The sequence below is a fragment of the Synechococcus sp. PCC 6716 genome, assembly GCF_022570815.1.
Classification (GTDB): domain Bacteria; phylum Cyanobacteriota; class Cyanobacteriia; order Thermosynechococcales; family Thermosynechococcaceae; genus Thermosynechococcus; species Thermosynechococcus lividus.
The window spans coordinates 1-52,114 of the sequence record NZ_JAKLTU010000015.1; the positions used below are offsets into that span (position 1 = coordinate 1).

At 53.8% G+C, this 52,114-nt stretch carries 54 protein-coding genes and 1 other RNA gene; 32 read left to right on the top strand and 23 right to left on the bottom strand.

Annotated features, from left to right (window positions below; all coding sequences use genetic code 11):
* Positions 1-10 precede the first annotated feature (10 nt).
* Genes L5220_RS08480 through rnhA form a run of 3 tightly spaced genes read left to right on the top strand, consistent with a single transcriptional unit; the run spans position 11 to position 1,872 of the window.
* A complete protein-coding gene (locus L5220_RS08480; protein ID WP_499572978.1) occupies positions 11-1,081 on the top strand; it encodes an RNA-guided endonuclease InsQ/TnpB family protein in 1,071 nt (356 codons plus the stop codon).
* A gap of 51 nt (positions 1,082-1,132) precedes the next feature.
* Positions 1,133-1,375 carry a hypothetical protein gene (locus L5220_RS08485; protein WP_499573051.1) on the top strand — a complete coding sequence of 81 codons (243 nt, stop codon included), beginning with the start codon at positions 1,133-1,135 and terminating at the stop codon, positions 1,373-1,375.
* 26 nt (positions 1,376-1,401) lie between these two features.
* Positions 1,402-1,872, top strand: a complete 471-nt coding sequence (rnhA, locus tag L5220_RS08490; protein WP_227517570.1) for a ribonuclease HI — start codon at positions 1,402-1,404, stop codon at positions 1,870-1,872.
* Here rnhA and L5220_RS08495 read toward each other — a convergent pair.
* A complete protein-coding gene (locus L5220_RS08495) occupies positions 1,835-2,599 on the bottom strand; it encodes a TIGR01548 family HAD-type hydrolase (protein ID WP_499572980.1) in 765 nt (254 codons plus the stop codon). The genes rnhA and L5220_RS08495 overlap by 38 nt on opposite strands.
* Before the next feature lie 101 nt (positions 2,600-2,700).
* Here L5220_RS08495 and L5220_RS08500 point away from each other — a divergent pair, with 101 nt between their 5' ends.
* The 16 genes from L5220_RS08500 (at position 2,701) to L5220_RS08575 (ending at position 18,863) form a co-directional block, all read left to right on the top strand.
* Positions 2,701-3,000: a 30S ribosomal protein PSRP-3 gene (locus tag L5220_RS08500; RefSeq protein WP_198406159.1), complete on the top strand. Its 300-nt coding sequence runs from the start codon at positions 2,701-2,703 to the stop codon at positions 2,998-3,000.
* A gap of 43 nt (positions 3,001-3,043) precedes the next feature.
* Positions 3,044-3,136, top strand: a complete 93-nt coding sequence (gene petL, locus L5220_RS08505) for a cytochrome b6-f complex subunit PetL (RefSeq protein WP_099798452.1) — start codon at positions 3,044-3,046, stop codon at positions 3,134-3,136.
* Positions 3,137-3,188: 52 nt separating this feature from the next.
* Positions 3,189-4,610 (top strand): signal recognition particle protein, encoded by a 1,422-nt coding sequence (gene ffh, locus L5220_RS08510; protein ID WP_499572982.1) that lies wholly within the window; start codon positions 3,189-3,191, stop codon positions 4,608-4,610.
* A gap of 2 nt (positions 4,611-4,612) precedes the next feature.
* The gene (gene budA / locus L5220_RS08515; RefSeq protein WP_499572984.1) at positions 4,613-5,452 is read left to right on the top strand and encodes an acetolactate decarboxylase; all 840 of its coding nucleotides are present in this window, start codon (positions 4,613-4,615) and stop codon (positions 5,450-5,452) included.
* A gap of 8 nt (positions 5,453-5,460) precedes the next feature.
* Positions 5,461-6,444 carry a hopanoid-associated sugar epimerase gene (gene hpnA / locus L5220_RS08520; RefSeq protein ID WP_099798449.1) on the top strand — a complete coding sequence of 328 codons (984 nt, stop codon included), beginning with the start codon at positions 5,461-5,463 and terminating at the stop codon, positions 6,442-6,444.
* A 10-nt stretch (positions 6,445-6,454) separates the two neighbouring features.
* Positions 6,455-7,183, top strand: a complete 729-nt coding sequence (gene purC, locus L5220_RS08525) for a phosphoribosylaminoimidazolesuccinocarboxamide synthase (RefSeq protein WP_499573052.1) — start codon at positions 6,455-6,457, stop codon at positions 7,181-7,183.
* A 15-nt stretch (positions 7,184-7,198) separates the two neighbouring features.
* Positions 7,199-8,077: a glucokinase gene (locus tag L5220_RS08530; protein WP_499572986.1), complete on the top strand. Its 879-nt coding sequence runs from the start codon at positions 7,199-7,201 to the stop codon at positions 8,075-8,077.
* Positions 7,989-8,180, top strand: coding sequence for a glucokinase (locus tag L5220_RS08535; protein ID WP_499572988.1), 192 nt, complete (start codon positions 7,989-7,991; stop codon positions 8,178-8,180). The genes L5220_RS08530 and L5220_RS08535 overlap by 89 nt, the downstream gene beginning before the upstream one ends.
* 87 nt (positions 8,181-8,267) lie before the next feature.
* A complete protein-coding gene (locus L5220_RS08540; RefSeq protein WP_499572990.1) occupies positions 8,268-10,850 on the top strand; it encodes a M1 family aminopeptidase in 2,583 nt (860 codons plus the stop codon).
* 88 nt (positions 10,851-10,938) lie between these two features.
* A complete protein-coding gene (fabI, locus tag L5220_RS08545; protein WP_099798447.1) occupies positions 10,939-11,718 on the top strand; it encodes an enoyl-ACP reductase FabI in 780 nt (259 codons plus the stop codon).
* A 404-nt stretch (positions 11,719-12,122) separates the two neighbouring features.
* Entirely contained in the window at positions 12,123-12,941 is an 819-nt protein-coding gene (locus L5220_RS08550) for a PspA/IM30 family protein (RefSeq protein WP_448514415.1), read from the top strand.
* A 538-nt stretch (positions 12,942-13,479) separates the two neighbouring features.
* Complete coding sequence (gene pflB / locus L5220_RS08555) at positions 13,480-15,735, top strand: formate C-acetyltransferase (protein ID WP_499572992.1); 2,256 nt, start codon at positions 13,480-13,482, stop codon at positions 15,733-15,735.
* A gap of 144 nt (positions 15,736-15,879) precedes the next feature.
* The gene (locus tag L5220_RS08560; protein WP_499572994.1) at positions 15,880-16,437 is read left to right on the top strand and encodes a hypothetical protein; all 558 of its coding nucleotides are present in this window, start codon (positions 15,880-15,882) and stop codon (positions 16,435-16,437) included.
* Between the two features lie 80 nt (positions 16,438-16,517).
* Positions 16,518-17,300: an ABC transporter permease gene (locus tag L5220_RS08565; protein ID WP_499572996.1), complete on the top strand. Its 783-nt coding sequence runs from the start codon at positions 16,518-16,520 to the stop codon at positions 17,298-17,300.
* A 79-nt stretch (positions 17,301-17,379) separates the two neighbouring features.
* Entirely contained in the window at positions 17,380-18,318 is a 939-nt protein-coding gene (locus tag L5220_RS08570; RefSeq protein WP_227517568.1) for a tetratricopeptide repeat protein, read from the top strand.
* Between the two features lie 2 nt (positions 18,319-18,320).
* Complete coding sequence (locus L5220_RS08575) at positions 18,321-18,863, top strand: GNAT family N-acetyltransferase (RefSeq protein WP_448527595.1); 543 nt, start codon at positions 18,321-18,323, stop codon at positions 18,861-18,863.
* Positions 18,864-19,194: 331 nt separating this feature from the next.
* On the opposite strand, the gene L5220_RS08580 is transcribed toward L5220_RS08575, so the two are convergent.
* The 4 genes from L5220_RS08580 to rimI all read right to left on the bottom strand — a co-directional run bounded on the left by L5220_RS08580 (position 19,195) and on the right by rimI (position 23,023).
* Positions 19,195-19,776, bottom strand: coding sequence for a DUF1997 domain-containing protein (locus tag L5220_RS08580; protein WP_499573001.1), 582 nt, complete (start codon positions 19,774-19,776; stop codon positions 19,195-19,197).
* Between the two features lie 74 nt (positions 19,777-19,850).
* On the bottom strand, positions 19,851-21,500 hold the full coding sequence (locus L5220_RS08585) for an ABC transporter permease (RefSeq protein ID WP_499573003.1): 1,650 nt from the start codon (positions 21,498-21,500) through the stop codon (positions 19,851-19,853).
* 31 nt (positions 21,501-21,531) lie between these two features.
* Positions 21,532-22,434, bottom strand: a complete 903-nt coding sequence (gene nadC, locus L5220_RS08590; protein WP_499573005.1) for a carboxylating nicotinate-nucleotide diphosphorylase — start codon at positions 22,432-22,434, stop codon at positions 21,532-21,534.
* A gap of 34 nt (positions 22,435-22,468) precedes the next feature.
* Positions 22,469-23,023: a ribosomal protein S18-alanine N-acetyltransferase gene (rimI, locus tag L5220_RS08595; RefSeq protein WP_448527599.1), complete on the bottom strand. Its 555-nt coding sequence runs from the start codon at positions 23,021-23,023 to the stop codon at positions 22,469-22,471.
* Positions 23,024-23,069: 46 nt separating this feature from the next.
* Between rimI and L5220_RS08600 the strand changes: the two genes are divergently transcribed.
* The 4 genes from L5220_RS08600 (at position 23,070) to rnpB (ending at position 25,148) form a co-directional block, all read left to right on the top strand.
* Entirely contained in the window at positions 23,070-23,447 is a 378-nt protein-coding gene (locus L5220_RS08600) for a DUF2996 domain-containing protein (RefSeq protein WP_448527600.1), read from the top strand.
* 3 nt (positions 23,448-23,450) lie between these two features.
* Complete coding sequence (locus L5220_RS08605) at positions 23,451-23,924, top strand: peroxiredoxin (RefSeq protein ID WP_499573009.1); 474 nt, start codon at positions 23,451-23,453, stop codon at positions 23,922-23,924.
* A 125-nt stretch (positions 23,925-24,049) separates the two neighbouring features.
* Positions 24,050-24,778: a DUF928 domain-containing protein gene (locus L5220_RS08610; protein ID WP_448514872.1), complete on the top strand. Its 729-nt coding sequence runs from the start codon at positions 24,050-24,052 to the stop codon at positions 24,776-24,778.
* Between the two features lie 6 nt (positions 24,779-24,784).
* Positions 24,785-25,148: RNase P RNA component class A (gene rnpB, locus L5220_RS08615), an RNA gene on the top strand.
* Between the two features lie 2 nt (positions 25,149-25,150).
* Here rnpB and L5220_RS08620 read toward each other — a convergent pair.
* Positions 25,151-26,596, bottom strand: a complete 1,446-nt coding sequence (locus tag L5220_RS08620) for a site-2 protease family protein (RefSeq protein WP_448514871.1) — start codon at positions 26,594-26,596, stop codon at positions 25,151-25,153.
* Positions 26,597-26,611: 15 nt separating this feature from the next.
* Here L5220_RS08620 and L5220_RS08625 point away from each other — a divergent pair, with 15 nt between their 5' ends.
* Both L5220_RS08625 and L5220_RS08630 read left to right on the top strand, forming a co-directional pair.
* The gene (locus L5220_RS08625; RefSeq protein WP_499573012.1) at positions 26,612-27,277 is read left to right on the top strand and encodes an MBL fold metallo-hydrolase; all 666 of its coding nucleotides are present in this window, start codon (positions 26,612-26,614) and stop codon (positions 27,275-27,277) included.
* A gap of 205 nt (positions 27,278-27,482) precedes the next feature.
* Positions 27,483-27,920 (top strand): Hsp20/alpha crystallin family protein, encoded by a 438-nt coding sequence (locus tag L5220_RS08630; RefSeq protein ID WP_448525349.1) that lies wholly within the window; start codon positions 27,483-27,485, stop codon positions 27,918-27,920.
* Between the two features lie 90 nt (positions 27,921-28,010).
* On the opposite strand, the gene grxD is transcribed toward L5220_RS08630, so the two are convergent.
* Positions 28,011-28,334, bottom strand: a complete 324-nt coding sequence (gene grxD, locus L5220_RS08635) for a Grx4 family monothiol glutaredoxin (RefSeq protein WP_099798435.1) — start codon at positions 28,332-28,334, stop codon at positions 28,011-28,013.
* Positions 28,335-28,404: 70 nt separating this feature from the next.
* A complete protein-coding gene (locus L5220_RS08640; protein ID WP_099798434.1) occupies positions 28,405-28,662 on the bottom strand; it encodes a BolA family protein in 258 nt (85 codons plus the stop codon).
* 128 nt (positions 28,663-28,790) lie between these two features.
* Between L5220_RS08640 and L5220_RS08645 the strand changes: the two genes are divergently transcribed.
* On the top strand, positions 28,791-29,678 hold the full coding sequence (locus L5220_RS08645; RefSeq protein WP_499573016.1) for an alpha/beta fold hydrolase: 888 nt from the start codon (positions 28,791-28,793) through the stop codon (positions 29,676-29,678).
* Here L5220_RS08645 and L5220_RS08650 read toward each other — a convergent pair.
* A complete protein-coding gene (locus L5220_RS08650; RefSeq protein WP_499573018.1) occupies positions 29,675-32,542 on the bottom strand; it encodes a UPF0182 family protein in 2,868 nt (955 codons plus the stop codon). The genes L5220_RS08645 and L5220_RS08650 overlap by 4 nt on opposite strands.
* Positions 32,543-32,621: 79 nt before the next feature.
* Here L5220_RS08650 and L5220_RS08655 point away from each other — a divergent pair, with 79 nt between their 5' ends.
* Positions 32,622-33,158 (top strand): peroxiredoxin, encoded by a 537-nt coding sequence (locus L5220_RS08655; RefSeq protein WP_448514865.1) that lies wholly within the window; start codon positions 32,622-32,624, stop codon positions 33,156-33,158.
* Between the two features lie 118 nt (positions 33,159-33,276).
* Positions 33,277-33,717, top strand: coding sequence for a hypothetical protein (locus L5220_RS08660; RefSeq protein WP_499573020.1), 441 nt, complete (start codon positions 33,277-33,279; stop codon positions 33,715-33,717).
* A 77-nt stretch (positions 33,718-33,794) separates the two neighbouring features.
* Here the strand turns inward: L5220_RS08660 and hmpF are convergent, their stop codons facing one another.
* The 4 genes from hmpF to L5220_RS08680 form a co-directional block, all read right to left on the bottom strand.
* Complete coding sequence (hmpF, locus tag L5220_RS08665) at positions 33,795-35,483, bottom strand: pilus motility taxis protein HmpF (protein ID WP_499573022.1); 1,689 nt, start codon at positions 35,481-35,483, stop codon at positions 33,795-33,797.
* Positions 35,484-35,783: 300 nt separating this feature from the next.
* Complete coding sequence (locus L5220_RS08670) at positions 35,784-36,680, bottom strand: S66 peptidase family protein (protein ID WP_499573024.1); 897 nt, start codon at positions 36,678-36,680, stop codon at positions 35,784-35,786.
* Between the two features lie 15 nt (positions 36,681-36,695).
* Entirely contained in the window at positions 36,696-37,241 is a 546-nt protein-coding gene (locus L5220_RS08675; protein WP_499573026.1) for a DUF2808 domain-containing protein, read from the bottom strand.
* Entirely contained in the window at positions 37,238-37,759 is a 522-nt protein-coding gene (locus L5220_RS08680; protein WP_448525357.1) for a ferric uptake regulation protein, read from the bottom strand. The genes L5220_RS08675 and L5220_RS08680 overlap by 4 nt, the downstream gene beginning before the upstream one ends.
* 492 nt (positions 37,760-38,251) lie before the next feature.
* On the opposite strand from L5220_RS08680, the gene L5220_RS08685 reads away from it, so the two are divergent.
* Together L5220_RS08685 and L5220_RS08690 are read left to right on the top strand one after the other, a co-directional pair.
* Positions 38,252-40,009, top strand: a complete 1,758-nt coding sequence (locus L5220_RS08685) for a mechanosensitive ion channel family protein (protein WP_499573029.1) — start codon at positions 38,252-38,254, stop codon at positions 40,007-40,009.
* A 9-nt stretch (positions 40,010-40,018) separates the two neighbouring features.
* Positions 40,019-41,275: a BaiN/RdsA family NAD(P)/FAD-dependent oxidoreductase gene (locus L5220_RS08690; protein WP_499573032.1), complete on the top strand. Its 1,257-nt coding sequence runs from the start codon at positions 40,019-40,021 to the stop codon at positions 41,273-41,275.
* Here the strand turns inward: L5220_RS08690 and L5220_RS08695 are convergent.
* The 7 genes from L5220_RS08695 to L5220_RS08725 all read right to left on the bottom strand — a co-directional run bounded on the left by L5220_RS08695 (position 41,258) and on the right by L5220_RS08725 (position 47,131).
* Positions 41,258-41,692, bottom strand: coding sequence for a hypothetical protein (locus L5220_RS08695; RefSeq protein WP_499573034.1), 435 nt, complete (start codon positions 41,690-41,692; stop codon positions 41,258-41,260). The genes L5220_RS08690 and L5220_RS08695 overlap by 18 nt on opposite strands.
* Before the next feature lie 242 nt (positions 41,693-41,934).
* Positions 41,935-43,533, bottom strand: a complete 1,599-nt coding sequence (locus L5220_RS08700) for an alpha/beta hydrolase (protein ID WP_499573036.1) — start codon at positions 43,531-43,533, stop codon at positions 41,935-41,937.
* Positions 43,520-44,119, bottom strand: coding sequence for a beta-carboxysome scaffolding protein CcmN (gene ccmN / locus L5220_RS08705; protein ID WP_499573038.1), 600 nt, complete (start codon positions 44,117-44,119; stop codon positions 43,520-43,522). Before ccmN ends, L5220_RS08700 begins: the two co-directional genes overlap by 14 nt.
* Before the next feature lie 22 nt (positions 44,120-44,141).
* Entirely contained in the window at positions 44,142-46,094 is a 1,953-nt protein-coding gene (gene ccmM, locus L5220_RS08710; protein WP_448526867.1) for a beta-carboxysome scaffolding protein CcmM, read from the bottom strand.
* A 19-nt stretch (positions 46,095-46,113) separates the two neighbouring features.
* Positions 46,114-46,413, bottom strand: coding sequence for a beta-carboxysome shell vertex protein CcmL (gene ccmL, locus L5220_RS08715; protein ID WP_099798420.1), 300 nt, complete (start codon positions 46,411-46,413; stop codon positions 46,114-46,116).
* Complete coding sequence (locus L5220_RS08720) at positions 46,413-46,754, bottom strand: carbon dioxide-concentrating mechanism protein CcmK (protein ID WP_011056790.1); 342 nt, start codon at positions 46,752-46,754, stop codon at positions 46,413-46,415. The genes ccmL and L5220_RS08720 overlap by 1 nt, the downstream gene beginning before the upstream one ends.
* A gap of 68 nt (positions 46,755-46,822) precedes the next feature.
* A complete protein-coding gene (locus L5220_RS08725; RefSeq protein ID WP_011056791.1) occupies positions 46,823-47,131 on the bottom strand; it encodes a carbon dioxide-concentrating mechanism protein CcmK in 309 nt (102 codons plus the stop codon).
* Between the two features lie 433 nt (positions 47,132-47,564).
* On the opposite strand from L5220_RS08725, the gene bcp reads away from it, so the two are divergent.
* Entirely contained in the window at positions 47,565-48,038 is a 474-nt protein-coding gene (gene bcp, locus L5220_RS08730; RefSeq protein WP_099798419.1) for a thioredoxin-dependent thiol peroxidase, read from the top strand.
* A 43-nt stretch (positions 48,039-48,081) separates the two neighbouring features.
* Positions 48,082-48,915, top strand: coding sequence for a DUF3598 family protein (locus L5220_RS08735; protein ID WP_499573041.1), 834 nt, complete (start codon positions 48,082-48,084; stop codon positions 48,913-48,915).
* On the opposite strand, the gene lnt is transcribed toward L5220_RS08735, so the two are convergent.
* The 3 genes from lnt to L5220_RS08750 all read right to left on the bottom strand — a co-directional run bounded on the left by lnt (position 48,878) and on the right by L5220_RS08750 (position 52,105).
* Positions 48,878-50,365, bottom strand: a complete 1,488-nt coding sequence (gene lnt, locus L5220_RS08740) for an apolipoprotein N-acyltransferase (RefSeq protein WP_499573045.1) — start codon at positions 50,363-50,365, stop codon at positions 48,878-48,880. The genes L5220_RS08735 and lnt overlap by 38 nt on opposite strands.
* Complete coding sequence (locus L5220_RS08745) at positions 50,358-51,533, bottom strand: DNA double-strand break repair nuclease NurA (RefSeq protein WP_499573047.1); 1,176 nt, start codon at positions 51,531-51,533, stop codon at positions 50,358-50,360. Before L5220_RS08745 ends, lnt begins: the two co-directional genes overlap by 8 nt.
* Before the next feature lie 215 nt (positions 51,534-51,748).
* Positions 51,749-52,105: a zinc ribbon domain-containing protein gene (locus L5220_RS08750; RefSeq protein WP_499573049.1), complete on the bottom strand. Its 357-nt coding sequence runs from the start codon at positions 52,103-52,105 to the stop codon at positions 51,749-51,751.
* Positions 52,106-52,114: the final 9 nt, after the last annotated feature.

A 52,114-nucleotide genomic window follows, 5' to 3' on the forward strand; every position in this document is an offset into this window, starting at 1 on the left:
GATCTAGCAAGTGTTGAAATCTGTGAATGAGGCGTTCAAAAGCTTCAAATCACTCTCAAAACTGTTCAAACTGGGGCAGTTCGACCATGAACCAAAATTGCCGCGATACCGCACCAAAGGCGGGTTGTATCAAGTCGTATTCACGGGGCAATCCCTGAAAGTAGAGAAAGGCTTGATTCGAGTTCCTTTGGGCAACGGTGGAAAAACTGCATTTGGAAGAGATGCGTTCTACATCCCGTTACCAGAACGATTAAAGGATGTGCAGATCCGAGAACTGCGATTCATTCCGACGAATGGGCAGTGGGTTGTTGAGTATGTTCACTTCACGATGGACAAGACTGCTCAATGCTGCAAATTGTGTCCCGAGAACGTTTTAGCGCTTGACCCAGGACTGAATAACCTCTTGACCGGCGTGACAAATACTGGACTTGCCTTTGTGCTGGATGGTAGAGGGTTGAAATCTCGGAACCAATGGTTCAATAAGCAGGTTGCCAAATTCAAATCGATTCTGACTCATGGCAAGCCATCCATGAAGGGCGCGACCTCGAAGCGAATCCAACTTAATACCCATAAGCGAAATTGCTACGTGCGAGACTACATCAACAAAGCAGCACGGTGGGTCGTCAACTTCTGCTTGGAAAACGACATCGATACGATCATCTACGGTCGAAACAAAGGGCAGAAAGATGAAATCAATTTGGGTGCAAAAATGAATCAGGAGTTCGTGCAAATTCCGCACTACAAGCTGTTTGGACGAATTAAGCAGCTTTGTTTAATTTTCGGGATTCGATTAGTCGAAACCGAAGAATCGTATACGTCTCAAGCCTCGTTTTTTGATAATGACTTCTTGCCTACGTTCGGCGAAAAACCTGAAGGGTGGAAGGCATCAGGAAAACGAATTCTTAGAGGTCTGTACCGAACTGCTCAAGGATGGCTCATCAATGCAGACTGTAATGGAGCCTGCAACATCATGAGAAAGGTAAGCACAAAGCTCAATATCGATTTGAGTGGAGTGTGTAGAGGGGCTGTGGCAGCCCCTTCTAAGGTCAAGTTAGGGCAGATTGGTTTTGCTCTAGCCTAACTCAGAGAAGCCTCGCCGTTCCACGGCGGGGAGTGTCACCAGTGCGAAATCATAGCTCGACTGGAGGAGGAAAGTCTCATTCGCACGATTTTGTTAACCAGTATTAGTGGCGACCTCCAAGTGCGATCGCTGTGGAGCCAGCATCCAGCAGATAAACCACAGCAAGTGATCATTCGACTAGAACTCGTTTGCCATGAACGTCGCGATATGGCGGTGGAAGTACTCATGAATCGCCTCAGTCTGGAGCCGGGGGTATGGGCAACGCGGTGGTCTGTGGAGGAGCGGCTGATCTAGTTGTTCTAATGATAGGAGGTGGAGCATTGACAGCTATTTATACCGATGGCGCTTGTGAGGGCAATCCAGGGCCGGGCGGCTGGGCAGTGGTGATGTATTTTGAGGATGATGCAGTTCACGAAGTGGGCGGTGGGGATCCGCAAACCACCAATAATCGGATGGAACTACAAGCGGCCATTGAAGCCCTGAAGCTGTGGCGGCAGATCAGCCCTAGGGGGGAGATCGCCCTTTACACCGACAGCGAGTACGTGCTCAAGGGCATTACTCAATGGATTCATAATTGGAAGCGACGGGGGTGGAAAACCGCAGCCAACAAGCCTGTCTTAAATCAAGACCTGTGGCAGGCCTTAGATGCCCTCAACGATCCTGCGGTGACATGGCACCACGTCCGCGGTCACAGTGGTAACGTGGGGAATGAACGCTGTGATGCGATCGCCCGTAGCTTTAGTCGTGGCCAGCCTATTCCCCTAAGACAGCATCCAAGACTGCGGGGGTAATATCACGGGTTGACTCAAAGACCGCTGTAGCCCCTGCGGCCCGGAGGCGATCGCCATAGTGCGGCCGATCTGCTGGCTGGACGTGGGGCGGAATCACCCCCAAGCCATACCAACGGGTAGGCACGGCGTGGCGAGCATTAACCACGGTTTGCATATCCGCCACGGTGTCGCCCACATAAAAGACAGGAACATCTCCGTCAGGGATAGCTTGACGATAGGCGCAGATCAGCCCTTGCGGGTTGGGTTTGCCCGGGGCATCCTCCATAGCAATCAGGAGGGGATGATGCAATTGCAAGCGCTGCTTGAGGACATACTCTGCTGAGTCGCGGGTGGCACCACTGACGAACCCCCAGGCGATCGCCGCCGTACTGAACGCTTGGAAATAGTCTAAATCCACCAACAGCGGTTCATCTTGGATATAGCCAGACCAGTTTTGCCCCGTATAGCGGTCTTCAAAAAATGTTACGAGGGTATCGTAGTCGAGGGCAACTTGGTGACGCTGATGTCCGTGTTGCTCAAAATAACGGTAAATCAGTTCCTGAGCGCCATCCCAATCATTATTCCAGCAGCCTTCGGCCTTGAGATCGTCAATCTCTTTTTGAGTCGGGCGGTAGGCACCGTGGGTAAAATGTTCCACCGTATCCGCAAGGGCACGGCGATAGGAACGGCTGACATCACGGATCACCCCATCAATATCAAAGAAGGTACAGGCCCGTGGGCTAGACACGCGAAGGCTCCCGACACGCTTCAAGACAACTTGTGAGACGTTGAACTAATTCGCTATTATAGAAGACGCTCTATATTCAAAACTCGCTTGGGAGGTTCCACTTGTCCCGCTTCACCCTTAGAGTGCTTTGGTTGGAAAAAGATGTGGCGATCGCTGTCGATCAGGTGGTGGGAAAAGGCACTAGCCCCCTCACCTCCTATTTTTTCTGGCCGCGCACCGATGCTTGGGAACTCCTGAAGGCTGAACTGGAAAGTAAATCGTGGATTTCGGAAACTGAGCGCATTGAGCTGTTAAATCGTGCCACGGAGATCATTAACTACTGGCAGGAGGAAGGTAAAAACCGTCCAGTTGCCGAAGCCCAAAAACGGTTTAGCGACATCAGTTTTGTCGGCACTGCCTAGGTTCCCCCAACACAAACCCTAAAACCACAGAGGAGAAACCACTATGGGTGTTATCGTGTATGGCGTTGTTATTGCTGGTGCTATTGCGTTGGCCGTAGGCTTATTCTATGCCCTGCGCACCGTCAAACTCATCTAGGTTGACGCGTTGCACGTGTTAACTTCACTGTTCTGTTTCAATCTGCGATCTCATGTTTGACGCGCTTGCCGAACGCCTTGAATCTGCGTGGAAGACCCTCCGCGGCCAAGACAAAATCACCGAAACCAATATTCAAGAGGCGTTGCGAGAAGTTCGGCGCGCTCTGCTAGAGGCAGATGTCAACCTGCAAGTGGCCAAAGACTTTATCGAGACCGTCCGGCAGCGGGCGATCGGGGCAGAGGTCATTGCTGGGGTACGTCCGGATCAGCAGTTTATCAAAATTGTTTACGATGCCCTCGTAGAGGTTATGGGGGAGTCCTACAGTCCCCTTGCCCAGGCCGACCCCAGTCCTACTATTATCTTGATGGCTGGCTTACAGGGCACTGGCAAAACCACCGCCGCCGCAAAGCTTGCCCTCCATTTGCGCAAAGAGAATCGCCGCGCCCTGCTGGTGGCCACCGATGTCTATCGTCCTGCTGCCATTGACCAGTTAGTGACCCTCGGAAAGCAAATTGATGTACCGGTTTTTGAGCTAGGCACCGAGGCTAATCCCGTGGAAATAGCCCAGCGCGGGGTTGCCCACGCCAAGGCCTTGGGGGTAGATACCGTTATTATTGATACCGCAGGTCGGCTGCAAATTGATACCGAAATGATGGCGGAGCTAGCCGCCATTAAAGACGCTGTACAGCCCCACGAAACCCTCCTAGTCGTGGATGCCATGACCGGTCAGGAGGCAGCGAACCTCACCCGTGCCTTCCATGAACAGGTGGGAATTACCGGTGCTATTCTCACCAAGCTGGATGGTGATACTCGCGGTGGTGCAGCCCTATCGGTGCGGCAGGKGTCCGGCCAACCCATCAAATTTATTGGCGTGGGCGAAAAAGTCGAAGCCCTCCAGCCCTTTTATCCCGATCGCCTCGCCTCGCGAATTCTGGGGATGGGGGATGTGCTCACCTTGGTGGAAAAAGCCCAAGAGGAAGTGGACTTGGCGGATGCCGAAAAAATGTCCCGCAAAATCCTCGAAGCTCAGTTTGACTTTGATGACTTTCTCAAGCAAATGCGGCTCCTCAAGAATATGGGATCCTTGGCGGGGATCATGAAACTGATTCCGGGAATGAACAAAGTCTCGAGTGAGCAGCTACAGCAGGGAGAGGTGCAACTGAAGCGGGCAGAAGCCATGATTAACTCCATGACCCGCGAAGAGCGCCGCAATCCAGAGCTACTCGCGGGATCCCCCAGTCGCCGTCAACGGGTGGCCAAGGGATCCGGTTATCAGGTGGCGGATGTCAGCAAACTGGTGAGTGACTTCCAGCGGATGCGCTCCCTCATGCAGCAGATGGGGCAAGGCCAGTTTGGGATGCCGGGGATGCCCATGATGCCGGGCATGAATCCTCTGGCTGGACGGGGCGGGCGCGCTCAAGCAGCGAAAAAGCCTAAAAAGCAGAAAAAACGTAAGGGTTTTGGAGTGCTCTAACCATGGCAGAAACCCACGTCCTTCTGTGTGCGATCGCTCCCCATCTGAAGGATGCCCTAGAGCAACACCGCCGCGTCAGTGGTCAAAGCCTGAGTCAAATTTTAGAGCAGGCACTCAGCCAGTACCTCAACGTGGGGGAGGAAACCCTCTTTCAGACCTCGACGATTAGCGCGTTGGTAGAAGGGGTGTATCGCGGGGATCTAACCATTGGCGAGCTCAAGCAGCGGGGAGATTTTGGCCTAGGCACCTTCGATGACCTCGATGGGGAAATGGTGGTGCTGGAGGGAGAAGTCTATCAGTTGCGCAGTGATGGCACAGTTGCCATGGTGCCAGAAACAGTAAAAACTCCCTTTGCCACCGTGACTGTCTGGAACCAAGACGTGCTCTATGTTTGCCATGACGCCCTGAACTACGACGGTTTACAAGCTCACCTCAAATCCCTGCTGCCCTCCGATAACCTGTTTTATGCCATTCGCATTGAGAGCACTTTTCCTCTGATTAAAACCCGCACCGTCAGCCGCCAAACGGGGGCAACTCGGCTGATTGATGCGGCAGCACAGGCGCAAATTTGTCGGTTTGAACAGATTCAAGGTACCCTCGTTGGCTTTTGGGTGCCGCTGTACATGCAAATGGTGAATATCCCCGGCTTTCATTTTCATTTCCTCAGCCACGATCGCTCCTGTGGAGGGCACCTACTGGATTGTCTGACTGGGAACATAACGATTGCCTTTGATGAAACCCCCTATACCCAGATTGCCTTGCCGGATACAGATGCCTTTCGCGGTGTGGATCTAACGAAGGATACCCGCCACGAATTAGAAGCCGCAGAGCAGGATCGTTAGCTTTGCCTATGCAGGTGTTTGTCACTGGTGCGAGTGGCTTTGTGGGAACCCACGTTGCCACAGTCCTCATGGAAAAGGGCTATCGGGTGCGAGCCTTAGTGCGGCAGCCTGATCGTGCCCCCCACTTAAGAACGTTAGGGGTGGAAGTGGTGCAAGGGGATCTCGTTCACAGCGATTTGGTACCCCTGATGCAGGGCTGTCAAGCACTCTTCCATGTGGCGGCTCACTACAGCCTCTGGCGGCGGGAGCGCGATCGCCTCTACCAAGTGAATGTGGTGGGAACCCAGCGCGTACTGGCGGCTGCCCAACAGGCAGGGGTCGAGCGCACCGTTTATACCAGTTCTGTGGCTGCCATTGGCGTGGATCCCAGTGGTAAACCGGCGACCGAGCGCTACCAAAGCCCCCCAGACAAGTTAATTAGTGAGTACAAACGCTCGAAGTATTGGGCAGAGCAGGCCGCCCACAAGGCAGTGGCGACAGGCCAAGATATTGTAATTGTCAACCCAAGCACCCCCATTGGAGCCTGGGATGCCAAGCCCACGCCCACCGGAGACATGATTCTGCGCTTTTTGCGACGGCAGATGCCCTTTTACGTGGAAACAGGTTTGAACCTGATTCATGTGCGGGATGTGGCGATCGGTCATGTCTTGGCGCTGGAAAAAGGCAGAACGGGCGATCGCTACATTCTGGGGCATCAGAATCTGACCCTTGGCGAAATTCTCAACCGCTTAGCAGCGCTGACGGGGCTACCCCCACCCCGTGGTGCAATTCCAGTGTGGCTGCCCTTGGCGATCGCCTGGATCGATGAAGTGGTCTTGGGCGCGCTTGGCACCCCCCCTCGCATTCCGGTGGATGGCGTGCGGATGGCTCAGCAAACGATGTTCTACGATGCCACTAAAGCGGTACAGGAATTGGGACTGCCCCAAACACCGATTGATCAGGCATTGGCCGAGGCAGTTGCATGGTACCGTGACCGGGGGTATTGCCATTGAGGACTTTGCCATGAGTGATCATCCCCTGCTCTACGAAGGGAAAGCCAAGAAAATCTATGCAACACCTGATCCTGACATTCTCTTGGCGGAATTTAAGGATGATGCCACCGCCTTTAATGCCCAAAAGCGGGGTTCCATTCAAAATAAAGGCGTGATGAACTGCGCGATCGCCAGTCATCTGTTCCAGTATTTGGCGGCTCAGGGTATCCCCAACCACTTCATTGCCCAAGTGGCACCACAACAGATGCAGGTGCGCCGCGTTGAAATTATTCCCATAGAAGTGGTTGTGCGCAATCGTGCCGCCGGCAGCCTGTGCCGTCAGACGGGGCTACCCCTTGGCCTAGAGCTAACCCCACCCCTAGTGGAGTTTTACCTCAAGGACGATGCCCTTGGCGATCCGCTGCTGACGCGCGATCGCCTGCGGCTCCTTAACCTTGTCACCCCTGCTGAGGAAGACACCCTCATTGAGATGGCCTTAGGGGTCAATCACCATCTGCAGGGCTTTTTCCAAGACTGTGGCATTACCTTGGTGGACTTTAAGCTGGAGTTTGGCCGCCGCGATGGCACGATTCTTCTTGCTGATGAAATTAGCCCCGACAGTTGTCGCCTGTGGAATCAAGAGGAGGCGGATCCGCAAAAACGGATTCTAGATAAGGATCGCTTCCGCCAAGATCTAGGTGCGATTGAAGAGGCCTACGCCCTTGTTATGCAGCGGGTGCTCGCCCATTCCCAACCCTAACGATGGAGACGCAACATGAGCATTATCCTCGGCGCTGATGTTGGTGGCACAAAGACCCTTGTGCAGTTGTGGGAAGTCGTTGGTAGTGATTGGCACTTACTGCGCAGCGCGACGTATGCTAGCCGCGACTTTGCCAATTTAACCCAGTTGTTACAGGACTTTCTCAGCCAAGGCTCCGTGGTGCCACAGCGGGCGTGCCTCGGCATCCCTGGGCCAGTCATTGATCAAACCGCGCAAGTTACAAATTTAGGCTGGCGGGTAAGCGCCCACGAGTTACAGGACGCTCTCAATATTCCCTGTGTCACTCTCCTGAATGATTTTGCCGCCGTGGCCTATGGCTCGTTGGTGTTGCCCCCGAGCGACATTGTGGTATTGCAGGAGCGACCGCGGCGATCGCAGGCTCCCATTGCCTTATTGGGGGCAGGCACCGGTTTAGGAGAAGCCCTCATGCTCTGGCAGGGCGATCGCTATCAGGTGTTACCGATTGAGGGGGGGCACACCGACTTTCCTCCCCGGAATGAACTAGAAATTGGCCTATTGCGCTACCTGTGGCAACACTACGAGCGGGTCTCGGTCGAGCGGGTGGTCTCAGGTCCGGGGTTAGTGAATATCTACGACTACCTCAAAAGTATTGAATTTGCCCCAGAAACCGCAGCGGTACAAACAGCGATGGCCACCATGGATCGGGCGGCGGTTATTAGTCAGTTTGGCATGGCGGGGGATCCCCTGTGTGCTCAAGCCTTGACGATGTTTGTGGCGGCCTACGGCGCTGAGGCGGGGAAATCTTGCCCTGAAAAGCCTCCCCTTGGGGGGGATTTTTATTGCTGGCGGGATTGCGGCAAAAATTTTACCGAAGATGACCGATGGCACGTTCTTAACTCATTTTCTAGATAAGGGGCGATTCCGGCCATTGATGGAGCAGTTATTTGTTGCCGTCATTACCAACCCAGAGGTGGGGCTGCTGGGCACCGTTCATCTTGCGGCTCAGGGCGGGTGAGGCAAGGGTTGGCTCCAGTGCAGTTATGGCTCGATCCTGTGGATGGGATACACTGAGAACTGTTTGCTGGTTGGCTACCTTCGCTCCATGGCTGTCTCATCCAATACCTTTGTCCTCAGCGGTGCTCGTCCCCACTACAGCCCCGATCGCCCCGTTCGGGTTGAGCATATTTTTCTGGATTTGACCCTTGATCTGGCACAGCATCAGTGTTGGGGACACTGCCACCTACACCTGCGCCCCCTGCACCCCCACGTCCGGCACCTGCGCCTCAATGCTGTTGGCCAACGTATTCAGGGGGTGACCCTCCAGCACCAGATCCACCCCTTCACCTACGATGGCGAACACCTCGACCTTGCCCTAGAGCCGAATTTTCCCCTCAGCCCCGATCAAAGCCTACTGCTGACGATTGAGTACCATCTCGATCGCCCCCAGCGTGGCCTTTATTTTGTGGACACGACCCCGCTGCAAGCATGGACGCAAGGGGAAGACGAAGACTCCCGCTATTGGTTTCCCTGTTTTGACTACCCCGGCCAGTTGGCCACCTCCGAAGTGCGGGTGCGGGTGCCCCACGCCCTACAGGCCATTTCCAATGGGGAACTACGCGCCAGCTACCCAGAGGGCGATTGGCAGGTTTTCCACTGGTACCAACCCCAAGTTCACCCCACCTACCTGATGACCTTGGCCGTCGGGGACTTTGCTGTTTTCGACGATCAGTGGCAGGGTAAACCCGTCACCTATTATGTGGCCAAAGAGCGCGCTGATGATGCCCGCCGCAGCCTAGGCAAAACCCCCCAGATGATTGACTTTTTTAGTCGCATCTATGACTATCCCTATCCCTATCCCAAGTATGCCCAAGTCTGTGTGGCGGATTTTATCTTTGGAGGGATGGAAAATACCTCCACCACCCTGCTCACCGATCGCTGTTTGTTGGACGAGCGCGCGGCGCAAGACGATTTCCGCACTGAAAGTTTGGTAGCGCACGAGTTAGCGCATCAGTGGTTTGGCGATTTAGTGGTGATTAAGCACTGGTCTCACGCTTGGCTAAAGGAGGGGATGGCCTCCTATGCCGAGGTGCTCTGGTTTGAGGAGGAATACGGGGCTGATTTTGCCGCCTACTATCGCCTCGGAGAGTTGCGCAACTACCTCAGTGAAGATAGCGATCGCTACCGCCGTCCCATTGTTACCCATATCTACCGCGAAGCCATTGAACTGTACGATCGCCACCTCTACGAAAAAGGCGCGTGTGTCTATCACATGATCCGCCAAGCGCTAGGGGATGACCTGTTCTGGAAAGCTATCCAGACCTTTGTGAAAACCTATGCCCACCAAACCGTGGAAACGGTGGATCTGCTGCGTGCCATTGAAACCGCCACTGGACGGAACCTGCTCCCCCTATTTGACCAGTACGTGTTTCGCGGTGGTCATCCCGACTTCCATGTGAGCTATCGCTGGGAGAGTGCCGATCGCTTAGCGGTCTTAACCATCAAGCAGCAACAGGTCACGGAGGGAGTGAGTCCCCTAGAGCGAAATCTCTTTGATCTGCGCATTCCGGTGGCGATCGGCACCGTTGAGGCGGGGGGCAACGTATCGCTGCAAACGCTCACCCTGCGGGTCTATGAACCTGAGCACACCTTTTACCTACCCCTGCCGCAGCAGCCCAGCTTTGTGAGTTTTGATGCCGGCAACCACACCCTCAAAACCGTGACCCTAGAGTACCCCCTCCCAGAATTAATGGCTCAGTTGCGCCACGATCCAGACGTACTAGGGCGGATTCACGCCGCGATCGCTCTGGGCAAAAAAGGCAATCTGGAGGTGGTCAACGCCTTGGCAACAGCACTAAAGGAAGAGCCGTTCTGGGGAGTCCGGCAGGAAATTGCCAGCGTCTTGGGAACCATCCGCCTCGATCAAAGCTTAGAGGCGCTCTGCTGTGCCCTTGAAGACCCCCAACCTCAGGTGCGCAACGCTGCCGTTGAGGCGATCGCCAGTTTTAAGAGTGCGGCCGCCTACAACCATCTCAAAGCCATTGCCAAGCACGGTGATCCGAGCTACCGTGTGGAAGCCGCTGCCCTCAAAGGCATCGGGATGATTGCTGCGGCTAAGCCCCAACCCAAACCCAGCCCCGAAAAAGTTCTCAAGCGGTTGCGCAGTGCCCTAGACACTCGCCAAGGGTGGAATGAAGTGGTGCGCTGTGGGGCGATCGCCGGTGTAGGGTACCTCAAAGAGTTACCAGAGGCCGTGGAACTGGTACTCAGCTATACAGCAGCCACGGTACCTCAACCACTGCGCCTTGCCGCTATTCGCACGCTGGGTGCCATGGGCGATCGCCATCATCCCCAGCTGCGCCAGATCCTCGAGCGTTTAGAGCAGTTGAGCCATGAAACCTTTTTCTTGACCCAAGTGGCGGTTGTCCAAGCCCTCAGTCAAATTGATCATCCCCGCGTATTGGCGATTTTGCAGGCTGTGGGCGATCGCACCAGCGATGGCCGCGTCAAGCGACTGGTGGATGAGAGCATTGCCAAGCTGAAAAACGCCCTTGGTACAGATGAGCGCTTAAAAACCCTCGAAACGACCCTCAGCGACCTGCAAAAGGAAAACCAAACCCTCAAAAGTCGCTTGGAGCATCTAGAAGCCAAAACGAAGGCTACCCATGCCGACGCAGCAGCAAATTAGCCCCATTTACGCTTGCGGAGAATACTAGGGTGGGCATCCCTCCCTCTGCTACGATCAAGTCTTGGATCATCAATGAAGGCCGTACACCATGCTCCTAGACCTGTCGGGAAAACGCGCTCTTGTCACGGGGATTGCGAATAATCGCTCCATTGCGTGGGGCATTGCCCAGCAACTCCATGCCGCTGGTGCTGAACTAGCTGTAACGTACCTGCCTGATGAGCGCGGCAAGCTTAAACAAAAGGTTGAAGAACTGACTGCCCCCCTGAGTCCAAAGCTTGTATTGCCCCTCGATGTGCAGCAGCCCCAGCAGATCACAGATGCGTTTGAATCACTTGCAGCCGCATGGGGAGGGCTGGATATTTTGATTCACTGCCTCGCCTTTGCCCAAAAAGAGGATCTGAGTGGGGATTTTTCTGCGGTGTCTGTGGAGGGGTTTAACCTTGCCCTTGATATTAGTGCCTATTCCCTCATTGCCCTCAGTCGCGCTGCTAAGCCCCTAATGACAAGCGGTGGGGCGATTGTTACCCTCACCTACTTGGGAGGGGTACGGGTTGTGCCTAACTATAATGTCATGGGTATTGCCAAGGCCGCCTTGGAAATGAATGTGCGTTACCTTGCTGCGGAATTGGGCGCTCAGGGGGTACGGGTAAACGGTATTTCGGCAGGGCCTATTCGCACCCTTGCCTCTTCCGCCGTCGGTGGCATCCTTGACATGATTCACCATGTTGAGGCAACAGCCCCTCTGCGTCGCACGGTCACCCAAACCGAAGTGGGCAATGCCGCTGCCTTTTTGGCCAGTGACTTAGCGAGCGGCATTACCGGACAGATTCTTTACGTGGATTCGGGCTATTGCATTATGGGCATTTGACATACGCCCCATGCCTAAAGGCAGGGGATTCTTGTTCTTGGTTCTGCGACAGCACTTATCGCATCAGGTTGCCCTGCTACAACAGCGGTGCTTATCTCCCCAAGCGTTCCCCCTTGCGGGGCAGTTCCCTTTTGCCCAAAGGTACTGTTAAACCAACCAAAAAAAACTTAGGTTGTTTTCTAGCCGTTAGGCTATTGGGTTTTTAGAGAGGTTGATTACCCTTACCTCTGGTTTTGGTTTAAACTAAAACCACTCTAAAAGACGAGTTTTTAGACCCAAAATTTTCGATAACACAACATGCGCCTTATATCCCCATGCCTGAAGGCAGGGGCTTTACGGCGTTTTTTTGGTAATTTGGAGTTGGTGCGCTACAGTAGAGTCAAGAGTTATTAGTGAGGCGAAGCATGGGTTTACTCGAACGGGTCGGCATGGCCGTGCGCTCTAACCTCAATGCCCTTGTCAGTGCTGCTGAGGATCCAGAAAAAATTCTGGAGCAAACCATCATTGACATGAATGAAGATTTGGTTAAACTGCGCCAAGCCGTAGCTCAGGCGATCGCCGCGCAAAAACGCCTTGAACAACAATATACCCAAAACCTGCAACAGGCTCGGCAATGGGAAGATCGGGCACGACTTGCCCTCAGCAAAGGGGATGAAGCCCTTGCCATGGAAGCCCTCAGCCGCAAAAAGACCGCTACAGATACCGCCGCTGCCTTAAAAACCCAAGTGGATCAAATGGGGGCACAGGTCAAAACGCTTAAGGATAATTTGACGGCTCTAGAGAGCAAACTGGCGGAGGCCAAAACCAAAAAAGAAATGCTCAAAGCGCGGGCCCGGGCCGCCAAAGCCTCAGAGCAAATCCATCAGGCGGTCAGTAAGGTAAGCACCTCCAATGCCATGGCTGTATTTGATCGCATGGAAGATAAAGTTCTGCAGATGGAAGCTCGCTCCCAAGCCATTGCCGAGTTGAGTGGGGATACGCTGGAAAGCAAATTTCAAGCCCTTGAAAGCAGTGCGGGTAGCGATGAGGTGCAATTTGAGCTGCTAGAAATGAAAAAACAACTTGGCTTATTACCAGATACCTCGCCAGCAGGTACGCTACCACAAGCAGTCACTGATACCAGTCCAAGAACGTCCACCCCTCCTGCGATCACTGATATACAAGATGCCTCACCCAGTTCCGGGGAGGATGACATAGCATATCTGCGTGAGCTTCTCAAATGAATCAGTGCTAGGGGCAACTTCATACCACCCAAGCTCGCGAACAAACGGTGATTGGTCGCTGCTGTTCGCGCTAATTTTTTGGCGTTGCTGAATAGACGTATGACTTTCGGGTTTGAGTCTTTTGCCGCCCTCACCCTAGCCCTCTCGCAAAAGAGAGGGAACAAGAATCCTAGCTCCCTTCTCCCTAGGGAGAACGGTTGGGGATGAGGGAATTCATAGTCACATTGAGCAACACCGATCTTCTCAAGAGATAGCGTTAACTCTTGGTAGTTCAGGATACAAAAACCGATGACCAAAGACTGGAGTTATACTAGTAGTAGTGGTGTGGGAGTACCGTACTAAACTCCATTTCAGTTGTCTAAACCGTCTAATCATCCGTTTCTTGAATACGTCTTGGGAGCACAATTTCCTCCCATCTCAAATCTCAGTTTGATTGGCATCATTCAAGAGTGCCTTTTGCATTAAAAAGCATTAAAAACCATTAAAAATAGCGATCGCAAATGACGCTGATTTGTTGCACTACTGAGGATTGTAAATTATGAACTGTACACGCTACACTGACCTCCCTGAGGTTGCATGGCATGGCTTTACGGGTGGCGATTGGGTCACGCGGGTGGATGTACGCGATTTTATTCAGCGCAACTATACGCCCTACCTAGGAGATGCGGCATTTTTAGCCCAGGCCAGCGATCGCACCCAACAGTTATGGGCAAAAGTGCGTGACCTGATGGCTCTAGAGCGGGAAAAAGGTGTGCTCGATGTCGATACCAGCGTTCCTTCCAGTATTACCGCCCATGCCCCCGGCTACATTGACCGCGATCTAGAACAGATTGTGGGTCTGCAAACCGATAAACCCCTCAAACGCGCCATCATGCCCTTTGGCGGTATTCGTGTTGTCGAAACCTCTCTCAACGCCTATGGCTACGAGCTAGATCCTCGTACCAAAGAGATCTTCACCAAGTACCGCAAAACCCATAACGACGGCGTTTTTGATGCCTACACTCCAGAAATGCGCCGCTGTCGTAAGTCCGGCATTATTACAGGCCTGCCAGATGCCTACGGTCGGGGACGCATTATTGGTGACTATCGTCGGGTGGCACTCTACGGGGTGGATCGCCTAATTGCCGACAAACAGGCGCAGCAAGCCTCCCTAGAACTGGACACAATTGACGAAGCGACCATTCGCCTACGCGAAGAACTCTCAGAGCAGATTAAGGCTCTCAAAGAACTCAAAGAGATGGCCGCCAGCTATGGTATTGATATTGCCAAGCCTGCCAGCACCGGCAAAGAAGCCGTTCAATGGCTCTACTTTGGGTACTTGGCTGCGGTCAAAGAGCAAAACGGCGCTGCCATGTCCTTGGGACGGGTCTCCACGTTTTTAGATATTTATTTCGAGCGGGATTTGCGCCTCGGTACCGCCAGCGAAGCGGACATTCAGGAGTGGCTCGATCACTTTGTGATGAAACTGCGGATGGTGCGGTTTCTGCGAACTCCCGAATACAACGAGCTATTCTCCGGCGATCCAACATGGGTTACAGAATCTATCGGTGGGATTGGCTTAGATGGCCGTCCGCTGGTCACCAAGACTAGTTTTCGGATCCTCAATACGCTCTATACTCTGGGGCCAGCGCCTGAGCCAAACTTAACGGTGTTGTGGTCAGAGCACTTGCCGCAGGCATTCAAACAGTTCTGTGCTCAGGTGTCCATCGATACCAGTTCCATCCAGTATGAAAACGACGACCTGATGCGTCCCTACTGGGGAGATGACTATGCCATTGCCTGCTGTGTCTCAGCAATGCGGGTGGGCAAACAAATGCAGTTCTTTGGCGCGCGGGTCAACCTAGCAAAAGCCCTACTCTACGCCATCAACGGTGGCCGTGATGAACAATCAGGGATGCAGGTGGCTCCCATGTTTGCCCCGATTACCGGTGACACCCTCCGGTGGGACGATGTGCTGCCGCGCTTGGAACAAATGATGGCGTGGTTGGCCAAAGTGTATGTCAACACCCTCAACGTCATCCACTACATGCACGATAAGTACTGCTACGAACGGCTCGAGATGGCGCTCCACGATCGCGATGTATTTCGTACCATGGCCTGTGGTGTGGCGGGGCTATCGGTGGTGGCGGATGCCCTCTCGGCCATTAAATACGCTGAGGTGACGATCATCCGCAATGCCGAAGGATTGGCGGTGGATTATGCGATCAAGGGTGACTTTCCTAAGTACGGGAACAACGATGACCGCGTCGATAGCTTGGCCGTATGGCTGGTGGAAACCTTCATGAATGAGATCCGCAAGCATAAGACCTACCGTGATGCTGTGCCGACGCAATCGGTGCTAACCATTACCTCCAACGTTGTCTATGGCAAGAAAACCGGCAGCACCCCCGATGGCCGCAAAGCCGGTGAACCCTTTGCGCCGGGAGCCAACCCTATGCACGGTCGCGATACCAAAGGGGCGATCGCCTCGTTAGCATCGGTGGCCAAACTGCCGTACATCCATGCCCAAGATGGCATCTCGAATACGTTTTCGATTGTGCCCAGCGCCCTTGGCAAAACTCGCGAGGATCAAATTGCCAACCTTGCCAATATGTTGGATGGTTACATCCACGATCAAGGGTTCCACATCAATGTCAACGTCCTCAACCGCGAGATGTTACTCGATGCGATGGATCATCCTGAACTGTACCCGCAACTCACCATTCGGGTTTCGGGCTACGCGGTGAACTTTATCAAACTCACCCGTGAACAACAGTTGGATGTTATTAACCGCACCTTCCATGAACGCCTCTAAACGCCTCTAGGTGCAGTTCGGTCTAGATTAGGGCTACATTTTCTGCCTCGGTTGCCTAGCGATCGGGGTGGTTTTTTTGAGTCATTTAGCGTGGGGTTCTCCCGTTTGGGTAAGCTGATCTGTATCACTTCATGAACGCTATCCATGTTGGAAACCTGTCCCCGTTGTTCGGCTCGCTTAGGGCCGCCCCTTTCTACTGGGCGCCAAGTGTGTAGCGTCTGTGGCTGGAGTTGCGTGGTTGTGGAGCGAGGAATGTCTTCCGCCTCAACAGCACAAACCAAAACAGGACTGGTGTTACTGTTGGCGCAACTCGGACGTTTAATACGCCGGTTTTTCCAATACCTGATCTTGCAAGTACGCCTGTTTTGGCAAGGATTAGGCGATCGCGTCCGTCGCCAACGACAACAACCCCGCCAAAGTCTTGTAGAGCGTTTGGCTAACAAGCTGCAACGTCTAGAAACCCAAATTCCCACCGGCGACCCCCGCCAAGAATGGCTGACCCCGGAAGAAGCCTTCGAGCTGTTAGGCGGTCAGCTAGACAACCCCTACTCAAAGGTGAGTACCCTCAATGGCAAGCGTCGCATTGGGCTGTCTGCCTTTCGTCGTTTGGTCAATACGGCTGAGTATGCTGATTTTGGGTTTGAGTACTCCAGCGATCGCCGCCTCAAAAACCTACCTTACCTTCGCCGCCTCCCCCAGTAGCCTACAATGGGAGCACAGGTCTTGGCGGCCTTGGTATGGCACCCATGGCCGGAAACGTTTCCCAAGTTGACTAGGCACCTATGATGGAGTTGGCACTGAGTCGTCTGTGGACAGTCTCCCGTAACGTTTTTAACGAAATCTTCCGTGAGCGTATTCTTTACGTCACTGCGGTGTTTGCCCTAGGGCTTGCCTTAGCGGTCGTCATTCTGGGTCAGGTTTCCGCAGGTACTCAAGATAAGATCAGCCTCGATGTGGGAATGGCTGGGATTTCGCTGTTTGGTTTAATGATTGCGGCCTTTGTGGGGGGCAGCCTGCTGAACAAAGAACTAGAAAAACGCACCATCCTCGTCATGCTGGCCAAGCCCATTAGTCGTGCTGAGTTTGTTATTGGCAAGCATTTAGGACTCTCGGCGGTTCTCTTTKTCCTTGTGGCACTGATGACCCTCATTCTCTTTGGCATTATGAGTATTAATCAGTTTGCCTACCCTGTAGGGGCACTGAGTTTGACCTCGCTCTATATTGCCCTACAACTCTCACTGCTGACAGCGGCAGCATTACTTTTTGGCAGCTTCACCAGTTCACTGATTGCCACACTCCTGACCATTGCCCTCTACTTTATGGGACACTTTAGCCAAAATCTGGTGATTCTCAGCCAAAAAATGGAGAGTGAGGCAGTGCGGCAACTCATGCGGTTTCTGTATCTTATCTTCCCAGATTTGTCACGATTAGATTTTAAGAATACCGCTGTCTATGGCATGATCCCGCCCTTGGGGGATCTGGTTGCTAGTGCCTTCTACGGCGTTATCTATACGGTGGCGCTGTTGGCGATCGCCACATGGATTTTTTCCCGCCGCAATCTCTGAGCCACTGCCGATGAGGGCAAACGATACTGACGTTTGCGGGATACGCTGATTTCAAAGCAACAGTATAGAATACTGACAAGTGGATAGCCTGTGGCAAACCAAAGAGGAACCTGCTGTGCTCAATAACCCGAAAACGTCTGCCCTGCTTAGGGTGGTTGCTCGTCTTGCCCTTGGTCTGGGTATTCTGGTCATGAGTAGCGGTGTGGCAACCGCGCAGGTAGTTTTGCCGCGAACCCTTGAGCTGAATCCCAAAGAAATGGAGCAAAATGGCTTCATTGTGGCTCAAGAAGCCCTACAGCTTGCACAGTTTCAGCAGTTTCAAGAGGCGCTCATTCGTGCCAAACTCGCGGTGCAGTTGGCACCCCAAGCCCACGAAATTTGGGCGTTACTGGGAGGACTTTACCTCACGGTTGATGAGCCGCAAGAAGCAGTGGTTGCCCTTGAGCGCTCCCTTAAACTCAATGATCAAAATCCGGGGGTGTATTTTAATCTGGGGTCAGCCTATTTTCGGCAAGGGCAGTATGCAGCCTCTATTCGGGTGATTGAGCAAGGGCTAGCCCTAAAACCCGATGCCACTGAAGAGTGGTTTAATTTGGGGAATGCCTACCTCAAGCTGGGACAGACGGATCGTGCCATTGCTCAATATCGGCGTTCGCTGCGTAACGATAAACGGTTTTGGCCTGCCTACACCAATATTGGTTTGGTGCTCTATGAGCAGGGGAATATCCGGCAGGCAGCTAAAAATTGGGAGCAGGCGGCGGAGATTGACCCGAAGGCCAGTGAGCCGAAACTAGCGTTAGCGACAGCCCTGCTGAAACTAGGGAATGAAGCAGAGGCGCTCAAGCTGGCGGAGGAAGCCCTGCGCCTCGATAGTCGCTACGGCACTGTTGATTTTCAGCGCGAGAATCTGTGGGGCGATCGCCTTGTTGCGGATACCCAAGCCCTACTGGCCAAGCCGCCCCTACGGGCACTGCTGAGCCAATTACAACCAGAGCAATCTGCCCTTCCTCAGCCCTAAGAATGATAGAAATTCGGCTTGCTGCTGCGGCAGATATACCGAGTGTGGCTCTGCTGGTTGCCTTTAGTTTTCACCCCGGGAATGGCTGGCAGGCGCTTTGGCGGAGTTTTGTCCAACTGGGTATAGAGCATGACCTGCGCGATCGCTGGCGGAGTGCTAGCCCTCACTATCGTTGCTGGTTAGCCATTACCACCACGCCCCAGCCGCTGTGCGTCGGGAGTGTTGAGCTTGACCTACGCCCGATCAATGGTCATCCCCAGCCCTACCTCTCTAACTTGGCGGTGCATCCTGACTACCGCCGCCAAGGCATTGGCCGCAAACTCTTGAGCACTGTTACTGCCAGTTTGGCGGCATCCCCTTACTCCTCGTTGTACCTTCACGTTTTGGCAAAGAATAACGCGGCGCGGCAGCTTTATCGCCGCTGCGGATTCGTCGTCATTGGTGAGGACACCACCGTTTGGGGGGAGCGGAAGTTACTATTGAGTCAGCCCCTCACGGGCGATCGCTACTGTCCAAATGCAGCGCAGGAAAACCTTGCTTTTTAGCTATCAAGCGGGACGCCCCACGCTCTACCTATTAGCTCACGTCGCAAAGGGTCAGGTGGGCATCGGGATGAAAGTAGGTTCATCAAGGGGGTGGATGCCCCGCAGCTGAACCAACTCCTATGGCACGAGTCGGGTGCAGTCTGGCTCTCACTATATCGCTGCAGCCACCACAAGAAGCGACCAAAAAGAAATCGCAACGGTCATCGGTCGTTCACGCTTCCCCACAGGCGACAGGACTCTATCCAAGGGAATCAGATGAACTGACCCAAGATTGACATAGTATTGACATATTCACATAGTATTGACATAATCAACTGAGCATAAATATTGTTTACACTGAACTGGCAGGAACCGAAACCAGCCAATCTTCGGCGTGGTTGATTTCCACTTCTGTGAGCCATCGCTGATAGTCAGCAACCAAGTGTTGCATGAGTCGCTGCTTAATGGTCAATAACACACTTTTTAAGAGGCTGTTGCCTGTGGCTTCAAGGATAGGTCGTGGGGTAAAGTCTAGTGGCGAGGGAATATCCACCCCCACTTCAAGATCTGCCACCCCAATTAAATCGGTGCCGGTGGCAGTGGCTTGGGGACGGAGGTAACCCTTAAGTTCTAGGTGAAAGCGGCGGTTGATGTAGTCCACACCGCGAATGTCGCAGCCTAAGGAGCGAAGGTGTAAACACCCCTCACTGGTGGCCTGAACTGCCAAATCTACCGTTGGCTGCAAGCTGACCATCAAAAAATTGAGGGGGCGCATTTTTAAGCGGAAGCGATCGCCCCCTAAGAACTCCACCCGTGTTGGATCCGTTAGGGCATACACCAGTCGCTGCGGCTGGCGCAGGTAGTGCTGCAACTGACCAGTCGGTGTATCGACGCTGAGGCTAACGGATTGACTGGCCCTAAATTTCAAGTACATAGCACACCCTGTGTTCGCTATTTATAATGTAACGAATTGTTAAGGAATTTGTCTAGGCGGCTGCTGCGAGGCGGTCACTCCACCCAGCGGGTTTGCCGCCCCAACCAGACCACGGGAATTAGACCCACCACCACTAGGGCAAGGGCACTCATGGCGGCTTCGGGCAGGCGGTCATCGGAGGCAAACCGGTAAACCTGTATTGCTAGAGTATCAAAGTTAAAGGGGCGGATAACTAAGGTGGCGGGTAATTCCTTCATGACATCTACAAAGACCATCATGCCTGCCGTAAAGAGGCCGGGCGCCATTAAGGGCAAGTGCACGGTGCGCAGAATATTAAAGGGCGATCGCCCGAGGGTACGGGCAACCTCGTCAAGGGATGGGCGAATTTTAACCAGACTGGCCTCAACGCTACTGAGGGAGACCGCCAAAAACCGCACAAGGTAGGCGTAAATTAGTGCGGCGATCGTGCCACTCAGAATGAGACCCACCTCTGTTCCCCAAAAGTGACTGGTGAGGTCATTAATGCGGTTATCTAGCCAGCCCAGAGGGATGAGAATACCCACGGCAATCACTGTCCCCGGAATGGCATACCCCATGGCGGCCACTTGGATGCCCCAGCGCACGATCACCGTTGGCACTAAGCGGTGGCTATAGGCCAACAGCAGCGCCAAGAGTACTGCCAGCAATGCCGCAAGGGTAGCAAGTACTAGGCTGTGGCTAGCGTGCCGCCAAAATTCATCGCTGAGGTGTACCTTTTGGTAGGCGATCGCCAAGTACAGCAGTAGTCCTGCCGGTAAGAGCAGCCCAAAAAAGACCGGCAGTGCGCAAACGAACCATGCCCCTACCGCTCGCCATCCCCGTAATTTGTAGGGAATGGGGCGATCGCCACCGCGATTGTAGTAGCGTGCTTTCCCCCGTGACCACTTTTCCAGCACCAGTAGGGCAAAGACAATGACCACTAAGACAGAGGCCAACTGAGCCGCCGTAGTGGGTTCCCCCATGCCAAACCATGTCCGATAAATACCCGTGGTAAAGGTATCTACCCCAAAGTACTGGACGGTGCCAAAATCATTGAGGGTCTCCATCAGCGCCAAGCTGGTGCCCGCTGCAATAGCCGGACGCGCCAAGGGTAGTGCCACAGTCCAAAAGCTGCGCCAAGGGTTGCACCCTAGGGAACGGCTGGCTTCTAAACTACAGGTGGCCTGCTCGAGAAACGCCACCCGCGCCAGCAAAAAAACATAGGGATACAGCGCCAAAATCAGCATAGCGATCGCCCCACCAAGGGAACGAATATTTGGAAACCAATAGTCGCCGTACTCCCAGCCCGTGATCTGGCGCAAAAATGACTGAAACACTCCTTCAAAGGAGAAAAACTGGGTGTAGGTATAGGCCAGAACGTAAGCCGGTGCTGCCAAGGGGGTCAGCAGCAGCCATTGCCACCAGCGTGCCCCCCAAAACTGGCAGTTGGTGACCAGCCACGCCGTACTCACACCGATGATGATCACGCCTGCCCCCACACCGAGCATCAGCCAGAGAGAATTGAGTAGATAGTCTGCCAGCACGGTCTCCGCAAGGTGCTGCCACGTATCGCCCGTATTCACAAACACTTGGCTGAGCACCACTAAAATCGGCACAGCAATGAGGGCAGCAATCAGCCAAACGACGGCATCCCAGCGCCGCAGTAAGGCCAGCGATCGCCAAGGGTCAGCGATGGATTTCAACAAACGGTTACCTCCCAACAACGGTACAGCGTAGTCATTGATGGCCTGAAAGCGTCAAACTGAAATCCAGCCATGGTGCTTGAGTAATGGTGGCACTGGTGGAAATGTAGTCCACCCCGGTCAAGGCAACCTCGCGCAAGGTATCACGGGTAATGTTGCCAGAGGCTTCAATTTTAATAAATGGGGCAGCGGCGCGAATATGGGCCACCGCTACTGCCATTTGCGGAATCGGCATGTTGTCGAGCATGATCACATCGACCTTGAGGGCGATCGCCTCGTGCACTTGCTCAAGGGTTTCCGTTTCCACCTCAATGGCAAGGGGAAAGGGGCAGCGCTGCCGTACCTGCTCCACGGCGGCAGTGAGACCGCCTGCGGCAACGATGTGGTTGTCCTTAATCATGATTGCATCATCCAAGCCATAGCGATGGTTGACCCCACCGCCCACGGCCACGGCATATTTTTCAAGGATCCGCAGGCCGGGGGTGGTTTTGCGGGTATCGACTAACTTGGTCGGCAAATCAGCAATCTGCTGCGCGTAGGCATGGGTGAGGGTGGCCACCCCACTCAGGCGCATTAGGCAGTTGAGCGCCAGTCGCTCTCCTAACAAAATTGTAGGCAGGGGGGCACTCAGGCGAGCAACAACAGTGGGCTGCTCACACACAGCTCCCTCCGGTTGTTCATAGCTAAACGTAATGTTGGGGCTTAAGCGCTGAAATACCCGCTCTACCAGTGGCAATCCGGCAATCACTCCTGCCCTGTTCAGGCGAATGTGGGCAGTGCCCCACTGACGGGTTAGGTCTAAGGCTTGAGTGGTGCGATCGCCCCGCCCCAGATCCTCCTGTAGCCACTGGTCGAGGAGCGGATCAAGAACACACCAAGGAGGTAGGTAGGCGGCAGTAGGCATCGTGAGAGAGCACTGAGCTTCAGAGCAAATCATTCTCTAAATTCTGTCACGGCCATTGCCCCCAAGGCTAGCTGAGATCGACTAAGACCCAGCCATGGCTACGGACTCTGTTTTGCCATGCCTGTCGTTGGCTCTCGAGGATGACACCGACGGCGGGGGTATTGAGGTGGTTGCGCCACAGGATCAAGGCATCTTCTTCAGGGTGCTCGTAATAGCGGGGACGGCGACCCACCACTTCAAACTCAAACTGCTGATATAGTCGCAGGGCGGATTGATTGCTGGCACGGACTTCAAGGGTGGCCCACTGGCGATCGCCCCGCTGATGTGCCAATTGCAGTAGGCGACACAGCAGTACCCCCCCAAATCCTTGGCGGCGACACTGAGGATGCACCATCAGAAGCACAATATGTAGCTCATCGCCAATCCCCCAACTCACCCCACAGCCCCACACCTGATCCAGCGTAGCCACAACCAGCACCGTATGCTGTGGCTGGTTCAATTCCTGCTCGTAGCTCTGGCGCGACCAAAAGCCCCCCAAGCAACACTGATCCAGTTGGACAATGCTATCCAGATCCTTAATAGCTAAGGGGCGTAATTCTAATGCTGAGGGTTCGATTAGCACAAAATCAGGATGCTATTATCGGTTAAGGTTTACACGAGCAATGGTCATGGCCGAAGAGACCCCCACCAAACCCGCAAAAAAAGAAAAGCCACCAGCGGTTGAAGATAAACCCTTCCCAGAATTTATCAATGAGGCCTTCTTGCCAGCCTTGACGCAAGCCCTAGCGGACAAGGTAACAGATCTAACACTTCGGCTTGAGGATACCACGGTTGTTGGGGAATGGGGTAATCAGGCGCACCAATTTCGGCTCTACTTCCTCGATGGCAATATTCAGGGAGCAAAGGCCTTTGTCTGTAGTAACTACGGCATTGCGCCGAGTACCATTGAGCCATTTTTAGCAGATGAGCGCAAAGTTACCCTTGATCTACTGGTGTTTGGGGTGGTTCAGCGCCTCAACGCCCAAAAGTGGCTGGGGGGCAACTAAGAGATGGCAACTGCTATCCACGTGGGCGATCGCGCCCCCGACTTTGAGCTTCTGGCGGCCAATGGCCAAACCGTTAGGCTCTCAGACTTTCGGGGAAACAAAAACGTTGTCCTCTACTTTTATCCGGCTTCAGAAACTCCCGGCTGCACGGTGCAAGCCTGTGGATTCCGGGATGCCTACAGCCAATTCCAAGCTCTGGGTGCCGAAGTCATTGGCATTAGTGGCGACCCCCTCGATAAACAAACCGGCTTTCAGAGCCATCATCACCTCCCCTTTTTAGTCCTCAGTGATCCGGACAACAAGGTGCGGCAGACCTACGGTGCGTCCACCCTGTTTGGCTTATTTCCCGGACGGGTCACCTACGTCATCGATAAGGACGGCATTGTGCGCTATATTTTTGACTCCATGTTCAATGTTAAGGAACACATTGACAGTGCCCTCAAGATCCTCCGCACCCTAGAGGCAACACTAGCCTAGGGTGATACCGATCACCAGCCATCAGTTAGCAATCTCACCGCCCTTAGCAGCGCCACCTCACAGAGCGCTTCCCAAAATAGCCTTATGGTGAAAACGTGTCATTGGTTCAACAAGGAAACAAACCCATGCGTCACGTTGTCACACTTGTTCCCGCCGCTGCCCTAGCCCTCTTGCCGCCGACCGTGGGGGGTGTTGCCTTTGCTCAGTCTGCCCCTATCGTTGTGAGTCAGGCAAATAGCTTAGCTGCACGGCTGCGGGCCAACCTTCCTAATCGTGGTGCTCCCGGTAGCCGCTTTGGCGGGGCGACCCGCGGAAGCTGTGTGATGGGAAACCAGCGCTTAACGGCGCTCTTGCCCAATACCAACCTAGGGCAAACCGCTGTTGCCAAGCCGACGTTCTTTGTGTTTGTGCCCACCAGTACGGCTAGCCAAGGGGAATTGGTGATCACAGATCCCCAGAACCGCGACGTTAGCACAACCGTTGTGAGGTTACCAGCGCAACCAGGGATTTTAGCCCTACAGCCCACCGTAGAGCTGAACCCAGGTCAAGACTATCGCTGGTCGTTTACGCTCCTGTGTGGTGCGGATGCAGATGATCCCTCGGCGATGGTGTCAGTGAGTGGGGTGGTGGAGCGAATTCAGCCCAGTACTGACTTAGCAAAAAAGCTGGCAGCCAATAATGTCGGCGATCGCCTCAGTGCTGCCGTCGATGCGGGTCTCTGGTACGAAACCTTAGCCATTCTTGCGGATCTACAACGGCAAATGACCACCAAGGATATGGCGCGCAGTGAGTGGCAGGCGGTTCTCAGTGCCGTTGGCCTAGAGGCGATCGCCCACGCTCCCCTTGTACAATAGGATCAATGAGTTAGCGCGGTGGTTGCGGGAGTGACCCACTCCTGAGGAAAGTCCGGGCTTCCGAAAGACCAAGCTTGCTGGGTAACGCCCAGTGCGGGTGACCGCGAGGAAAGTGCCACAGAAATATACCGCCGATGGAGGGAAACCTCACAGGTAAGGGTGCAACGGTGCGGTAAGAGCGCACCAGCAACATCGAGAGGTGTTGGCTCGGTAAACCCCGGCTGGAAGCAAGGTGTGCTAGCGCTAAAGAACCAGGGTTGGTCTTTTCCCCAGTTCTTGGCTAGCCAGAGCCGCTAGAGGCACCTGGTAACAGGTGTCCCAGATAGATAACCCCCTTTGAACAGAACCCGGCTTACGTCTAACTCATCTTCTTCACGCCCAAAGAAATGCGGCCAAGGGAGCAGGTACCGGAAAAATAATCAGGAGCAGCAGCACCAGTGCCATCAGGCCAAACCCATCACGCCAGTTGTCGAGTTCACTGACATCATTCAACGCTGGTTCATCAAAGGCGGGCAGAAAAAAGAGAATCAGTGCCCACACAAAGAGCCACGGCTGAATAAAGGATAAAATCAGTACTAACAATCGACTAACTTGGCCAATGATTGCTCCTGCCCGATGGCCATACATTGCATGAACCATGTGGCCGCCATCTAACTGTCCCACCGGCATGAGGTTCAAAGCTGTGACCACTAACCCCAGCACCCCGGCGATCGCTAGGGGATGCAACTGCAAAACACTGTCGTTGGTTAGGGCACGGCCAAACACCGCCTTGGCAATCAGGGCAAAAAGAATCGAGATGCGTGGGTTAAACACCTGTGGGTTCAGGGATGGTTCGTTGGCATTGGCAGGTAGCTGAACAATTTCCGACTGGTGCAACCCCCAAATCAGTAGCGGCAGAGTAACCAAGAAGCCTGCCACCGGCCCTGCCACACTAATATCAAAAAGGGCGCGCCGATGGGGGATGGGCGATCGCATCTGGATAAAGGCACCAAGGGTTCCCATGGCAAACGGCAGGGGAATAAAGTAGGGCAACGTGGCCTTGACTCGATAGCAAAGCGCCGCGGTGAAGTGCCCCAGCTCATGAATCCCCAAAATCAAGAGCAGACCAATACTGTAGGGCAACCCCTGCCAGAGCAGCTCAGGATTCTGCCGTAGTTCCGCTGCGCTCACGTCTGGCGCTACCAACGCTAAACCCGCTAGGGTCGTCGTCAAAAAGGTTAAGGCCAGTAAGCCAAGACTCAGCCCCGGTCGCCACAGTTGCTGCGGCTGTGGCAGGCGATCGCGGGGCACTAGGGCAAAAAAGGGTTTGTTGCTGATGCCCATCTGAAACATTACTAAAAAGCGATCGCCAAAACGTTGGGCAATGTTGCGCTCCACCGTTTGATACACTTGGCTGGCCTCGCCGCGCATTTGCCCACGACAAATCACCGCCTGCGGGCGATACTCAATGTGCTGGAGATAATAAATGCCCCACGGAAAACAACTCTGGAGCTGCGCTTCCTCATCTCGATTCAACAGCCGTGCTGGCTCCTCAGGAACCGTGGGCAAGCTAGGGGCGGGTGTCGCTGGGGCTAAGGCCTGCTGCCCCCGGCGTAAAAGAATGAGATACAGAAACGAACTGGTCACAAAAACCAGAATGAGCCACCCCGATGGAACTGGGGTATTGCCATACAGTGCCATCCAACCCGCTATAAAAAATGCTGGGAGCATGAGTACCAGCCAGAGCAACCACCAAGGGGTTTGACTCAACCGAGCGGTACCTTGGCGCACGATCAACAGCAAAATCAAACCCAATACAATGAGGGATATCCATGTCATACGTTGCGGTACCCTGTGGCTCAACAACAGAAACTCCCCCGTCCCGTCTTACCCATGGTCTATGCCTTTGCGCCAAACCGCGAGACATTAGGGGGCACTGCTTATCTCATTGTAGAAAAGGATGGCAATACCCTGATTGATACGCCATTTTGGGCAGCAGGAACCACAGAATGGTTGGCACAGCAAGGCCCCCTAAAACGGTTGATTCTGACCCATCGTGGGGCGATCGCCCACGTCCGTGAATTTCAACGTACCTTTGGGTGTGAGGTGGTGATCCATGCCCAAGAAGCCTATTTACTACCCCACTTAACCGTCACAACCGTGCAGGGCTACTGCGCCCTCACCCCAACCCTAGAGGTGCTGTGGACCCCCGGCCACTCTCCCGGCAGCAGTTGTGTGTATTGGCGGGAGCAAGGGGGCGTCCTCTTTAGCGGACGACACCTGTTACCCAGCCCCGATGGTGCCCTCCTCCCCTTGAAAACAGCGACAACCTTTCATTGGCCGCGGCAACTGCGCAGCGTCAGAACCCTACAACACTTTTGCGCTCAGCGTCCCTTAGCCTATCTGTGCCCGGGCGCAAACCTCGGCTTTTTGCGCGGTGCAGGGGTGATCTCTAATGCGCAAGATATTTTGCAATCTATTCCCATCCCCCAAGGCAGTAACACGGTTCTCGCACCCTAGTTTGCGCCTGTGGTTCGGTAAAAAGAACCTATAAAAGGCGTAAAACCCTACTTGCAAAGCGCCTTGTATCTTCTAGACTAAAAGTAGCTCACAGAGAGATGAGCCACTGATGACTGCCTTGAGAGGGTGGCAATACCAACAAATTTAACTGTTGGCTCTGTGCAGCGACTCTAGATCAAATTAATTAATTTGGGAGGATACAGCTATGGCACTCGTACGTTGGGAACCATTTCGGGAAATTGACACCCTACAACGGCAAATGAATCGTCTATTTGATGAACTGATTCCCCTCAGCGCGCGCAGCGATGACAGTCACTTTTTACCAGCCGCAGAGTTGGAGGATACACCGGAGGCATTATTGCTGAAAATTGAACTCCCCGGACTAGAGGCTAAAGATATTGACGTGCAAGTCACGGCTGACGCTGTAGCCATCAGTGGCGAGCGCAAGTCAGAAACCCACAGCGAAAGCAACGGTATTAAACGCAGCGAATTTCGCTATGGTAAGTTCCAACGGGTTATTCCCTTGCCAGCACGGGTTCAAAACACCGAGGTTAAAGCCGAATACAAAGATGGCATCTTGCACTTAACGCTACCGAAAGCGGAAGAAGAGAAAAACCGCGTTGTCAAAGTGAACCTTGCCTAAGAGCACATCGTCTCCCTCGAGGAGGCGATGACAGGTTGTTACATGTTGAACGCATCGACACCCCCCAGCGTGGGGGATTTTTTTAGTTCCCTAAGAGGCAAGGGCCACCTCGACAAGCTGTTGTAGCTCACCGCTTTGGTACAGTTCAATGAGAATATCGGATCCACCAATAAACTCACCATTAATGTACACTTGAGGAATTGTTGGCCAATTGGAATACTCCTTAATCCCCTGGCGAATTTCAAAATCTTCGAGGACATCTACCGTCGTGTAGGGAACACCCAAGGCATTCAAAATTTGCACGGCATTATTGGAAAAGCCACACTGGGGCATAAGCTTACTGCCCTTCATGAACACGACAATTTTATTGCCCTTGACAAGGGCATCGATTTTAGCCTGTAGTTCTGGAGTCATCGTTGGTTGCGTAGGTGTAGAACAAGATTAAACTAAAGAAACCGAAAAAACAGTTGCAAGGAGATTACCCTTATTTTAAGGGGTTTGCTGACCACTGATCCGGCGTGTAGGTTTTGAGGGCTAGGGCATGGAGTTCATTGGTGGCCATCACCCCATTTAAGCCGCGATACACTAATTGATGCTGCTGTACCAGCCGTTTACCTTCAAAGGCAGCGGAGACAACAACCGCTTCATAGTGATCACCACCCCCGGTTAAATCCTGGACGTGGACAATGGCATCAGGAAGACTTGCTTGGATAAGCTGCGTTAGTTGTTCAGGGGTAACCATAGATGATACTAAACGTTCTTAAGTGCCTCACGTTAAATAGTCTATCAAACTTCCCTCTTATGCCGCCTGGGCAAACCATGGTCTGGGTATGGCTAGCCTTGTAGTTTCCCAGTGTGTTGAGGATTCCTATGCCGAGTACGGCTTTTTGCCCCCCCACGTTTGTGTCACAAACCCTCACCATCAGTAGCGGCAAAATCGTTTACTATACTCCGAGCGATCGCTACTGGGGCAACACTATTGAGCGTTCTCCCCTGATCTTTTTGCACAGCCTTGGGGGCGGCTCCAGCCATTATGAATGGTCGCAGGTGTATCCTGCCTTTGCCAGTCGCTATCGTGTGATTGCACCTGATCTCATTGGCTGGGGGGCATCGGATCACCCTGCGCGAGAGTATTACACCAGCGACTACTGGCTGATGATTGCTGAATTATTACGGATGGTGGGCACGCCGGTGCGGGTGGTGGCCTCTTCCCTCACTGCTGGTATTGTTGTTCGCTTGGCGGTGCAACAGCCCCATCTTTTTAGCAGCCTGTGTTTGGTGTGTCCCAGTGGGTTTAATGATTTTGGTGAAGATCAAGGTCAAGCGTTGGCTCGCGCTATCCTGAGTGTGCCTGCCCTAGATCGGCTCATCTATACAGCGGCGGCAGCAAATCCCCTTGCGGTTCGCAGTTTCCTGACTCAGTTTTTGTTCGCCAACCCCCAACGCCTGCGGGAGGAAACCGTTAGCGCCTACCTTGAGTCTGCCTGTCGCTATGGCGCAGAATGGGCGGCCTTAAGCACCTTAAAGGGTAATCTTTCCTTTGATTTGAGCCAATACTTGCCGCAGTTGCAAACCCCCACGGTCATCTTTTGGGGTGAGCAGGCGAAGCTAACTCCCTTTTCCCTAGGGCAGCGGCTCTACGCCAGCGCCCACGGTCGGCTGCAAGGGTTTTATGGCATTCCTGAGGCGGGGGKGCTACCACACCTTGAGGTGCCAGAGTGGATAATCTATGGCCTCCGTCGCTATTTCCTGAGCTAGCTGGCGGCGGGAAACAGCTGCTTCAAGCCTTCCTCCAGCGTAGGTGCCATCACTAGGCGCTCGTTATCCATAACAATGACCCGGGCAAGGGTAGGCAAGCTATTTTGGCTGGCTTCAAGGTAGATGGGTTCCACGTAGAGTAGGGATCGCTCGATGGGAATAATGAGGAGGTTGCCCTGCACTGAGCGCGAGCCTTGCCGATTCCAGAGGGAAATTTGCTGGGAAATGAGCGGATCCTGATTAATGCGCGCTTCCATTTGCTCAGGTCCAAACACCAGTTCCTGCTTGGGAAATACGTAAAGCAATAATTTGCCGTAGTTTTGGCCATCGGAGCGCGCTGCTAACCAGCCAATGAGGTTGGGACGGTTTACGGGGGTAAAGGGAACTAAGAGCACAAACTCTTCGGTGTAGCCAATGGGCAATTTCGTAATGAGGTAGTAAGGGGCAACGGACTGGGGGGTTTCGCGGTAGATTTCTTGGGGAATTTGCCAGAGGTCTTCACGGTTGTAAAACACTACCGGATCGGTCATGTGGTACTGCAATAGCTGCTCCGATTGGATTTGCAGCATATCCACGGGATAGCGAATGTGGGTGTACAACCGGTGCGGCATGGCACTAATGGGGCGAAAAAGCTGCGGAAAGATGCGCTGCCATGTCTGTAAAATGACATCCTCTGGCTCAACAACGTAAAAGGTGACATCGCCGTTGTAGGCATCGACAACAATTTTGACGGAGTTGCGAATGTAGTTAAAGCTATGCTTTCCTGGGTCAGCGTAGGGATAATGGCGACTGAGGGTGTAGGCATCAATAATCCAGTACAAATAACTCACCCCAGCACTCCTGTGACTGGCTTTGATGTCACTCTCAGAACGCGGATCGGCAATGACCAGATAAGGCTCGCTGTCGATGCGCAAGAATGGGGCGATCGCCTGTACCCGCTCTTGAATTGTGCGCCGAAACAGCACCCGCGAGTCAGGCCGTAGATTAGGGGTGAGTAAGACTTGCCAATCGCGAAAATAGACAGCATAGATCAGCCGTCGCCACCACGCTGAAATGGCCACACCGCCACTGCCGTCGTAGTGGTTATAGACGTTATCACTGCCGCGGGGGAAGTCCAGTTCGGGCACATGGGAGGGCGCGAAAATGTAGGTATTCGTCAGTTCACCGTAGTAAAGACGCGGATAGAAGAAGGGAAAGTGCTCCCGCAGTTGCGGCGGGAACGTGAGCAGTTCGCCATTTTCACCAATGTCGCGCACAAAATACTTGGGTAAACCGTTTGCTTCGGCGGTATTCACGGGACTCATGGTAAACCCATAGCCGTGGGTGAAGACGAGGTGTTCGTTAATCCAACTGCGGGCAAACTGTTGCACAGCGCTGTAGTCAATTTCGCGAGCTGCAATCAGCACTTGGCGAAGTTCTGGGGTGGCCTGCTGGTTGGCAAGCTTGAGGGAATAGCGATCTAAAAAAGCGGCTGGGAAGCGGTAGTAGGAGCGCAACTGTTGCAGTTGGCGATTGGTTTCTAAGAGGGGGCGGGTATCCCAAACGCGAATATTGCGGGTGGTGGCCTCATTCGCTGCAATGATCTCAGCGTTGAGATTATTTTCGGGCTGGAAGGGTTCAACCCTCATGGTGTCTAGGTTAAAGCTTTCGCGGGTGTGGGTAATTGTCCGTTGAATGTAGGGAAGTTCCCGTTCCAGTTGGTTCGGTTCAACAATGGCTGCCTCAATGGCATTGGGGAGTAACCAATCGGCCACCAAGATGACGACTAAATAGCCAAGGGTAAAGCTAAACAAGCCGGGGGCGATGGGGCCTAAACGCCGCTGCCCCCGACCGCCTTGGCGAATGGCTGACCAGCCAAGGAGCATTGCCACGGCAAGGGCAGACACGCACAGCCAGCCGTAGAGGGGTAAGCGCACCGTGACATCGGTATAACCTGCGCCAAAGGCGGCTCCGTTGGTGGAGTAAAGCAGTTTGTAGCGCTCTAGCCAAAAGCTAAAGGCAACCGTGGCAAACACAAAGGCACTCAGACCCTGTAAATGTCGGCGTTGCGATCGCACAAAGCCAAGAAATTTGCCATGGCTGAGGCTATCGTTGGCGAGCAAATAGGTAAGAGCCACTCCCGCTAAGCTCACCACACTGAGGTTCACAAGCCACAGCCGTAGCAGTTCTAACAGGGGGAGGCGAAAAAGATAAAAGCTAATCGAACGATGGAACAGTGGTTCGGTATGGGGATCACTAACACCAAACACACCCGTTAGCACCGCTGACCAACTCATCAGGGCGATCGCCCCCATGGCCAAACTCAGGATCACACTAATCCCCCGAAAGAGGTGCAGCGGTGCCCATAGCCCCAGTATCAATGCGCCAGCGCTCACCAAGAGTAACCATGGATTCTGGAGGATTTGTTGTAGTAAGTCTGCGGCTCGCCAGACACTTAACTGCGGCAAAAGCGGGGTATTAATCGTCATGTCGCTGCGCTGCTGCCACAGTTGCACCGCGATCGCCCCAATGTGGTACGTTGCCACTATCAGCAAGCCAATTAACCCCGCCGCCGCACTCAACAGCCCCAGTAGCCCCAACCCCCGATAGCGACTGTGGGCAGTGAGTTCTGCATCCAAGGTAACCGTGCACTGCTGGTAGGCACGGCGTTGATGCCAACGGTAAAAGAGTCCTGACAGCCCAACCACAAAAATTAGCAGCAGTCCCTGTACCCCCCACCGCAGCCACAATACCCCAGCGTAGCCAAGGTGATGAAACCAAAGGCTTTCTGCCAGCAGACGGCAAATGACAATGCCAAGGGCGATCGCCGCCACCAACCAACCTAGCCAGTACAACAGTGAATGACCAAGGGAGTGGTAGCGCATGGACTCCAAACTCGAAAAATTCTTAAAGGTAGGTTACATTGCGGTTAGAATTTGCTACTGCTAGTCTAACGGTTTGGCCATGGTCTTGCGCATCCTTTTGTCTTGTCTGCTCAGTCTGGTTGTCCTCGTGGGATGGTCTGCTCCTAGTGTGGCGTTAGGAGGTGAACTGCCCCCCCTCGATGCCCCAGCACCCGAATTTACCTTGCCCACCAATGCCAGCAGCCAGCCCGTTCGCCTAGCAGATTACCGTGGCAAATGGGTGGTGCTTTACTTTTACCCGAAGGACTTTACCTCTGGCTGTACGATTGAGGCGCAGCGCTTCCAGCAAGATATTGAGCAATTCCATGCCCACAATGCTGAAGTTATCGGTGTCAGCGCCGACTCTGTCGATTCCCATGCAGATTTTTGCGATAGCGAAGGGTTGACCTTTCCACTACTCTCGGATCCGGATGGCCGCGTTAGCAAAGCCTATGGTTCGTGGTTAGGGTTTGTCTCCCTACGCCATAGCTTTATCATTGACCCCGACGGTATTTTGCGAGAGCGCTACGTCAAGGTGAATCCAGCAACCCACAGTAAAGAAGTTCTCGCGCGCTTAGAGGAACTCCAGCACACCTAAGCCCATGGGTGGTGGCGCAATTCACTGATGGATGCCCCCTGTAGAGGTCGTGAAGGCGTGTGGTACAGACCTGCCTCCAGTGGATAAAATCAGTACATTTGTTTCGGACAAGTTCAGCGTGAATCATACATTCTTAGTGGATGCGGGACGGTGGCTCCTGAATGGCTACTGGCTGGAGCCAGATCAAGAGGCGATCGCCATCTCTGGCAAGATTCTTGTGTCCTATGGGCAGGATGACTGGTTTTCTATGGCCGCAAAGGTAACATTCGCTGAACAAGCTAAACCAGACTTGATTTTACAGTCACGGGGTAAGCTAGAACTAGACGAAATGCTGTTTACCTATGTGCTGCAACACAGTTTGTTAGGCCGCCTCGAAGGGGAAGGCTGGATTACCCCCCATAGCATTGTGCAGCAGTTTATTCTACTGGGAGATGCAAGTCGTTGCACAGGATTTGAGCATTACTGGCAGGTGGATGCCAATCACTACACCCTCTTAAGTGGCATTTACCGTAGCCATAAACTAAAACAACTGTTGGAAGCCACACTGGAGCGAGTTTAGTTTAACTTTTAACTAATGAGGGGTTCGGGGAGCAATACGTCCCGCACTGTAACCGTAGGGTCAGCGTCGGGAGGATGTCACGTCGTTCCTTGCCCCAGATTCATCACCACTTGCTGAAGCTCAGAAATTAACGCCCTAGGACGGCCATTCATTTGGTTGTCTCCTAAGCTCTCCAGTACTTGCCGCAGTTGGTTGAGCCGATCCTGTACAGGCTGCAAAAATTCCCGTAGTAGATCTGCTTGGCCGCGTTTGGCCGCAATCAAGCGTTGCTCTTCGATCAGCGTTTGCTCTTGCTGTGTCAACTGATCTCGCTGCTGCTGTTGCCGTTTGCGGCGCTCTTCAATGTCGTGGCGCAGACTTTCGAGATCGGTGTAGGCGTGCTGGAGTTCTTCCGCCAGTTGGTTAACAGCAACGCCGTACTCATGAAGCTGTTTTTCTAGCTCACTGAGAATTGGAATCAGACTAATCCCCTGCTGTGAAGCGGGATCTCGACGGGCTTCGAGAACTTGCAGGTAAATTTTATAGGCCGCTTCTTTTTCACGGATATGTTGGCGCTGACCTTCAAGGGCTTGGTTGAGGAGGTTACACCGCTGCCGCTCGTCTTCCAGTTCACCAGCCAGTTGGAGGCGATCAAAGTCACTGGCATCTTTTGCTTTTTGCTCAAGTTCCATCAAGGACTCCAGCGCCATTTTTAACTCTTCTTCTTGATCGTTGACAAAGGCGGAGGCTCGCTTGAGATCGTTACCACGATTAGCCACTTCTTTTTCTAGATCTTCTATGGCCATTTTCATCAAGGCATTGACATCTACCGCTTCGGTTAAGTCACTCACCATGGCCTGCCGCATTTGCTGGAGCATATCTTCTTGTTGGGCAAGGAGCTGGCGCTCTTTTTCGAGTACCGATTGCTTGTAGCGGCAAAGTTCTTCCTGCAGGGCGATCGCGCGGCTATCTTGCCAAAATTGTTCTTGGGCTGCATGCCATGCCTGTTCTTGGTCACGAAATGCGTGGAGTTGCTGCTCAAGAGCTGCTTGCCGCTGCCCCACTTCTTGGTCAATTTGCTCTAACTGCTGCCAGTATTGGGTTAACAGGGCTTGCTGCTGCTCCAGAACCTGCAAGCAGTCGTTGACCTGATTAGTGCTACTGCTATTGAGGCTGTCGCTCAGTTGTTGCAAGATCGCATCGACTTGACGAATCTGATCCGGTGAGAGGCCAACACTATGACTGGATTTTAATTGCTCCCAGCGTTGCTGCTCTTGGTGAACTTGGTGGCGTAGGTTTTCGAGGGCTTGGCGCTCAGCTTGAATGCGCTCTTCCTCTCTCCCTAGTTCTGAGCGCAGCTTATTGAGGTCTGCCAGTTGTTGCTCGTAGTTGGCAATTTGTTCTTCTAGCTCTTGTAACTCTTCACGACGAATTTCAAATTCTGCTTCTCTCTGGTTAAGGGCCTCTGCTTGGTAAGACAGGGATTGCTTCCAGCCTTCAATTTCTTCTTCTTGGCTTTGGAAGCGTTCGCGCATCCGTGTAAAGCCGTGTAAAATGCCCGTCAGTCGCCGTGAGGCTTCATCTACATGCTGAATCTGACGATTGGCAGCCATCTCGACAAAGACCAGTACCCCATTCCCATAGTCGCGGCTATTGTCAAAGGGGATGGTGTCTTCGTTTTGGGAGACAGGATGCCAGTACCCAGATTGTTCACGCATTAGAAGTTTTAGCTCGGATTTCGTACCCATGAAACCCGTTTTTTTAATGACCTCCGCGAGATACTGCACAGCCCTTGACCTCTTAATCTAATGCAAATACTTACACACAACGGAACTTAGCGAATGCATGCCTCAAGCCCGATCGAGCACCATGAACTCAAGGACAAAAAATACCCAGAGTCAGCATATCAAACTAACAAGTGTTAGCTTCACGGCAGCAACTCAATTCCATACTAAACGGGAATGCCATCATCAGGGCAACAATATATAGCGGGTGCCCCAGACTGGCGCTAGCAGGCCAAGGGTGGTTAAAACTAGACACATTATAGATCAGGCATGAGGTGATAGGAGCTGAATTTGTCGGCAACCTTACGATGCCAGCACGCGCAACTGGCCGCGATCGCCATCCAGTTCTGCAAGCACTCCAACCGGCAAGGCGGCATTGACCCCATCATGGCCAAAGGGCAGATCACTGACAATGGGAATGCCTAAATCCCCTAGGCGATCGCCAAGAACTTCCAGAACACGCAAGTTTGGTTGGGTGGCAGCATCGTCACAGCGACTAAACCGCCCCAAGGCAATCCCCTTAATCTGCTTGAGCACACCACTGCGTCGCCACTGGGTCAGCATCCGGTCAATGCGGTAAGGGGCTTCCCCCACATCCTCTAGTGCTAAAATTACGTTGCTAAAGTCGGGACAATCGGGGGTGCCTAGCAAATGGGTTGCCACCGTCAGGTTACCCACCAATAGCCGTCCTTGGACACAGCCGCCTCCCCAAGCAGTGCCTGAGAGGGGGGGCAGCGGCTGTCGCTGCACGCAGTTAAACAGGCGAGTTTGGCTCCACAGGGGTTCGGCGGCCAGCGTTGTCAGGACTGGGCCATGCACCCCTGCGACGCCTTGGGCGGCATAGCTCCACAGCAGGGCGGTAATATCGGAAAACCCAATCAGCCACTTCGGGGCACAGGGCAGCCATTGCCATGCTTCGAGTAAGCGGGTGCTACCAAACCCGCCGCGACCACAGAGAATGGCTTTAATAGTAGTATCTTGCAATAGGTGGCGCAGGCGATCGCGCCGTTGGGCATCGGAACCTGCAAGGTAGCCCCATCCGTCAAAGGCCGCTTCGTCCACCAGCACTTCGTAGCCTTGGGCTTGCCAACAGGCCACCCCTTGCCAAAACGCCTCTTGGTGTCGCAGCACGCCGCTGGGGAAGGCCACGCCGAGGCGATCGCCCGGCTGCAACGGGGGCGGCAGAATGGCCAGCGTCATCTCATCCACATCCGATCACAGGAAGTCTGAGCCACGGTAAAACTGCAATCGCCCAGTACCAATATACTGGCCAATCGCCCGATCGCCACCCCGCGGAAAGGCCGTCACACCAAACAAATAGACCCCCTCCCATTGAGGGTTGCGCACAGGGGAAACCTCCACCCGCAAATAGCTTCCCGGAGGAATGGGCGGATCAAAGGTGATGCGTAGCACTTGGTCGCTGGGGTCAAACACAGCCGCAGCGAGGGGAATGCGTTGGCGAGGTTGGGTGCCAACAAAGGCACGGGTACGCTGGGGCTGAAAATAAAGGGTTTCTAGAGCGGGTAGCTGCTGAATCTCTAGACGGGCAAGGGATTCGCCAGCAGTCTCCGGCACCCGTAAAATAAAGTTGTAGATAGGGCTGGGAATTAATACTTGGGGATAGCGGGTATTTGCTTCAGCAAAAATTGGCGATTGATCAAAGGCAACGCGACCATCAGGGAATTCCACTGCCCCCACCCACGGTACTGCACTAAGGGCAAGGCCAACTCCCACGAAAAAAGATTTGGTGCGTTTGATCATTTTGCACGGGGGGGCGGTTCAGAACTGTGGGCGATCGCGCTACTGCACATCCAATGCTCAGGCAACCCCGGATAACCGCGCCGCAAAGCTTCCGGACAAATGGTATAGATGGTAAGCTGGCAATCAATCATCTGCAAGCCGTACTTATCGGTTTGCTTGAGGGCTTGCTTCAAAATCGAATCATTATCAAATTCGGTGGTTCGGTTGCACTGCACGCACACCATGTGATGGTGATGGTGAGGTGACATCGTATTCAGTTCATAATGCTTATGACCTTCAGCCAGTTCCAACTCTCGCAAAATGCCCATCCGTGACATTAGCTTGACGGTGCGATAGACGGTCGACAAACTAATGGAGTGCCCTTGCTTGCGTAGCTCGTGGTGTAAGTCTTCGGCACTCAGGTGGTTGCCCTTCGGCAAATTTTGGAAAATATTGAGAATAGTTTCTCGCTGTGGCGTTAATCGCCATCCTTTATCGTTCAGTTCGGCTTTGAGGGCTGCTGCGGTGTAAAGGGGCATAGGAGATTCGCTCAATCCGCCGTTATGATTCGCATGATAACTGACCAACGGCAGTATTTGCAAGAATGCAATCTTATTGAGAATGATTAATAGTTGGAATGGCTAGTAATAACTAATTTTTTGCAAAAAATAGCCATTATTTAATCATGACGGCGCAGATAACCTACCCCACCGCATCGGTGGATAGGGAATTCCGCGACACTACGTCATTTTTTTATGGCGGGAAGCTGGCACTGTAGTCGCAGGGTTAACATAAGTTGGCCACCAATCAATCCTAATGCCGCCCTCACCCTAGCCCTCTCCCAAAGGAGAGGGAACAAGACTCTTAGCTCCCTTCTCTCTAGGGAGAAGGGTTGGGGATGAGGGCAAGTCATAGCCACACTCAGTAACACCCAAATCCATAGAGCCTTGTGGCAGCCTAGCACTTCAAGGGAATGATAGGATAGGATGTGTCTAAATTTTCTTTCAAAAAGAAAATATCTGCTGTTTACGATGAACTGGCTCATGATCAATGTCCGTAAACGAGCGTGGCGTTGGGGGGCGATCGCCCTTCTCAGCATTTGTTTCGCGGTATTGTTGGCAGCTCCAGGCTTTAGTCAAGTAACAATTCCGGGATTAAATCAGACCACAGTTTCACCGCCCCCCCCTGGCGTTCGTCGCATTGGCGAACTGGAAACAACGGAGGTGCGCTTTGATGGGCGGGTCTTATTTACCATCGCTGCACCTACCGTGCGCGATCGCAATGACCCTGGCGATCGCGTTCCTGTAGAGCTGCGTGCTGAACTCATTCAATCTAATCTGCGCCGTATTCTCAATAGCGCCATTGAAAACCGCCGTGGTTCCCCAGAGGTCGTCAATATTGGGGTTGCTCGCCTCAATAATGAATTGGTCATTAGTGGCCGTCTCGGTCGTTCCGAGCGCACCACCCGCATTCTTACAATCACCGAAGCCGATAGCGACTACCATCAACTACCGGCAGACACTCTTGCGGCAAACTGGCGCAGTATCTTGCAAACCCAGATGAACCAAGCCATTAAGGAGCGCACCTACACAGCGCTGATGGTACAACTGCAAACGGCGGCATGGATCGCCCTCAAAGTCCTAGCTGCCAGTACCCTCATGTTTTTACTTCAAGTCCTGTTGGCGCAACAGCGACGCACGATACAACGGCAGTTGGCATCGATCGCCGCGACCACCCAACCCAACGAACCGGAGCGCCCGCTGCCCCTGTTGCCCAACTTGGGGGCTGAATTTTTCCTCAAGCAGCGGCTAAAACTCATCCGCCTCGTGCGCTATTTACTGCTCTGGGGGCAGATTGCCCTTTGGCTATACGCCTTGGCGTTGATCTTGGCATTATTTCCGGCCACCCGCGGATGGAGTTCACAGGTTTACGGTCTGCCGATTCTCTGGATGGCGGTATGGTTTGGCACTGGCCTCCTCAATCAGCTTGCTGACCTAGCCTTTGATCGCCTTCGCATCTTCTGGGAGCAAAATAACCTCGTCAAGTTTAGTGATGCCCAACGAACCACCCTGCGCATTGGCACTACCATTGAAGTGCTGCGCAGCCTCAAGACCGTGTTGATCTACTTGACGCGGATTGTGGTGATTCTGAGTTCCTTGGGAGTGCCTATTTCCTCCATTTTGGCGGTGGGGGGCTTCCTTGCCTTAGCCATTTCCCTAGGGTCTCAGAACCTTGTTAAGGATATTATTAACGGGCTGCTGATTGTTTGGGAAGATCAGTACGCTATTGGGGATGTGGTGCAAATTGAACCCTATGCGGGGATGGTAGAAAACCTGAACCTGCGGGTCACCCAACTGCGGAATGCTGAGGGCTGCTTAATTACCATTCCCAACAGTACCATTACGAAGGTGGCTAACCTAACCCGCACGTGGTCCCGGGTTAACTTAGAGGTGTGGGTGGATATCACCACTGCGCCAGATCCGATGCTAAGTCTGTTAGCTGCGCTGAGTCAGGAGTTCTATGAGGAGCCAGCGTGGCACTCAAAGCTCCTAGCCCCCCCCGAGGTGTTAGGCATTGATGAGATTACCGCCAGTGGTCTGTTGGTGCGTATTTGGATTAAAACTCAACCCGGCCAGCAGTGGGCGGTGGCGCGGGAATTCCGCCGCCGGATGCTGAATGTCCTCGCTGCCAACGGTATTCCCATTGGGCGCTTGCACCAGCAACTTCATCTGGTACGGGAGGTCAATGGCCATGGGGGGTCGCCAGATGCCTCCGCGTTGGAATCCTAAGCCGTAGCGATGTCATCTGCCGTCCTAGGTCAGCGACCAGATCGCATCATTATTGTGGGTGGGGGAGCCGCCGCTTTCTTCGGGGCGATCGCCTGTGCAAGTGCCAATCCCCGGGCGCAGATTACCCTGCTTGAGGCTGCCCCTAGGGTTTTGGGCAAAGTGCGCATCTCTGGCGGTGGACGCTGTAACCTGACTCATCATTGTTTTGATCCGGCACTCTTGGTACAGCACTATCCCCGTGGCGGAAAAGAACTGCGGGGGGCATTTAACCGGTTTCAGCCGCGGGATACCATGCAGTGGTTTCAGGAGCGAGGGGTTGCCCTAAAAACTGAAGCGGATGGGCGCGTGTTTCCCGTTTCTGATGACTCCAGCACGATCGTTGATTGCTTAGTCGCCGAAGCCAAAGCCTTGGGAGTTCGCATTCGCACCCAAGCTGCCGTCAAGCGCATTGCCAACGTAGCAGGGGAATTTCAGGTTATGACCAGCCAGGCTCCTGAACCACTGGTGGCCGATCGCCTCTTGCTTGCCACAGGCAGTAGTCCCCAAGGATATCGCTTGGCTGCACAGTTAGGGCATACCATTGTGCCGCCGGTGCCCTCCCTTTTTACCTTCCAAGTCGCAGATCCCCGTCTGCATCAACGGGCAGGCCTGAGTGTGCATCCGGTGCGGGCAACCCTGAAGGTGGCGGATCAACCGCCCCTGACCCAAGAGGGGGCACTGCTGATCACCCATTGGGGGTTCAGTGGGCCGGTGGTGCTCAAGCTCTCGGCGTGGGGTGCCCGCAGCTTAGCCAGCCACCACTATCAGGCCACTCTAACGATCAATTGGCTACCGTTGGTGTCCTACGATAACCTACGCAGCCGGTTAGAGGCGTGTCGTGTGCGTCTGCCGAAACGGGCGATCGCCAGCCATTGCCCCTTTGATCTGCCGCGACGACTGTGGAGCTATTGGCTGGAATTAGTGGGTATTCCCGTTGATCAGACCTGGGCGCATCTGACCAAAAAAAGTAGCCAGCAGCTAGCATTACTGTTGCATCGCAGTGAGTTTGCCATCGTCGGCAAAGGGGTATTCAAAGAGGAGTTTGTCACCTGTGGCGGCGTGGATCTCAAGGACGTGGATTTTAAGACCATGGCTAGCCGCCGCTGCCCCGGCCTATTTTTGGCAGGAGAACTGCTAGATATTGATGGCGTGACCGGTGGCTTTAACCTACAAAGTGCATGGACCACCGGCTGGATTGCTGGACAAAGCTTAGGCCGCAACGGGTAACTGAAACGAGTGCCAAAGCTGTCGCCGTCCTAACTCCACATCCTCTGGGCGGCATTGCCAGTGGGGATGCGCGCTCATCAATAAACTTTCGAGGGTTTCGCGGTCAAACAGGTGCCAAACCGGTGCCCCCGCCACCTCATCCGCAATGGCCAATAAATTGTCACCAATGCAGTGAAGTTCTAAACATGTCGCAGCCCGCTGAAATTGCACCCGCTGCCCCGGCAGGAGCGATCGCACCGTTTCCATGATCTCCCGCAGATCGGAAATACTTTGCACCACCACTCCCGGGATTGTCGCCAACTGCTGCGGATCGCCGTTGATCTGTAACCAGTACTGCCGACTGGGATCAATCCCCAACAGCCATGGATCAGCATCATCTAAGCGGTACCGAGGGGCGAGCGAGAGTCCATGCATCATGTACAATATCCCAAATAACTGTGTTTTATAGAACCTGCAACTGTGCCAAGGAGCGATCGCGAGGATCGCTTTCTAGTAGTGTGATAAGTCTTATTTATTTGATCAATCAAAGTTAATAATGCTTAACATTAAGCCAATAGTTCTTAACACGTTACCGAGCTCTGAGTTAACGCCCATTTAGCAAGGGTAATGGCCATAGGATCACCCTTTGGGTTGGTTTAGTGTGTTCTTTAGGTTTGATGCTAGCCCACCCACCGTTGCCAGAAGGGCGATCGGACAATTACAACCATCAGTAGGAGGGGAATCAGGAATGACTGCCCCAGTGCTTTCAGAGCACTCGCAATAAATTCAGGAGTAAACACCCCACTCATGACTTGCTGATACAGCAGCAGCACCAACACCAACACAAGTGCCGCCAAAATATAGAGCATTCGCTTCGACAGGCCAAGGCGGAGGTCAAGCACCAGAGGTTGCCGGATGCGTTCCCCCACAGCAGTTGCAGCTAGGGTCAGCCCTTGAATGATGCTACTTGGTTGCACCAATTCTGGGATAACCACCAGTAAAAATGGCCAGCGGGGAATCACAACGTCACTATAGCTGACAAAAAACACCGAGCGCAGTAAATTGAACGTGGCATGGACAGCCGTCAGGGGTTGTTGGCCGAAAAAGAAGGGAACTCCCAGCAGTAACTGTGGTTGGGTCACCCATTCCGGTAACTGCCAGACAACAGACGTTACTGTTGTAACACTAACCACAAGAAGTGTGTAGATGCAGACAACGCGCCACAACTGGTCAATGGCTGCTGGGAAGCGCTGTCCATAGTTAGCTAAGGGCAGGGCGATCGCTCCCCACACAGTACCATCACTAGCAAGCCGAGGCGGCACGAGGTGGGTATGGGCGAGCAGCAGTATGCTGACGATTCCAGCGATGCAGGCAAGGCTCAAGCCTCGCTTCCCGAATGGTAGGGGGGGGATGCCTTGGCCAAGGTAGCTACTGAGGAGCCAGCTACCTACCATGACGCAACACTGTCCTAAGAGTACCCATGGCATTACCATTCCCTGTAGGGTCGTGCTGGGGGCCAAGGTTGCTGTGGCCCAGGCGACTGCTGCCGGTAGTAGGGTCACATCTATGGTGCCGATGCCATGATCACTGGTTGCAGAGATGACTAATTTGCGTCCCCGACCTTGGGAAAGGTCGCCATAGGTTTGGTTGGCAACAGCAGTGGGGATGGTGCCTTGCCGGAGCATCGCCCGCATCATAGTGGGGGTATGAAACTGTTCATACAGGCCACTACCCATGAAGAGGTTGGGGGGGAGCAGTGGGTTGATGTCTGAGGACATCCCAAGGTTCAGAGTACTGACAATGCGACTATCGGTACTAGCAAGGCTGAGGGCGATCGCCCCCCCCATCGAGTGACCACCGACCCCAAGGCGCTGCGGATCAAAGCGATCGGGATGGGCAGCAACATAGTTCATGACGACACTGGCATCAGCATCATTTTCACTTTCGCTATAGGGGCGAGGGTAGGACTCGCCAAATCCACCAACATCGGTGGCGATCGTTGCAATCCCATGGCGAGCCATCTCCACCGCCAGCGGCTCCATGGTTTCTTTGGTGCAGTTCACACCATGCCACAGCATCAGGGTGGGGTAAGGGGGGGTGCCTGTCAGGGGCAGATACAAACGACTCACTAATACCTGATGGGGTTGACGCGGAATTCGCACAAGCTCTGTCTGCAACGCGTGGGGATAAAACCAGCCCCACAACAACCCACCCAAGAGCACCAGTGCTACCCCCACCATCCGCCACGGGTGGTGCCACCAGAAATTACGGCTGTTCATTGGTCAGTGGTTCAGTGCGAAACATTTTCGCAAACATCTGGCTCACGTAAGCTTGGCCATAGACAACCGTAGGCTTGGCTGTAGGGGTTGCATTCTCAACCGCCGCTACAGGGGCTGGCTCTGTGTCTGTTGGCGGTGAATCTGGGGAATGTGGGGTATCAGGGTCAGGGCTGGCTGGGGAGGCCGCCTCTTGCCATGGATCGCTGGTCTCTGGGGCTGGCTCCGGTTGCCAGCGGCGACTGTTATCCCCCATGAGTGATCCCGCAGCAACCACCGCTCCCGCAGGAACGATGGTATTCATCAGGGTGGCACTGGTGCCAATACAGGCATGGGGTTCAATGGTGACTTGGCCAATGAGTAACMCCCCCGCCCCGATATTGACCCCTTCGCTTACTGTAATTGCGCCGCCGTGGGCATGAATAACGCTGCCCATACCAATACACACCCCAGCAGCAATGCGAATGGTTGCCCCCGCTTCAGCCCAGAGCAAGACCCCCGGTGCCAGAATAGCTTGGGGATGTACCACCACATCACCAGCAATCCGTACGGCAGGAGTCGGGGGTAAGGCCAAGGGCGGCAGGGGCATCGGGGCACCTCACTTGGGAGGGCTACTTAGTGGCCTGTTGCAGCAGAATCTGCGCCACCCGTTGCTTACTGGCAGGGTTCACACCAATGAGGCGGACGTACTCGCCACTATACTCTTGCAGGCAGGCTTGAATGGCGGCAAGTGCCTCATTCAGGGTTTTGGCCTCAATACGCGGGCCACTCTGCCACGAGTTGGTGCGATAACGGCGGGCATCCACATGCTCTAGGGCTAACTGGTGTCCCTGTTGCAGGAGCTGCTGCACGCGCTGAACCACCTCTGAGTCTAGGCCATGGCTTGTGCTAGCAGTGCGTGTCGGGTTGGCCGTGCTGCTAGGAGCAAACCCTTTACCGCGGGTACTACTGCCATTAGTTGCTGCGTGACCGTTAGGGCGATGAATAATCACTTCTAGGACGCGCTGTTTAGCCTGTGGGTTGACCCCCACAAGGCGAACGTAATCCCGTGGATGCTCGGCTAAAAAGGTGCTCAGATCGTTGATACCTTGGGCAGAGGTAATTTTGATGCCACTCTGCCATGAACTGGTACGGAACCGCCGTTGATCAGCATACTCAGTGGTGATCACGCACCCTTGCCGCAGTAGATCCTGTACTTGGTTCAGAACATCGGCACTCAACACTGTATCGCTGGGGGTGGCACTGCCATTGTTAATGCTGGTATTCATTGCTTTGGGGGCGATCGCCACGGCACCGTCCGGTCGCTGAATAATTTGCTCGAACACCCGCCGTTTTTGCTTCTTGTCAATGCCAATCAGGCGCACATACTCCCCTGCATGTTCCTGAAGGCAGGCTTCAAGGGCAGCGATCACCTCTGGCTCCTGCTGCGATTGAATAGGGGCACAACTGGTCCAAGAGCTGGTGCGGTAGCGGCGGGCATCCGCGTGCTCAGTGCCAATTTGGTAGCCCTGCTGTAATAACTGCCGCACCTGCGCTGTAACGGAGCTATCAAGGGAGCCGCTAGGAACCGCACCCACCACGGGTGCTGACCCACTGGGGCGATCGCTAGCAGGAGCCGCATCCCCTGGGCGTTGAATCACCTGTTCAAAAACACGCCGCTTAGCTCGCTGATCAACACCAATGAGCCGCACATATTCACCCGCGTGCTCATTCAGAAGCTGCGCTATGGCTGCTAATACCTGCGATTCCTGTTGTGCTGTCAGCGTTGGGCAACTCTGCCAAGAACTGGTGCGRTASCGKCGCGCATCCGCATACTCCAGCCCAATGTGATACCCCTGCTGCAACAGTTGGCGGACGTGAGTCGCGTAATCTGTTGTCATGGTACGATTTTCCCCGGTAAGCGTTTCAACCTGTAACATCTGTGGGTCAGCCTGACCCCGCTGCTCATTGCGAATGGGGGCAATACAGGCAATATTTTCAGCACAGCGATAGCCCGACAGCAGTGCCTTGTTAATCCCCACAACATGCTGAGCAAAATGAATATCCGATTCCTCGACGTTGGGAAGGCGATCCGCCTGTTGTTGATTGGTGATCACCATTCCTGAAGGAATATATTTACCGGGTGGAATTTCAACATCCTGAATCAGGGCATGCATCATGACAACACAGCCTGCTCCCACCCGTGCATTAAATACTGTTGAGCGAAAGCCAATAAAGCAGCCATCACCGATGTAGGCGGGGCCATGGATGAGCGCCATGTGAGTAATCGAGGCATTGTTGCCAATCCACACGGAATACTCTTGACCATCATCGCCAATGACTCGCCCCTGCTGTAAACCGTGAATGACCACGCCATCTTGAACATTGGTATAGGAACCAATATGGAAGGGTGTCCCTTCGTCGGCACGAATCGAGGTACCGGGGGCAATGTGCACATAATCTTTGATGCGGACATCTCCGATGAGGTTACTAAAGGAGTGAACGTAAGCCGAACTGGCAATGTCTGGCTCCGCTAAATCCCGTGACCATGGCGTAGGAGGTGCCGCATAACTTTGAACCGCCATAGGGAGAAGTCTCCAACTGCTAATACTGGGTACGCTTGCTATACAGCAAATAGTTATCCCGACTTACGGTGTCAATGATGGCCACAACGGCTGCATCAATGGGTCGCTGAGTACTGTTGACGATGTAGCGGGCGGCACTCCCTCGACTCACCAGCACCCATTCGTCTTGTCCTGCACCCACTGTATCCGCAGCGACTTCGTAGTCGGGTAAAAATTCGCCGTCCTCACCCAAATATTGCAAGACTAAAAACTTGACTCCCGCTAAGGTGTCTTCTTTTTGAGTACTGGTAACCGTGCCGCACACTCGTGCAATTTTCACTATGGGCGACCCATCGGACGAATGCCACTAACACTTTCACGGAACTGCTCCACTGCTTCGGTGTAGCGAATGGGCAGGACGTACTCAAGGTTCTCGTGGGGACGGGCAATGATGTGGGTCGAGAGCACTTGACCACCGTTGACTCGCTTCACGTTTTCTACCCCAGCCGCCACTGAGGCCTGTACTTCTGAGACATCACCCCGAACAATAACCGTGACTCGGCCACTACCAATTTTTTCGTAGCCCACAAGGGTAACCCGCGCAGCTTTTACCATTGCGTCTGCCGCTTCAACGACAGCAGGAAAGCCCAACGTTTCAATCATTCCGACAGCAATTGCCATTGTAATAGCTCCTAAACATTAGAAAGTGATGGTGCGATGCAACTGAACATTGACCTGTGGGAAATATATTAGTTACGGAACTGTTCAACCGCTTCCGTGTAACGAATCGGCAAGACGTATTCAAGGTTTTCGTGGGGACGGGCAATGATGTGGGTCGAAAGAACCTCACCACCATTAACTCGCTTGGCAGAGTCAACCCCTGCCGCCACCGAGGCTTGCACTTCGGAGACATCACCCCGGACAATGACCGTGACCCGACCACTGCCGATTTTTTCGTAGCCCACAAGGGTGACCCGTGCGGCTTTTACCATTGCGTCTGCTGCTTCGACGACGGCGGGGAATCCGCGCGTTTCAATCATTCCCACAGCAATTGGCATGAGTAAGCTCTCCTAATTAGAATAAGGGTAAGCAGTACAAAAATTACAGTTGCAATCAAATTGATCGCCCCAGAAATTTATGACGGGATGGCCGATTGTTATCGTTACGTTAATCACCGTCTTTTTATCTCTATGACAAGCATAGGGTTAGGGGTTTCTTTTGACAATATAACCCTTGATAATATTTTCTAGTTTCTACTATTATGAAACCTGATTCAACTGCGATGTTTGCGGTACTAGACCGGCGTTTGCAGCTCTCGTGGACTTCATTCATAGATCAAAATCTAAGCCGAATTGAATTAGCATAGACAAGTCAACGGTTTTCCCGTGATCGCAAGATTGAAATTGAGTTTTTCAATGTCGAATCAATCACTAATAGGTTTGTGTCTATTTGTTGTATGTCCACTCAAGACATTTTGAAAAGGTTGCGTCAATGTTTTTAGAGGTTGGTAGTTTTGCCCCTTTGTTTACGCTGCCAGATGCCAGTGGCACCTTAGTTAGCTTAGAGGAATTGCGAGGGCAATGGGTTATTTTGTACTTCTACCCCCGTGATAACACGCCCGGCTGCACTAAGGAAGCTTGCGGTTACCGAGAGGTGGCAGCGGCGTTGGCACAACGCAACGTCACTATTTTGGGGATTAGTCCCGATAGTGTTGCTTCGCACCAAAAGTTCCAAAAAAAGTTTGATCTGCCCTTCCGGCTTTTGTCAGATACAGACACAGCAGTCGCCCAAGCCTATGGTAGTTATGGCTCGAAAACGTTTATGGGCAAGGAGTATTTAGGGGTGTATCGCGATACGTTTCTCATTGACCCAGAGGGTAAGCTGGCTGCGATCTACCGCCGTGTTAAACCCGATGCCCATATTGCCCAAGTGCTTGAGGATGTGGCACGGTTGCAGCAGGGTTGAGATAGTTGCAGCAGGGTTGAGATATACGTTTGGAACCTTGACAATGAGTAGTAACTGGGACAATTTTCGCAAAAACTTGGGGGAGTGGCACGGTTCCTTTACTGCCATTGCCCCTGATGGTACGGTGGGGGAATCTGTGCCGTCGATCCTCTCGTTAACGGAGGTGGCGGATGGGTCGCGGGTGCGCTTTCAACTGCAACGGTTTGCTAAGGGGTTGAATCAGCCAGCCACAAGTAACACGGTGCAGGAGTATGCCACTATTGGTCGCCAGAATGTTTTTTTTGAAACGGGGGCGTTTTCTAAGGGGTCGTTGCAGGTAGCGCCGTTCGCTGAGTTTGGGGCGGAGTATGGGTTTGTGGTGGGGGATCGGCGGCTGCGGTTTGTGCAGTTGTTTGATAAGGGGCAACGGCTACAGTCAATGACGTTGATTCGCGAGTTTCGTGCAGGTTCTGAGGCCACTGAGCGACCCCCTTTGCAGGTGGCGCATCTTGTGGGGAGGTGGCAGGGAACCGCTTATACGGTGTACGCGGACTGGCGATCGCCCACGGAATCACCAACAACCTTGACGGTGTGGCAAGAGGGAACAGTGCTCCACCAATCCCTTGAGTGGCAGGATCAGCATCTCGCGACCACAGCGACCCTTGAGGGGGCACGGTTGTTATTTACAGATACCCCTGTGCCCAAGCAACTGCTGCTGTTACCGGATGGTACTGCGAGTTTAACCCCACTGCAGGTCTCCTTTCGTGAGCCGTTTTTTGTCGAAGTCAGTTGGTTATGGAGCGATGATCAGCGCCAACGCCTTATCCGTCACTATGGCGATCGCGGCGAGTGGGTGAGTGCTACCCTCGTGGTCGAAACGCGCGTGAGCTATAGCTAGCCCCTGTGGCCACTGCTAACAGTGGCAGGAGCCAATCGCCAAAGCGAGTATAGAGGGTGACGCTCTGGCGGCGATAGATGGTTTCGGCATGAATGACAAAGCGATCGGGGTCTGAGAGCCAACGGGTGGTGCCTGTTGGGTCAATCACTGCAGAGAGTCCGGTATTGGTAGCGCGCACTAACCAGCGATCGCCCTCAACGGCACGCAGGACATCATGGGCGTGGTGCTGTGCCATTAATTGCTGCCGGTAGGGATCATTGTTGGCCACACTGAGAATAAATTCTCCTCCTGTTTGTACCTGAGCGCGGCTGCGGTGGGAAAAGGCCGATTCAAAACAAATCAACACCACGGCATTGCCCCAAGGGGTTCTAAACACTTGGTCGGGGTTACCGGGAATGAGGCGCGATCGCAGGGTGGACAGCCGCTGCACCACCCCCGATAACCAATCGGGAATATACTCCCCCAACAGGACTAAGTTCACTTTGTTGTAGCGGCTATAGACTTGGCCGTGCTGATCGAGGGTCAACAGTACCTGATAATGCCCGTCCGTCGTGGCCATAAACGTCCCCAGCCACAGGGGAACCCCGGCCTGTTGCACAGCGGTGCTCAGTCGATTTACCTGTTCGGGTTGCCAGAGAATCGGCAATGCCCCTTCCGGAGTCAGGACTGCCTCAACCCCAGTGGCCGCCAAGTCCTGATAACCGCGAGTATAGTCCTGCCAAGCGCGGCGAATTCCCTCAGGGGTTAATTTTTCTCGGGTGGGAATGTTCCCTTGAATGATACCCACGCGCAACCCCTCGCCGTGATCGGCGGGCACCGCCGCCGCCAGAGCAACGTTGAGCAATAGCGCGCTTCCTAGGAACACCACGCCATAGCGCCAGTAGCGACGGTGATACCGTAATGCTAAAACGATCAGGCCATTCACCGCTAACACCACCGCTGTGAGGGTGGTTGGCCCCGCCAAGCGGCTCAACTGCACTAATCCGTGGGGGCTTTGGCTGAGGGATACACTAATCCACCATAGGGGGGAATAGCTCCACAGGGCTTCTAGGCCACACCAGAGGGTCACCCCCGCCAAGAGTTCTGGCCAAAGGCCATGGCCACAGACATACCGTGCCATCAACGCTGCCCAGACGATACTAAGAGTGGCTCCCCAGAGGGTTAGAAACAGCCAAATGCCTCGGGAAATGAGCCAACTCGGCAGCGGATCAATGCCAATCCAAGTCAAGGGGTGCAGATCCCACACCCATACTAGGCTACTGCCGTAAAACCCTAGCCCCCACCAGAGGCCAGCGAGCACTGCCGGTAGCCCGGCTCGCTGCATCTGGCAGACCCACCACAGGGGGGCTACCGCGCCAAAGGCCAGCCATCCCCAACCTACGGGTGGCAGCGCCCACTGCATGACAGCACCGGCCAGCAGAAGTCCTAGAGGGTGTCTGAGCTTAGACAATACTCTGGCGCTTGCGCTGTTCCTTGGGGGAAGGAGCCACATGCCACTGCCCTGCCTTGATCAGTTCCCGTTCCAGTAAAGCAAAAAAGCGTTGGCGATCGCTGCTGCGCACTACCGCTAAATTGTGCGCCTCCGCCAACGCCACTGGATAGCCGTGTCCCTTTTGAATTTGGGAGGCGGTCAGGCGGATGGCCTGCGCAAGTAGATCGCTATCCTTGGCCACCCACTGCGGAACCTCTAGGCGCACCACTTCGCTGCCTGCGTGGAGGTAGCAACAGTAAATAGCATGATCACCGTAGTGCTCCAAAATAGGGCTGTAACTGCGCCAAAGGGGGCTGTACTGCTGCGGTGCAAGCCGGGCGTGCCACAGGAGTGTGTCGCGCAAGGGGTCAAAGGTCTGGCAGGGTAGCCGCTCTCTCTGGTTGGTGCAATGCTCTGCACAATTCGGCTCAGGGTAAGGACAGACCCCCAAGCGCAGAAAATTCAGGGTTTCATGGCTGCGGGAGGCACTGATATACCCCACTAAGGGAATCCGCCGCTCCCGTAGCTGTTGCCACGCCTCGAGAATGGGGGCTAAGAGGATGTCGCGGGCAGCAGGAGCAAGGGTGCTCCAGGACCAAAAGATTAACGAGCCATCCACTAGGGCAAGGGTGGGGATTTCAGGGGAGGCAGCGGGTGCTAAGTCGGCTAGCGCCAGCATTTCAGCTTGGGTGCGGCGGTAACGCAGCCAGTCTTCGGTGGTAATGCCCCACGATCGCGATCGCCCCAGCTCCGCAGGGTCATAGACCAACTGCGGCAGACTATTTAACTGCGGGCGGCGCTGCGAACCGTACGTGATGGCAACTCGGCCAATATTAATCAGGTAACAGTAGGCAATTTCGTGGTGGCTGGGGGCAATTTGTGAACCATCGGCAGCAATAACACCGTAGGGAAGACTGGCTGGGGAGACGGTGTGCACAGTAGTGAGGGGTTCGCTGGGTTCCGCAACCGCAAAGGCGAGGTGCTCACGCCACGTGGCTAAGAGGTGTCGATAATGGTCGAGTTGCCCAGCCATCGCTGTAAAAATATCAAGGGCTTGCGCCTGTTTCTGTTGGCAGGCGATCGCCCCTTGGCGAATGACCTGACCCACCTGCCCCATTTGCATCGCCACTTTGGTGAGATCGAGCATAGCCTTAATCTAAATTATGTATTTATGTATTGGGGCATTTATCATCGCAGCGTTTCAATGTTGCGCTCCCACTGCTGGCCATCAAACAGTTGAACTTGAAAGCGATCGCGCAGTTGATGAATATTGTCGAGGCAGTTGAGGTTGACATCAATATCCTCCGGATGCGATCGAGGATGGTGACACTCCCCGCCGTGGAACGGTGAGGCTTCTCTAAGTTAGGCTAGAGCAAAGCCAATCTGCTCTAACTTGACCTTAGAAGGGGCTGCCACAGCCCCTCTACACACTCCACTCAAATCGATATTGAGCTTTGTGCTTACCTTTCTCATGATGTTGCAGGCTCCATTACAGTCTGCATTGATGAGCCATCCTTGCGCAGTTCGGTACAGACCTCTAAGAACTCGTTTTCCTGATGCCTTCCACCCTTCAGGTTTTTCGCCGAACGTAGGCAAGAAGTCATTATCAAAAAACGAGGCTTGAGACGTATACGATTCTTCGGTTTCGACTAATCGAATCCCGAAAATTAAACAAAGCTGCTCAATTCGTCCAAACAGCTTGTAGTGCGGAATTTGCACGAACTAGAT

Bases quoted from the DNA above. Each gene is read 5' to 3' on its own strand.
- L5220_RS08675 (WP_499573026.1), bottom strand. From the start codon at position 37,241: ATGATCAAACGCACCAAATCTTTTTTCGTGGGAGTTGGCCTTGCCCTT.
- L5220_RS08695 (WP_499573034.1), bottom strand. From the start codon at position 41,692: ATGATGCATGGACTCTCGCTCGCCCCTCGGTACCGCTTAGATGATGCT.
- bcp (WP_099798419.1), top strand. From the start codon at position 47,565: ATGTTTTTAGAGGTTGGTAGTTTTGCCCCTTTGTTTACGCTGCCAGAT.
- L5220_RS08600 (WP_448527600.1), top strand. From the start codon at position 23,070: ATGGCCGAAGAGACCCCCACCAAACCCGCAAAAAAAGAAAAGCCACCA.
- L5220_RS08720 (WP_011056790.1), bottom strand. From the start codon at position 46,754: ATGGCAATTGCTGTCGGAATGATTGAAACGTTGGGCTTTCCTGCTGTC.
- fabI (WP_099798447.1), top strand. From the start codon at position 10,939: ATGCTCCTAGACCTGTCGGGAAAACGCGCTCTTGTCACGGGGATTGCG.
- L5220_RS08550 (WP_448514415.1), top strand. From the start codon at position 12,123: ATGGGTTTACTCGAACGGGTCGGCATGGCCGTGCGCTCTAACCTCAAT.
- L5220_RS08685 (WP_499573029.1), top strand. From the start codon at position 38,252: ATGAACTGGCTCATGATCAATGTCCGTAAACGAGCGTGGCGTTGGGGG.
- L5220_RS08605 (WP_499573009.1), top strand. From the start codon at position 23,451: ATGGCAACTGCTATCCACGTGGGCGATCGCGCCCCCGACTTTGAGCTT.
- L5220_RS08745 (WP_499573047.1), bottom strand. From the start codon at position 51,533: ATGCTCGATCTCACCAAAGTGGCGATGCAAATGGGGCAGGTGGGTCAG.
- L5220_RS08650 (WP_499573018.1), bottom strand. From the start codon at position 32,542: ATGCGCTACCACTCCCTTGGTCATTCACTGTTGTACTGGCTAGGTTGG.
- L5220_RS08700 (WP_499573036.1), bottom strand. From the start codon at position 43,533: ATGAACAGCCGTAATTTCTGGTGGCACCACCCGTGGCGGATGGTGGGG.
- nadC (WP_499573005.1), bottom strand. From the start codon at position 22,434: ATGATTTGCTCTGAAGCTCAGTGCTCTCTCACGATGCCTACTGCCGCC.
- L5220_RS08640 (WP_099798434.1), bottom strand. From the start codon at position 28,662: ATGGTTACCCCTGAACAACTAACGCAGCTTATCCAAGCAAGTCTTCCT.
- purC (WP_499573052.1), top strand. From the start codon at position 6,455: ATGAGTGATCATCCCCTGCTCTACGAAGGGAAAGCCAAGAAAATCTAT.
- pflB (WP_499572992.1), top strand. From the start codon at position 13,480: ATGAACTGTACACGCTACACTGACCTCCCTGAGGTTGCATGGCATGGC.
- L5220_RS08725 (WP_011056791.1), bottom strand. From the start codon at position 47,131: ATGCCAATTGCTGTGGGAATGATTGAAACGCGCGGATTCCCCGCCGTC.
- petL (WP_099798452.1), top strand. From the start codon at position 3,044: ATGGGTGTTATCGTGTATGGCGTTGTTATTGCTGGTGCTATTGCGTTG.
- L5220_RS08690 (WP_499573032.1), top strand. From the start codon at position 40,019: ATGTCATCTGCCGTCCTAGGTCAGCGACCAGATCGCATCATTATTGTG.
- grxD (WP_099798435.1), bottom strand. From the start codon at position 28,334: ATGACTCCAGAACTACAGGCTAAAATCGATGCCCTTGTCAAGGGCAAT.
- L5220_RS08575 (WP_448527595.1), top strand. From the start codon at position 18,321: ATGATAGAAATTCGGCTTGCTGCTGCGGCAGATATACCGAGTGTGGCT.
- L5220_RS08630 (WP_448525349.1), top strand. From the start codon at position 27,483: ATGGCACTCGTACGTTGGGAACCATTTCGGGAAATTGACACCCTACAA.
- L5220_RS08540 (WP_499572990.1), top strand. From the start codon at position 8,268: ATGGCTGTCTCATCCAATACCTTTGTCCTCAGCGGTGCTCGTCCCCAC.
- L5220_RS08610 (WP_448514872.1), top strand. From the start codon at position 24,050: ATGCGTCACGTTGTCACACTTGTTCCCGCCGCTGCCCTAGCCCTCTTG.
- L5220_RS08620 (WP_448514871.1), bottom strand. From the start codon at position 26,596: ATGACATGGATATCCCTCATTGTATTGGGTTTGATTTTGCTGTTGATC.
- hpnA (WP_099798449.1), top strand. From the start codon at position 5,461: ATGCAGGTGTTTGTCACTGGTGCGAGTGGCTTTGTGGGAACCCACGTT.
- budA (WP_499572984.1), top strand. From the start codon at position 4,613: ATGGCAGAAACCCACGTCCTTCTGTGTGCGATCGCTCCCCATCTGAAG.
- L5220_RS08735 (WP_499573041.1), top strand. From the start codon at position 48,082: ATGAGTAGTAACTGGGACAATTTTCGCAAAAACTTGGGGGAGTGGCAC.
- L5220_RS08655 (WP_448514865.1), top strand. From the start codon at position 32,622: ATGGTCTTGCGCATCCTTTTGTCTTGTCTGCTCAGTCTGGTTGTCCTC.
- L5220_RS08580 (WP_499573001.1), bottom strand. From the start codon at position 19,776: ATGTACTTGAAATTTAGGGCCAGTCAATCCGTTAGCCTCAGCGTCGAT.
- L5220_RS08680 (WP_448525357.1), bottom strand. From the start codon at position 37,759: ATGCCCCTTTACACCGCAGCAGCCCTCAAAGCCGAACTGAACGATAAA.
- L5220_RS08530 (WP_499572986.1), top strand. From the start codon at position 7,199: ATGAGCATTATCCTCGGCGCTGATGTTGGTGGCACAAAGACCCTTGTG.
- L5220_RS08670 (WP_499573024.1), bottom strand. From the start codon at position 36,680: ATGACGCTGGCCATTCTGCCGCCCCCGTTGCAGCCGGGCGATCGCCTC.
- L5220_RS08560 (WP_499572994.1), top strand. From the start codon at position 15,880: ATGTTGGAAACCTGTCCCCGTTGTTCGGCTCGCTTAGGGCCGCCCCTT.